Below are 46,508 nucleotides of genomic sequence, written 5' to 3' on the forward strand. Positions count from 1 at the left end.
GCAGGATGCCGAAGAACATCATCATCGACGCACCGACAACCACGAGGAACTTCAGTTTCAGGCTCGTACCGATGATCCAGCGCATCATGGTTGGCTACTTCCCGACGCCGAGTTCGGCTCCGTACAGCTCGATGAGGCCTGTCTTGACGATCGTGGTGCCCGCCGCGGGGCCGGCTGACAGGAACGCGTCGGTACCCGCGTCGCCGCCCACATTCGCGATCGTGACCTGCTCGCGCGCGTACTGGCGCGGCCCTGAGACGACGTACACCCAGGTGTTGCCGTCCGGTGTGTAGATCACCGCCTGGTACGGCACGACCGTCCCGGTGGCGGCCGCGGCGACCGTGGTGGTCTCCACGCCGACGCGTTTCACCGCCTGCTCGGTCAGCGTCACGCTCTTCACGTTCTTGCCCTGGATCGCTTCCACCTTCGCCGGCTTCTCCTGCGGGGTCTCCGTGGAGGAGGTGGCGGCGGTGCACCCCGCCGCTCCCAGGCCGAGGACGATCAGGGCCGCCGCGGCCCATCGCCGGCTAGACATCTGTCTTCTCCTGGGCAACTGTCTTCTCCTGGGCATCTGCCTTCTCCTTCGCGGCGAACAGGGGGTAGAGACCGGGCAGGATGAACAGGTTCACCAGCGCGGTGGTGATCAGGCCACCCACCACGACCAGTGCGAGCGGTGCGAGGATCTCCAGTCCGGTCACGGCGCCGTAGACCACGAACGGCACGAGCACGAGGCCGGTCGCCAGCAGACCCGTCACGGCCGGGGTGAACCGCTCGCGCATACCTCGTACGACAAGGTCGCGACTGGTCGCCTCCAGTCGTTGCAGGTACGCCGTCTGCAGCAGACTTGTGCGCACGGCCACGGCCAGCACGGCGAACAGGCCGAGCATCGCGGCCACGGACATCGAGGCCCTGCCGAGCACCGCGGTCAGCACGCCGCCCGACAGCGCCACCGGCAGCAACAGGAACGTGAGTGCCGCCAACCGCCAGCTGCGCAGGCCGGCCTGGAGCAGGAAGTAGATCAGGATCGCCGCACCCGCGACGTAGGTCCAGACGCGGAAGTCCGTCGCCGACCTCGCTTGACTCTCCCCGAGCACCTCGAGGTGGTGTTCGCGCGGGAAGCTCACGCCCTTGACGCGATCGGACACGGCGGCGGTGACGTCGTCCAGCGACCGGCCGCGGACATTGGCGACAACGTCCATGCTGCGCGACACCTGGTCGTGCGTGATCATCGCCGGCTTCGGCGAGACCCGGACGTCCGCGACGTCACTCAGCTTCACCTGGGTGGGGCCGCCGTCCTGCCCGCCGGTCGGTGCGTCGATCAGCAGGTTCTTGACGGTGTGGGGGTTCTGGCGCAGTTCCGGCTTGCCCCACACCACGACCTCGAAGATCTTCTGGTCGTCGAACAGGTTGCCGGCGATGGTCGCCGCGACCAGCGTCGCGGACTGCCTGCGAACGTCGCCGGGCTTGAGGCCGTACTTCGCCGCGCGCTCGACGGAGACCTCGATCTCCATGGTCGGCTGGATCTCGGTCGAGTTGATCCGCGGGTCGGCGACGCCCTCGACACCCTCGATGATGCCGAGCACCTCGTTGGCCTTGTCGTTCAGCACGCCGTAGTCCTGACCGTAGATGCGCACGACGAGGTCGGCGGACGTGCCGCGGCTCAGGACGTCGCGGACCTGGCGATCGGAGTAGGTCAGCACGTCGCTGCGGATGCCGGGGGAGCCCTTCACCACCTCGCGCACCGCGTTCAGGGTGCTTTCGTAGTGGGCCTCGGGTCGCATGCTGACCCAGACCTCACCAGAGTTGATGTTGGCGACCTGGTCGGACGCCAGCGCGCGCCCGGTGTGCGCGCCCGCGTTCCGTATGCCGCCCGTCGTCCGCAACTCGGTGGTGAGCGCGGACGTGATCCGGTTCATCTCCTGGCGCGACGCGCCAGGCGCGGCCTCCCACTTGATCAGCACGTCGCGTTCCTGCAGCGTCGGCGACAGCGGTGCCGAGACGAGCAGCGGCAACATCGCCGCGGCCGCGATCAGCAGCACCACGCCGAGCGCGAACCCCGCCGCGCGAAATCGCACGAAGGTGGACAACAGCCTGGCGTATCCGGCTTCCAGCCGTCCGGCGACCGGGGATGGCTTGTGCGCCAACGACTCCTTCGCCAGCAGCATCGTGGCCAGCACGGGGGCCACGATCAGCGCGCAGAGCAGCGACACCGTCGTCGCGACCAGGAACGCCACCGCCACCGGAGTGAGGAACGCTCCCCTGACACCGTCGAGCACGAGCAGCGGCACGACCGACACCACGGTGATGACCGCCGCGACGAACAACGGCCCGCGCACCTCGATGACCGCCGCGCCGATCACGTCGGCGGTCGACGTCTCTGTTGACGTCTCTGGGCGCTCCCTCAGACGTTGACGCACGTTCTCCACGCCCACGACAGCGTCGTCGATCACCACGGCAAGCGCTATCACCAGGCCCGCCAGGGTCATCATGTTCAGTGGTATCCCGAACCAGGACAACACGAGCACCGTCGCCGCGACCGACGCCGCCACGGTGACCAGGCTGACCAGCGCGCTGCGCCAGTGGAACAGGAACGCGCCGAGCACGAGCAGCAGCAGGAGGCTGCCGATCAGCACGGTCGTGACCAGGTTGTCCTGCATCCGGTCGATGAACGACGCGGGCCGGTAGATCGTCGTGTCCATCTGCACGCCGGGCAGACCGGGACGCAGCTCGTTCAGCGCGGCCTCGACGTTCTTGGTGACCTCGGAGACGCTGCTGCCGGGGAACCGCTCGACGACGAGCATCAGGTTCGGCTGGTCCTCGACGACCGCGTCGCCGATGAGGATCTGGTGATCCTCGGTGATCGTGGCGACGTCGGCGAGCTTCAGACCGCGGTCCTCGGCGCCCTGGATCGTCACCTTGCCGAGCTCGGTGGCGGTCTTGATCGGCTGGTTGTGCTGGATCTCGATGCGCTGGTTCTTCGTGTCCACGAAGCCGCCCAGACCCGGCGTGGACGCCTCGACGAACGTCAGCGGCGACACCCACAACGCGTTGGCCGAGGTGCGCAGCACCTGGTCCAGCGTCACGGCGTTCTTCGCGAGCTGCGACGGATCGACCTGCACCTGCAGCTGCCGGTCGCGGAAGCCCCAGACGGCGACGTTCGCCACGCCGGGCACGCTGAGCAGCCGCGGCACGACCGTCCACCGGGACAGCAGCGACATGTCGATCAGCGACTTGTCCTTGGACGACAGCCCGACCATCATCAGCCGCCCGGTGGACGACAGCGGCTGCACCACCAGCGGCGGCTTGGACGAAGCCTGCGGCAGCGCGGTCGACATGGTCAGGCGCTCCTGCACGACCTGCCGTGCGCGAATGGGATCCGTCCCCGGCTCGAACGTCATCTCCATCGACGTGAGACCGGGGACGGTGCGCGACTCCAGCTTCGCGAGCCACGGGATCCCGTTGAAGAACTCGTTCTCGATGGGGTTCGTGATGAGGTTCTCGACCTCTTCGGCGGAGAGCCCCAGCGCCTCCACCTGAACGTCCACCCTCACCGGCCCGAACTCCGGCAGCGCCTCGAAGTTGCTGTTGCGCAGCTGCACGAAGCCGAGCGCGATGAGGGCGACCGCGACCGCCAGGACGAGACGGCGGTACCTCTGGCTCGACCCGACGATCCAACGCATCATGGCCGGGGACCTCTCACTCCGATGACCTTGCGGGCATGGAGTGACGATGAACTTGCCTGGTCACAGGCCGCTCATAGTGGCCTCATAGTCCTCTCACACCGGTGGACGCCGGACCGTGGCCTCAGCCGGCCGCACGGCCGTGGGCAACGGCAAGGTTCTTCGTCGGCCGGTGCTGGGAGCCGAGCCGGAAGAAGATCTCGGACAACGGCAGGCCATGCTGCACGCGAACCGGGTTCACCTCTTCGACGACCTTCTCGAACGGCACGTCCTGGTGGGCGAACGCGGCCAGGTCGACCTCGCGAACGCGCTCGATCAGGTGGAGGAAGTTGATGTTCCCCGACGTGTCGGTTCGGAGCACCACTTCGAACGATCTAACGGCTGCGTCATTTCTGCGGGTGCCGAAACACAAAACCGCGCGCACTTGCCACTCGCGGGGGTTCAAGTCCTCCCACGAACCGCGGCTCGCGTGTCACAACCCGGTCTGACGCACTCGAACCGTGGACCGCGGAACCATCAGCCATCCAGCTTCCACGAGAACCGCAGGTAGAGCACGTGGGCGCACGTTGTTCAGCTCGGGCCTCGGACACGTGGAATATGGCAGACTTGCTACGTCAGCGGACGGGTGCTCAAGGATCCTTGAGCACCCGTCGCTATTTGCTGTTTCAAACGCCTTCGTTCAGATGGCCGTGCACCGCTGCTCCTCGGTGATGTGGCGCAGGTAGGCCTCGGGCCGCGAACGGGTCGTTCCAGTCTGTCGGGCTAGACGGAGATCTAGCCGAACTGCATCGAGTGCGAGCTCATGGGCGTTTCGGAAGCCGCGTAGGCGGCCGACGGCCCGGTTGGGTTCGCGAGCGAGACAGCTCCGAACAGACCCAACATCAGCACTCCTGCAACCAAGGACCGCTTGATCAACTTTGGCCTCTCTGAGGGAGATTGGTCTTGCTCCACAGATTCTTTCAGGCTCCATGGAGACAGGCTCAAGCGCCCCCACTGCAAGCGATCATCCCCTGCGCCACCGTGAGTGGTCTAGACCAAGTACCCATGATTGGTAGCGACACGCCGACACGTTCGAGTGAATCCTTCTACCTTGTGTGTCCATGCGTCGCTCAACCACGTGACACCCGATCGCGTGATTCCACTATTCCAAACCGGTGAAACTAGGGGGAAACCTCGCCACCCGACCGCTCCGAAGTCTCGGATTGAAGACGCGCTCGCGGCACCGACTGCTCCGCGAAGCCGACGATCTCGTGCAGCTGGGCTTCGATGCCGTCCGCCCGGCGGTCACCGAGATCGTGGAACGCCTCCACGGCCGACCGCCACCGCTCCACCGCGGCGTCCAGTTCGCCGGTCTTCCAGTCGATCTGCGCCAGCAGGTCCAACGCGACCGCCTCGACCTCGCGATCGCAGTCGTGCGCCAGCTCCAGCGCACCGGACGCGTAATGCCTTGCCGTGGTCAGGTCTCCGCTGTCGCGGGCGATGGCGCTGAGCAGCGTCAGCCCCGAGGCCTCACCCGCGCGTCTGCGCGCCTTCTGGAACAGGGCGATCGCGAGGTGGCAGTGGCTCAACGCGTTCATCGGCTGGCCCCGGTCGAACGCCAGCCGGGCCAGCGCCAGCAGGGTGTCCCCCTGGTCGCGGGTGGCGCCCAGCCGTTCCCGCAGGTGCAACGCCTGGTACAAGAACGACGTGGCCTCGTCGAAGCGGTTGACGCGCAGACAGGTCTCCCCGAGGCGGTGCAGGATTCCGGCCCTGGTGTCGTCTTTGGCGGTGAGCGCGAGCGCCCGCTCGTACAGGGCGATCTTGGTGGGTATGTTCTCCGGACCGCGCAGGCACTCGGCCTCGTTGCGCATCAGCACGGCGCGCGTCTCGGGTTCATCGCGGTCGCCGAAGATCTCCCGCGCCTCCCGGAAACACCGATCCGCAGCCGCGTAGTCGTGGCGCGCTCGCATGAAGCAGAAGCCGAGGTTCTGCAAGGTGTCGACCAGCACGGCGACATCCCCGTACTCCCGTGCGGCCTCCACGCCCACCTGCATTACGGCGAGCAGGGCGTCATTGCGACTGTAGCGGTAGAAGAGTTCTCCCACACCGTTGGCGAGTCTCCATCCGTGCTCCGGATCCGCGACAGACCGGATCACTTCCACGAGCGCGGCCTCCTCCTGCAGGCACCACCGCGCGACTTCGTCGTCGTGTGCGAACACGCGCTCGCACACGTCGGGTGGCATCGGCAGCGCCGGTACTTCTCTGCGGAAGCCGAACATCAGACGGTCTGCGTTGTGCACGGCACGCGTGTACCAGGCGAGCATCCTGCCCACGGCCGCGGCGCGCTCCGCCGGTTCCTCGTCCTTCTCCGCCCGCTCGGCCGCGAACTCGCGCACAAGATCATGCATCCGGTAACGATCATCGTCCGTCGACTCGACCAACCTCGTCCACACCAGCGAGTCGATGAGCTCTCGGGCGGTCTCCAGGTCCGCTCCGGCAAGCGCGGCGGCGATGTCGAGCGAGACCTCGCGCACCGGGTGCAGGCCGAGCAGCCGGAACAGGTGCGCCTGCTCGGTACTCAGACTGCGATAGGAGAGTTCGAACGCGGCGCGGATGCCACCGGCGGAGCCGTTTCCCAGTGACAGGACCGCCCGGTCGCGCGTCAGCGTCCGCACGAAGTCCTCGAGCGAACGCCGGGGCTGCGCCGCGACCTGCTCGCCGATCAGCTGCATCGCGAGCGGCATGCCGGCCGCCAACTCCGCCAGTCGCGCCACCGGTGCCGGCCGGGCGCGATCCCCCAACCGGTGCTCCAGCCACGTGACGATGTCGTTGTGTTCCAACGGATCCACGGTCAGGCACCGGGCCCGATGACGCACCGCGAGCTCACTGAGACGTGACCGGCTGGTGATCAGGACCGTGCAGTTCGAGAGGGCGGGCAACAGGGACCGGATGTGCTCGGCGTCCGCAACGTTGTCCAGCAGCACCAGCATCCTCCGGTTGCCGAGGAGCTCGCGGAGCCTGGCCGAGCGTGCTTCGAGCGACGGGATCGAGTCGGCCGCGATGCCGAACTCGGCCAGCAGATCCTTCACCACCTGAGCCGCCTCGACGCGCGGACCGTCCGCGACACCGTCCAACGCGGCGAACCAGTAGCCGTCGGGGAATCGCGAGCGCACCGACCACGCCCAGTGCACCGCGAGCGTCGTCTTGCCGACGCCCGGCGGTCCGTCCAGCGCGAGGAGCCTCGGCTGCGGATGCTGGGGGGACAGATTGTTCAGCTCCGCCAACAGGTTCTGATGCCCGACGAACGCGTCGGCGTCGTGTGGCAGGTACTGGGGGCGAGGGCCGGCGGGTACCGGCGTGCGGTGTGTCACTCGCGAGGAACGCAGCTCCTCGTGGAAGCGGTGGAGTTCCTCTTCGGAGCCGTCCCCGATCTCGCGCTGGATCCGTCTCCGGACGTCGAGGTAGTACCGCACCGCCTCGACCCGCTTGTGCATTCCGTACAACGCGAGCAGCCGGTGGCGCGCGAGCATCACGTCGAGATCGTGCGCGGGCTGGATCTCGTTGAGGTGGACCAACATCTGTTCGTAGCGCTCCAGCTTTCCCAAGCTGTACAGCAGTCCGTTGACGGCCATCAGGTACTGGTCGCGCACGAACACCCTGCGACGGTCGCGGGCCAGATCGCTGTCGAGTTCGGCGAGCGGCTCGTCGCCTGCCAACGCGAGCGCCTGCTCGGACCACGCGCAGGCTTCCTCGTGGTTCGGCGACGGCTGGTGCGCCGCGGACTTCGCTTTCCGCACCAGCTCGTCGAACGCGAAAACGTCGATCAACGAGCGGTCGACGTCCAGTTTGTAGGCGCGTTCCTCGTTGGAAATGACACCCGGCAGGCCGTGCATCTGCAGCACGGAGCGGATCCGCGTGATGTTGGTCTGCAGCGTTCCGTACGGATTGGCCGGCTGCTCGTCACCCCACACCCATTCCGCGATGGTGCGCACGGACAGCGGCTTGTTCGCGTGCAACAACAGCACCGCGAGCACGGCACGCTCTTTCGGCTTTCCCCAGTCCGCGCCGAAGCCTGCGGCCGTTCGCAGCCGCGTGCGTCCCAGAATCCCGAATGTGATCTCCACCCGCGCCACCCCTCGCCAGGTGTATCTCCCGCCGAACAGTGTGCCTCGCGCAGACCGCGCTCACCAGCGTTGTTGCCACTTCGAAGCCGGAAAGCGCAATGAAACCAAAGGAGTCCACGGGGCCTGGAAAACGCCTTCCGCCATTGCCGCGCCAGGCTCCCGGACCTGCGCGTTCAGCGTTCTCGCGGAACGCGGAAAGCGATTCGAGCAGAACCGTCCAGCACCTTGGTGTCCACAAACCCCGATCAGGAGGTACGTTGTGGACGCTGTTGTCATCGGGCTCGGATTCACCGGGCTTCCCACCGCCGTCGCCGCCGCCCGTGCGGGAATGACGGTGCTCGGGATCGACGCGAGCCCCGAACGAGTCCGTGAGATCGCCGGGCAACGCCAGGGTTGCGGGCTCGGCACGGTCTCCGAGCAGGACCTGCGGACCGCGCTCGCGAGCGGCCGCCTTCAGGTGCGGCACAACGCGGACGGCGTTCCGCGCGCGGCCGTCTACGTCCTGTGCGTGCCCACCCCGGCGGACCGCCACGGCCGGCTCGACGTCTCGCTGCTGACCCAGGCCGCCGACGAGGTGGCGCGGGCGATGCGGCCGGGGGCACTGGTGATCGTGCAGAGCACGTGCACGCCCGGCACGGTCGAGGAGGTGGTGCTGCCGCGCATCGCCGCCACGTCCGGGCTGTGCCCGGGCCTCGACTTCCACCTCGCGCACTCGCCGGTGCGCACCGATCCCGGGAACGTGTCGGTGGACACCGTGCCGCGTGTCGTCGCAGGGTGCACGCCACGCTGCACCGAACTCGCGGTCCGGTTCGTCGGCAGAGTCGCCGACCGGGTCGTGCCCGTCAGCTCACCGCGCGCCGCCGAACTCGTGAAGATCTTCGAGAACACCTTCCGGATGGTGAACATCTCGCTCGCCTGCGAACTGGCGGCGTTGTGCCGGGCGCACCGGGTCGACGTCGCCGAGGTGCTGGAGGCCGCGGGCAGCAAGCCGTACGGGTTCCTGGCGCACCGGCCCGGTCCCGGTGCGGGCGGCGACTGCATTCCGGTGTCGGCCGGGCTCTTCACGGCCAGCGCCCGGCGGCACGGACTGCACTCGCCCGTGGTCGACGCGGCCATCGCGGTGAACAACGCGATGCCCGTGCACACTGTCCACCGGGTGCGCGAGGCTCTCGCCGTCCGCGGCCTGCCACCGTTGCGGCGCTGCCGCGTGCTCGTGGTGGGCGTGACCTACAAGCCCGACACGGCGAACATCCGCCAGTCCGCCGCGGTGCGAGTGCTCAACGAGCTCGCGGACGAGGCGGAGGTGGCCTACCACGACCCGTACGTGCCGAACCTCCTGCTGGACAACGGGATCGCGCTCACCTCCCAGCCCGTCACGGCACCTGCCGACCTCGTGCTCATCATGACGAGGCACGCGGCGCACGCACCGGTGCGGCGCGACGACGTGCCGGTCTTCGACTGCTCCTCCGGCGATCCGGTCCAGGTGGCGTGATGTGGGAACCGTTCGGGCAGGGCGCCGCGCGCCGGGTGACCGTGCCGGGCTGTCACCAGGTGCTCGTGCTGGTACCGCACGTCGTCGCGGGCACCCGGCTGATGGACGTGTTGACGCTGCTGGAAGCCGACCACCGGCTGCAGGTCGTGTGCGCTGTGCCGCCCGAGGCGCCCCCTGGCACCGAGGAGTTCGTGCTCGCCCAGGGCTCGCTGCTGATCCCGTGGGCACACACCGTGCGGCACCGGTTCGACCTGGTGCTCGCCGCCAGCCGCCAGGAGGTGGACCGCGTGCACGGCCCGGTGCTCGTCCTCCCGCACGGCGCTGGCGCCGCGAAATCCCGCCGGCTCAACGGACACGGCCTCGACCGCGCGTCTCTGACCCGCGCTGGCCAGGTCGTTCCGGCAGTGATCGTCCTGGCGCATGACGACGAGCTCGCGCTGCTGGCCGACGCCTGCCCCGAGGCCGTGCCGCACGCGGTGGTGGCGGGAGACCTGTGCCTGGACCGGATGCGGGCATCCCTGCCGTTCCGCGACCGCTACCGGGCGGCGGCGGGCATCGGCGAGGACGAGACGCTCGTGACGGTCAGCTCGACGTGGTCACCGTCGTCGACGTTCGGGAGCAGACCGGAGCTGTACCGGAAGCTGCTGGCCGAGCACCGGGTGGCGGCGGTGCTGCACCCGAACATCTGGCAGGTGCACGGCGCGTGGCAGGTCCGCGCGTGGCTGGCCGACTGCGCCGGGCTCGTCGTGGTTCCACCGGAGGAAGGCTGGCGGGCCGTGGTGGTCGCGAGCGATGTCGTCGTCGGCGACCACGGTTCCGTGACGCAGTACGCGGCGGCCGTCGGGGTGCCGGTCGCGCTGGCGAGCACTCCCCCGGTGCGGCCGGGCAGCTACGCGGACGTGCTGAGCAGGGGTGCGCCGCTGCTCGACCCCGACCTGCCCGTCGTGCCGCAGGCGGAACGGGTGCCGCTGGAGATCAGCTCCCGGCCTGGCGAGTCGGCGGCGATCCTGCGCCGGGCGATGTACGGGGTGCTCGGGCTGAGCGAACCCGCTCGGGCGTGCCACGCCGAACCTGTGCCGGTCCACCATGTATGACGACGGTGTCGCACGGGTCGGCGAGTTGCTCGTCGTCCACCTGGGAGCCGCGGTCAGGTGGCGGAACCTGGCGGACGTGCTGGTGTGCCCGCCGATGCGGTCAGTGAGACCCGCGCTCCTGCTCGCCGGTCGCCTGTCCAGGGATCACGTCGGCTGTGGACTCGTGCTCGTGCCGGTCGAGCAGCGCCCGGACGCGCACGGCCGCGGGATCCGCTGGATCGCGGTAACACGCCAGCGCGGACCGGTAGTGATCCCGCGCCTCCTCGGGATCGGCTGCGAGTCCGGCGAGCGCGACGAACACGTCCGCTCGGTGGAGGGGTGACGTGCGCAGGTCATCGCTCGCCAAGCTGAGCAACGACCGCGCGCGGTCGACCTGGCCGGCAGCGGCACAGGCGCGGGCGAGGAAGGTCCGGACCCGCGCCCGCTCACCGGGATCGTCGAGCAGTTGCTCGGCCAGCTCCAGCTCCGTGAGTGCCTCGTCCGTCCGGCCGAGCTCGATCAGCGCCTCCCCGATGCGGCGGCGGGCCATGCCGATGCCTCGAGCGCGGCCACGAGCCGTGCGAACGGCGAGCACGCGCCGGTAGCAGTCCAGGGCCGCCTCCGGTTCGCCGCGCCCGAGGTGCACCCGGCCGAGCATGGACAGCGCGGTCGTCTCGCTCACCGGGTCGTCGAGCCCGGCCGCCAGCACCGCGTCCAGTTCGGCGACGGCGTCGTCGTACCTCCGCAGGTTGACGTACGCCATCGTGAGCCGGTTGCCGAGCCGGGCCGCGGCCAGCGACTGGCCGCAGGACCTCGCCGCCTGGATCGCCAGGCGATGTGTCTCCACCCAGTCCGTGTAGTAGTGGCAGTTCAGGAACAGCGCCCACATCGGTTCGCACAACTGCCAGACCAGCTCGGGCCGGCCCGACGAATGCGCGCAGTGCAGGGCCGCGACCAGGTTGGCTCGTTCCTGTTCGAGCCACTCCAGGGGACCGGCCTGCATCGCCACGGCCGAGCGGTAGCCGGGTCCGAGGCGCTGCCCGACCGGCATCAACGCGACGTCAGCGGAGATCGCCTTCGCCAGGTACCACTCCAGGACCCGTCTCACCCCAGCCTCACGTGCGGGATCGTGCTTGCTCCGAGCGTGGGTCCGTAGCATGTCGTGGTAGCCGTAGCGGCCGTCGGCAACCTCGCTGAGCAGGTTCTTCTCCACGAGCTCCTCCAGGTCGTCCTCGACCTGGCTGACCGGTTCGCCCACTGCGGCCGCCGCCACCTCGGCCCCGAACCACGGCCCGGGACACCAGGCGCACAACCTGTACAACCGCGCCTGCCGGGCGGGCAGATCCACATAGGACAGGTCGAGCACCGACCTGACCGACGCCTGCTCGTCCAGTTCCGGCAACTGGTCGTCGCGCAGCTCGCTCAGCTCCCGCCCCAGCGAGCGGCGCGGTCGCGCCGACAGCCGCGCACCGACCACCGACAACGCCACCGGCAACCCGCCGCACAACCGCGCGAGCTCGCCCGCCGCGTCGGGTTCGGTGGACGTCCGGTCATCCTTGATGATCATGTCGAGCAAGCGCACGGAGTCCCTCAACCCCAGCGGCTCCACCTCGACGAACCGCGCGCCCTCGACCCCCAGCGGGCTCAACCGCCACCGGCTCGTCACCACGACCGTGCCCGCCGCCGGCAACAGCGGCCGGACCTGCGCGGCGGAGGCCGCGTTGTCGAGCAACATCGCGAAAGCCCGTCCCGCGGTGATGGAGCGGAACATCGCCTGCCGCACGGCCAGCGGCTCCGGAACCTCCGACACACCCAGCGCGTGCAGAAACCACTCCAGCACGATCTCGGGTGGCACCGGCCCAGCGGGCGCGTGCGCGCCCAGATCGACGTAGAGCTGTCCGTCCGGGAACTCGGCCCGCCGATCGTGCAACCACCGCAAAGCCAGCGAGGTCTTGCCCACACCACCAGGGCCGCTGACGACCAGCAGCGGCCAGCCGTCCAGCGCCGCCAACTCGTCCTCGCGGCTGACGAAGCAGCGTGGCTCGGGTGGCAGCTGGAACGGCACCTGCACGGGCCGTTCCCCGTGCAGGTGCACGACGCCGATCTCGGCCGCCTGCACCACTTGCCCCGCCCTACCCCGCATCACATTTTGCACCGCATTCGCCTCCCCGCCCATTCACGCTACGGGTTGGAGGCCCCTCTATCAGCCGTCACACGGGCGGTGTCTTTGTTTTCGCCACCACTGAAGCTACCGCCCCAGCTGAGAAATGCCGATAGAACGGCCCCCTCACCGCGCGGATGCCTGGGGGGTTCCAAAACATGGCCCAACGGGACTGACCTGCGGACAAATCTGACGCGACTTCGTACTCGTTGGTCAAGCCGCCAAGCACTGGATCTACAGCCTGGGTCTCCGGTCGGCTGATCGGGTCGTGGTGGAGTGTGGTGTCGCGCTCGGTGTGGTCGTGGCGCCATGGGCAGCGTGCTCTCGCACCCCGACAGCCACGTCAACCACGACGAGTGCGGCGCACCGGAGTTCTTCACCAACGGTGCCAAGCTCGTCGGCGTTCCCGGACCTGGCAGCAAGATCGACCCGAGCCGCTGCACACGAAGGCGCGCCGCACGGCAGGCGACGTGCACAGCGTGCAGCCGTCCGTCGTCAGCATCAGCCAGCCGCACAAGAACGGCGCGATGACCGCCGACGCGACAGACAGCCCAGCTCGACGCGTACCTCACCGACGACCCGTGGCTGCACAACGCCCGCCAAGCGAACGCCAAGGTCACCAGGCTGGGTGACGGCATGAAGGCACTGCCGTGCGGCGGCCTGCTCGCCACGCCCCAGGCCAACATCCTGTTCTGCCGATTGCCGCAGGAGGTCACGACGGCTGGCCGGCCGAAGGGGTACGCCTTCCACCACGACCGCTGGGAGCCGGGGATCGTCCGGTTCGTCACCGCCTTCTCGCACAGCGCCGAGAACGTCGACCGGCTGCTGGACGCGGTCAACCGCCACACCAGCCAGCCCAGGTGCCACCGGGCGACGTCACACGTTCGAGTCCGCCCGCCGACCTCCTCCCGGTGCTACCGTAGCGGAATAGCTATTCCGCTACGGAGGTGGGAATGACACCGGATCGACGGCGCTGGTGGGTGCTGACGGTCGTCGCGCTCGCACAGCTCACGGTGGTGCTGGACGCGACCATCGTGAACATCGCGCTGCCCGCCGCGCAGGCTGAACTGGGGTTCGGCGACGGGGACCGGCAGTGGGTGGTGATCTCCTACTCCCTCGCGTTCGGCAGCCTTCTGCTCGTCGGCGGGCGGCTCAACGACCGTCTGGGCGCGAGGACCGGGTTCGTCATCGGTCTCGCCGGGTTCGCGATCGCCTCGGCGGCCGGCGGGTGGGCGGACGGTCTGACGACGCTGGTCGCGGCTCGCGCGGCGCAGGGTGTGTTCGGCGCGTTGCTGGCGCCGGCCGCGTTGTCGTTGCTGTCTACGACGTTCCGGGGCACGAAGCACCAAGGTCGCGCCTTCGGGGTCTACGGGGCGGTCGCGGGTGGCGGTGGCGCGATCGGGCTGTTGCTCGGCGGTGTTCTCACCGACCTGGTGTCGTGGCGGTGGTGCCTGTTCGTCAACGTCGTGATCGCGTTCGTCGTCATCGCGGGCGCGCTGGTGTGCCTGCCTGCCACGACCACACGGGCCACCTCACAACGAACCGACTGGCTGGGCACGGTTCTGGTCGTCGCCGGGCTGTTCGCGCTCGTGCTCGGGTTCGGTCGCTCCGAGGTGCTGGGCTGGGCCAACGCGACGACGATCGGCTCGCTCGCGGCGGGGGTCGCGCTGCTGGCGGTGTTCGTGTTCGTCCAGGCACGAACGCGGACACCGTTGCTGCCGCTCACGATCCTGCGGTCACGGGTGCGCGGGACGTCCTATCTGGTCATGTTGCTCGCGGCGGTCGGGATGTTCTCGGTCTACCTGTTCCTGGCCTACTACCTGCAGCGGACGCTGGGGTTCTCGCCGGTGCTCGCCGGTGTCGCGTTCCTGCCGATGGCGGTCTCGGTCGCTGTCGGGTCCGCCGCCTCCGGTGCGGTTCTGGTGCCGCGGTTCGGCATCCGGATTCCCGTCGCGGCGGGGTCGGCGCTCGCCGCGGCCGGGTTCCTCTACCTGACCGGGATCGGCAGCGACTACGCCGCGACCGTCCTTCCTGGACTGATCATGGCCGGGCTCGGGCTCGGCGCGGTGTTCGGGTCGGCCATGAGCTCGGGTGCGGAAGGGGTGCCGCCGGAGCAGGCCGGGATCGCGTCCGCGACGGTCAACACCACCCAGCAGATCGGCGGCTCCATCGGGATCGCCGTGCTCACCAGCCTGTCGCTGTCGGTCTCGCGGTCGGGTGGCGAGATGGCCGGCTACCACGCGGCGTTCTGGGGTGCGGCCGCCGCGCTCGCGCTCGCCGCGGTGATCGCCGCCGTGCTGTACCCCCGGCGTTCGGACGTCAGCGAACCAGTCCTTGTGAGGAGCGGGTCATGACGAAGTCTCCAGGCCTCTTCACGCGTGCCGTCAGTGCCGTCCACCGCAGGGCGATCGGCCTGCCGCCAGAAGCCGTGCCGTACACAGTGGAGCGTGGGGTCTTCGTGCCCACCGCCGATGGCGCCCAGCTGGTCACCGATCTCTACCGGCCGGTCGGCGACGCTCGCGGCACGGTTCTCATCCGTTCTCCTTATGGCCGTGGGCTGCCGGAGAGTCTGTTCCACGGACGGGCGTTCGCCGACCACGGCTACCAGGTCGTGATCCAGAGCGTGCGCGGAACCGGAGGTTCGACCGGGACGTTCCGCCCGATCGCGCAGGAGATCTCCGACTCGCAGGACACCGTCGCGTGGTTGCGTGAGCAGTCGTGGTTCAGCGGACGGCTGGCCACGCTGGGCGGTTCCTACCTCGGCTGGACGCAGTGGGCGCTGATGCAGGATCCCCCGCCGGAACTGCGTGCAGCGGTGGTCCTCGTCGGGCCGCACGACTTCGCCCGCGCCATCCGCGGCACGGGCTCGCTCGCACTCGCCGACTTCCTCGGCTGGAGCGCCAACGTCAAGGCGTTGAACAGCGGCGGCATCGGCGCGATGGTCACGGCAGGTCGGCGGGTGAAGGCCGCGTTGCGCGAGCAGACGCCCGAACTCGCTGCCGGTGCAGCGCTCGGGGATCCGACGTGGTTCGACGACTGGCTCGCTCACCCGAGCCTCAGCGACCCGTTCTGGCAGCCGTACAACGCCACGTCGGCGCTGGGCATCACCACTGTGCCGACGCTGCTGATCGGCGGCTGGCACGACGTCTTCGTCGACCAGACGCTCGAACAGTTCCGCGCTCTCGGAAGCCGCCAGGTCGACGTCGGGATGACCATCGGCCCGTGGACCCACATGGACACCACAGTCAAGGCCGCCAGGGTGGCCGACACCGAGGCGCTGGCCTGGTTCGACGAGCACGTGGCCGGCCGCGGCCGCACTCGCCAGGCACCGGTGCGCGTCTACCTGACCGGCGCCGATCAATGGCGCGCGCTACCGACCTGGCCGCCGTCGACGACCGAGCTCACGCTGACGCTCGACGCGAGCAGGCTGCTCGGCACGGAACCCGGTTCCGGCACCGTCGAGTTCGGCTACGACCCGGCTGACCCGACGCCCTCAGTCGGTGGGCGGCACATGTCGGCCAAGGCGGGACGGCAGGACAACCGCTCGATCGAACGCCGCGCGGACGTCATCACCTTCACCTCCGTAGCGCTCGACCAGCCGCTCGACGTCGTCGGCGCACCTCGGGCCGACCTTCAGCTCAAGGTCACCGGCGAGACGCCGGATCTCTTCGTTCGGCTCTGCGAGGTCGACGCCCGCGGCCGGTCCTGGAACGTCACCGAGGCGTTCAGCCGTTTCGACCCCGCCTCTGGGCGCGTCGAGCTGTCCCTCGGCTCGTGCGCGCACCGGTTCCGCGTTGGTCACCGCGTACGCCTGCAGATCTCCGGCGCGGCCTACCCGCGTTTCGCCCGCAATCCCGAGCCGAGCCACTACACGGTCGACTGCACGGGATCGGCTCTCAGCCTGCCCGTCGAGTAAGAGGAGCGTTGTGAAGACAGTCGTAGCGATGTGCGCGCTGGTACTGGTCGTGAGCGCGTGCTCGTCCGCCGAACCGGTGTCGTCGCGCTCCCCCGCGTTGGCGGCCTGCCCGTCGAGCGTGCCGCAGGGAGGCCAAGGCCAGCGACCTCCGCAGGCGGCCGAGCTCAAGGTACCCGTCGACACCAGCACGAGCGAGGTGATCGACCCGGCCGCCGCGAAGCAGATCCAATGTGGACGGACCAAGCTCACCGCCACCGACGACGTCGTGTACACCACGGTCGGAACCAAGCCACTGCACGTCGACATCCAGGTGCCTGCGGGAGAGGGCGCGAAGCCTCTCGTGATCTACGTTCCCGGTGGCGGTTTCTCCTCGGCCGACCGGAAGCAGACGCTGAACCTGCGCACGTTCGTCGCCGAGGCCGGGTATGTGGTGGCAAGCATCGAGTACCGCGTGCGGCCCGACGGCGCGGTCTACACCGACGGGATCGCCGACATCCGGGCCGCTGTGCGCTACCTGCGCGCCAACGCCTCCACCTACGGCATCGACCCCGGCCGCATCGCGCTGTGGGGCGAGTCGGCCGGCGGTTACCTCGCCTCGATGGCGGGTGTGACGGACACCGACGCGGACAGCCGCGTTCAGGCCGTCATCGACAAATTCGGTGCCTCGGACTTCACGAAACTCCTGGCGGACTACGGGCCCGAGGCCGAGCAGGGGTTCGCGAACTCGCCCAACCCGATCGCGCAGTACATCACCGGGAGCGCCGCGAAGACCCTCGCGGCCAGCCCGGACGTGGTCGTCGCGGCCAACCCGGTCACCTACGCCGGACCGGGCGACCCGCCGTTGCTGATCCTGCACGGCGACAGCGACAAGCTCATCTCGCCCAGCCAGACCTTGTTGCTGCACAACGGTGTCACCAAGGCAGGCGGTAACAGCACCCGGTACGTGGTGCGCGGCGCCGACCACGGCGACCTCGCGTTCGCCGGTGACCCGAACGCGGTGTCCCCCTGGTCCACCGAGCCGGTGGTCGCCGTGATGACGGACTTTCTCAAGGCGCATCTCTCGTAGCCGGCGCGCTCAGACCGAGTGCCTGCCGGTGTGCCAGCGCGCACATCTGCGCTTCGGTGCCACGGGCGTGCGCAACGAGCTCGTCGTCGTCCAGCCACAGCATGAAGGCCACGAGCGTGGTGGAGGTTGGAGTGAGCCCCAGCCTCCACTTGCGACCGTCGCGTTCGACCACGCGCTCGGCGGTGAGCCAGCGGCCGTACTCGGTGCCACGCTGAACGACCCAGTCGTTCGAGGTCGCCGCCAGCTCGGCCACCGTTCGCGGCACTGTCCTGATCACCCTCACAACGTAGCCCGGACGGCCCAGGTCATGTGAAGGAGGAGGACGCATGCCCACGGTATGCGCAGGTGGTCGAGGCCGTGATCAGCTTCGCGCGCGACCGCGGCTAGCATCGGTCAGATGAGCACGCCCCGCCGCCGTGACGCGCAGGCCAACCTCGCGCGCGTCCTCGCCGCCGCGACCGAGGTGTTCGCGCTACGCGGGTGTTCCGCGACGCTGGCCGACGTCGCGAAGGCGGCCGGGGTCGGCGTCGCCACGGTGTACCGGACGTTCGAGACCAAGGACGATCTGATCTACGCCGTCTACGAGCCGAAGATCGCCGACGCGCGGGAGCAGGCGAGGGCGGCGAGCGACAACTCGGACCCGTGGCAGGGAGTCGTCGCGCACCTGGAGCAATCGGTGCCGACGCTCGCCGCGGACAAGGGCTTCCGCGAGCTGCTGAGCGGGTCCTACAGCGAAACGCTCGGCTGGTCGCGGCCGCGCACACCACATCGCCTGGCCAAGCTGGTCGAGGACAGTCACAACCAGACCGGCGAGCACCTCGAACGGCTCGTCGAACGCGCGCGCGAGGCCGGAGTGGTCCGCGACGACCTCGTGGCGGGCGACCTGTTGCTGTTGTCGATGGCGGTGCAGACCGCGGTCGAGTTCGGCGGTCCCACGCATCCGCTGCTGTACAAGCGGATGATCGGTTTCCTGCTGGACGGCATCAGGCCGTCGCGCGAGGCGCCGACCCCGCTTCCGGAGCCCGGACTGACCAGCCCGCAGATCGCCGCGCTGGAACGCGAACGCAGCGAGCGTATGTCCGGGTCCCCGGAAGCGTGACGATCAGACCGCCTCGGCACCTGCGTGTACCGGGCATGTGTCCTTCTCCGGCAAATGACCGATGTCGGCCAACGGCACACCCACCGCCAGCGTCCAGACCTGCACCAACCGGGACAACGTGGCCGAGAAGTATCGCCGGTAGCCCGAGCTGTCGCGTTCGGGCTCCTCGACCAGGCCGAGCCGGTGCGCCGTCTACAGCTCGGCCTGATCGGGGCGGGGCCCGCCGTGCTCCGCCCCGATCGGCTTCGGGTGAGGCGGTTACGCGTACGCCTCGAACTCGTAGACACGGGCGACGTTCCCGCCGGACTGCGCACCCGTGACCACGGTGAGGCGGATGTGCCTGGCACTGTTGGCGATCGCGTGCTCGGTGACACCGCTGGTGTTGCCGCGCACCGTCGCCACCGTCGTCCAGGTGGTGCCGTCGGCCGACACGGCCAGGTCGAAGTCCCTGGTGTTGAACGTCGCGGACTCACCGCCGGCGCTCGCGTGCCTGACGACCAGCTTCTTCAGCGCATGGCTGGAGCCGAGGTCGACCTGCAGCGACTTCGTCCCGGCCACCGAGCACCACTTGTCGGTGACACCGCCGGAAACGCTGCCGTTCACAGCCTTCGCGGGGCCCTCGTTCGCGTTGCAGGCGGCCGTGCCCGTGGCGGGCTTGTTCAGCGCGAGGTTGTTGCCGGCAGGAGGGCCGCCGTCCGGGCCGGCGACGCTGTTGATCCACGTGTGCACGCTGCCCTGCAGCTCGGCGTAGTAGAAGTCCGCGCTGCCACAGACACCCGGACCACCGGACGTGTCACCGCCGAGCCGCCAGTTGCCTGGCGTGCCCACCAGGAGCGGACCGCCCGAGTCGCCGTAGCAGGCGCTCTTGCCGTCCTTGTTGTCCAGGCAGATCACCCACTGGTCGGTGCCGCACGCGCTGTCGGGCAGCACGGGAACCTCGACCTGCCTGAGGTTGGTGGGTGCGCCGCCGCAGCCGCCTCCGGGGTTGCAGGTCGTGGCGCCCCAGCCGAGCAGCCGCACCGTCGTGCCGGCCGCGACGACCGGTGCGATGGAGATCGGCTGTTGGGTGACCGGGGCGGTCAGCTCGACGAGCGAGGTGTCCGCGTTGCCGTGGTCCACCCAGCGCCTGACCCTGGCCACCGTGCCGCCGGAGTTGCGATTGTTGCTGCCGATCCGGATCTGCACACCGCTCGGGACCTCGCCGGCCATGCAGTGCTTGGCCGTCAGCACCCAGGTGGGCCGGATCAGGGCGCCGCCGCAGAAGTGGCCACCGGAGTTGCCCTGCATCGAGGCTATGAAGCTGTAGTTCTCGGTGGCGTCGACGCCACCGATGATGTTCGGGGTCAGCGGGCCGGGTTGTTCCTGTGCCGTCGCCGTCGTGACCGCGGATCCCGCCAGGCTCAGGACGGCGACCGCCGCCAGCAGACACTTGACCAGTCCTCGCATGGGAACCTCACGTTCGAAGGGGTCGAAGGAGAATTTCCCGAAGGGTCCACCGGCCGAAGTCGCCGGATCTAAGTCCGAAACTTCGGTGCTGCGGATGGGCTAACCACCCGTGCCACTTCTGAATACGATGCGCCGCCCACGTTGATGGTCTGGACCTCTTGTCGTGCACCGCCGTAGGGTGGGTCGGCGAGGAGCTCGATGAGCGGACCATTTCATCTCGTGTTGCGGACCGCGATCCGCGAGCGCGGCCTGCCACTCGACCGGTTGCGGTCGCGGCTGGCCGAGCGCGGCATCCAGATCGGGCTGGCCAGTCTCAGCGACTGGCAGCACGGCCGGGCGTGGCCGCGGCGGCCGAACTCGTTGCGCGCCATCGCGGTGCTGGAAGAGATTCTCGAACTGCCTCGCCACGCGTTGACCGGCCTGCTTGTCAGTCACCACCTGACGCCGTTCCGGCCGCAGCAGGGCGTGGACGAGTACCACGGCCCGATGGGCGAACTGCTCGACGCGCTCCCCGGTTCGCGGGACTGGACCCTGGACGTGATCACCTCCGAACACGTGGCGCACGTGGACGCGCACCGCGGCCGGTCGCGCATCACAGTGCGGCGCCTCGCACGCGCTCGCCGCGACGACGTCGACAGAGTGGTGATGCGCTACTTCGGCGCACCAGGCAGCGCGATCGACCGCGTTCGTGTCGTGCCGGTGCGCAACTGTGCGGTCGGACGGCTGCTGCGTCACCCCGAAGGACGGGTGCTCGCCGCTGAACTGCTTTTCGGCCAACGACTTCGAGCCGGCGAGACCTGGGTGTGGGAGTACGAACTCCACGACCCCACCCCCTGCGAGGCCGAGAACGACTTCGCGCACGCCTTCCGCCGGCCCGAGGGCACCTGCCTGATGGAGGTGCGATTTCACCCGGACGCACTACCGGCACGGGTGCACGACTACTTCCGTGCCGACCTCTACGTTGCCAAACATCGGCTCAACGAGCTGTCGGCGAACGCACACCACGCGGTGCACGTGACGAGGAGCGGCATGACGTCCGGCGTGATCGGCATCAGCTGGGAATGGCCGGACTGATCGTGGCGCGGCGAGGAAGGCCGGGATCACCCGGCCTTCCTCGCCCACTCAACTCGACAGGCACGGTCGTTTTCGTTCAGACAGATCTCACGGACACGGATGCGGTGGTAGCACGCCGATCGTCACGTTGACGGTCGACCCCGTCAGCAGCTGCGTGCCGGCGCCAGGGTTCTGGCCATTCACTTTGTCGATGTTGTTGCAGTTCTCGTCGACGTCGTTGGTGACGGTGCCCAGAACGAGGCCTGCCGACTGCAGAGCCGACCGGGCTTCGTCCTTGGAGTCGCCAGTCAGGTCGGGCACGGTGGTGATGGTGGGACCACCGGAGAAGGTGCCGTCGCCGTTGGACACGGCCGTGTAGATGCCCGCGTTGCCGAAGCCGACCACGTCGGCCCGCCCGTCACCGGTGATGTCGGCGAGCAGTCGCGGGTGCCGGTCGGTTCGCCACCCCCTGTTGAACCCGAAGTCCGCGACGACGTGCCGTGACTGCGCGAACGTCCCGTTGCCCAGTGACACGGCACTGACGACGCCGAAGGTGTTGAACCCGACGAGGTCCGCGCGCTGGTCCGCGGTGATGTCCGCCCGCGAGGCACTGGGCACGGTGCCCGTGCCGTAGCCGGCGCCGTTGTTGTAGCCGAAGTCGTTGACGGCCACGGTGAACGTGTTGAAGGTGCCGTCCCCGCGCGCCGTCCCGACGAAGGTCGTGGTGTCCTGGCCGGGCATCACGGCGTCGCCTCTGCCATCGCCGGTGACGTCCGCGACGTCGAAGATCACGAACGGCGAGGTGTTGACGCCGTTGTTGGTCGACACCCGCGACAGCGGATACGTGCCGTCGACGCGCGGGCTCGTGGACAACGGTGCGATACCGGGCAGGAAGCGGATCGACAGGATCTCCGGCCTGGCGTCGCCGGTGATGTTGACGACCTTGAAGTGGTTGAAGTCGAACCGGTCCGTGGTGAACTCGGTGGTCGCCAGGTAAGGCGCGGCGAACGTGCCGTCACCTCGGGCCAGGGCGACGTCGACCCGGCCGTTGGTGAACATGAACAGGTCGGTGCGGCCGTCGTTGTTGGCGTCCGCGGCGATCAGGTCGTTCAGTCGCGGCCGGGTGCTGGCGCCGAACGCCTGCAGCACGAACGTGGCCGGACGGAAGTTGCCGTCCCCGAGCGACACGGAGGTGAAGACGCCGGCGTTGCCGACGCCGACGATGTCGGCCTTCCCATCGCCGGTGATGTCGGTGACGAACCGCTCGTGGATCGGGATGCGCCAGCCCTGGTTGAAACCGAAGTCGGCGACCCCTCCCCGCGCTCCGAAGCCGCCGTCACCGGTGGCGACGGCCGTCATGGTGCCGAAATCGCCGAACCCGACCACGTCGGCCCTGCCGTCACCGGTGATGTCCGCCAGCACCCGAGGATGTTTGGCGACGTCCCACGACTGGTCGGCACCGAAGTCGGCGAACACGAATCGTGCCGTGGGCAGTGGCGCGGCCTGCGCCGGCACCGCCATCACGATCACCGCACCGGCCGCGGCGAGCACAGTTGCAATCCTTCTCAATGGACTGTCCCCCTTCAGGTTCTCGTCGAAACGAGATCACCGGAGAAGGCGTGCCATCCCGTGCCACCGCCGTGCCACCCCCCGCGTTGAACCGAACCGTCCTGGTTCGCGTGTCACGTACGGGGTGGGGGATGTGGAAGAGCAGCTGATGCCGAGTTCGCTGTTGGCGGGCGGCACGCGTGCGCTCGTCGCGGAGGGGGACCTGCGCACGAGCAGGGAACGATTTGAGCGGGCTTTTCGGGCGGCCGACCGTACGGGTGACGCGCACACGCTCGTCGCCGCCGCGTTGGGGCTAGGTGGCCTGTGGGTGCACGAGCACCGTTCGGCCGCGGGTGCGACGTCGTTGTCCGAACGTCTGCGGCGCGCGCTCGCGCTGGTGGACCCCAGGTCGTCGCTCGCGCTGCGGCTGAGGCTGCGACTGACCGCGGAGACCGACTACCTCAGCGGCCGCCACGCGTCGACACTCGCGCTGCTCGAGGAGGCGAGGTCGTCGGCGGACCCGATCGTGCTGGTGGAGGCGCTCAGCCTCGCCCACCACTGCGTGATGGGCCCAGAACACGGTGAGCTGCGAAGACGCATCGCCGCCGAGCTGATCGCGGCAAGCCTGCGAACGGAGCGCGGCGGCGACCTGGCGATGGCGCTGATGTGGCACGTCGTCGACCTGTTCCTCGACGGGCGACCGCACGCCCACCGCGAGCTCGGGGATCTGCGGGAGTTCCTCGAGCACGGCGACCACCTCGCGGTCGGCTACGTGGTGAGCGCGATCGAGGTGATGCTCGCGGTTCGCGCCGGCCGTTTCGACGAGGCCGAGGAGCTGTCACGATCCTGCGCCGAGCGCGGTGCCCAGGCAGGTGACGTCGACGCGACGGGGTGGCACGGCGGGCAGCTTCTGGCGATCCGGTGGTACCAGGGCCGTGTGCTGGAACTGCTGCCCGGGCTCGACGAGCTGGTGCACTCCCCCACTCTCAGCGCGGTGGACAACTCGTTCGTCACCGCGCAGGCCGTCGTGGCGGCGACGGCGGGAGACCGGCGCAAGGCGGCCGGTGCGCTCGCGGCGCTCGGTGACCTCGCCGAGCTGCCGAGGTCGAGTACCTGGCTCGTGACGATGAACGGGGTCGTCCAGGCGGCGAACCTGCTCGACGACGCCGACCTGTCCGCACAGGCGTACGAGTTGCTGCTGCCGTTCGCGCGGCTGCCGATGATGGCCAGTCTCGCCGTCACCTGCTTCGGATCGACCCAGCACGCGCTCGGCGTGGCGTCCCTGACCACCGGACACGTGGACCGGGCCGTGGATCACCTGCGGGCGGCGGTGAAGGACAACCTCGCTCTCGCCCACTGGCCTGCCACCCTGCACTCCAGGCTGCGCTACGCCGAGGCGCTCGACCGCGTCGGTGAGGTCGCCCAGGCACGCGGTGAACGCGCCATCGCACACGGCGAGGCCGCGTCGTTGGACATCTCGCTGCCGGACACCAGGACCGTGGCGTGCACGTGCCGCCGCGAGGGAGCCCGGTGGAAAGTCCAGCTGGGGCAGAGGACCGCGCGGGTCGAGCACTGCGTCGGGATGCTGCACCTCGCCGTGCTCCTGGCCAATCCCGGTCAGGAGATCGACGCGGTCGACCTCGTCGACGGCGTGAGGGCACTGTCGAGCCAGCCCGTGCTGGATCGTGCGGCGGTCCAGCAGTACCGCACTCGTCTCGACGACCTGGAAGACGGCGCGGAACGCGACTGGCTGCTCGCCGAACTGGCGGGCGCGACCGGACTCAGCGGCCGCTCCCGCCAGTTCGCCGACAGCGGTGAACGCGCGCGCCTCGCTGTGGGCAAGGCGATTCGCCGTGCGCTCACCCGTCTCACCGAAGCCGACGCCGTCATCGGCGAGCATCTGCGCAGAGCCGTGCACACCGGCAGGCGCTGCGACTACCGGCCGATCTGACCGCCGAAGTGCTTGCGGTCAGCCGGTCCCGAGTTGGGCAGGGTATCGGCCGGGGACGCGCCCCACGCCCCCGGTTCGACGACACCCCGTGGACCGACAGGGTTTGGACGTACTTGTTCTGTGCGTTCGCCTGCGGTGCCTCGATGACGATCGTCTTGCCGTTGCCTGAATCTCCACCTTGGTGAACAGCGGCGCGGACAGCACGAGTCGGTGCGGCTGGGCACCTGCGGGTAGATACCCGTCGCGGCGAACAGGCCAAGTCAGCCTCTGGTATCGGCTGATGTGCGAGAACCACGATGAACTCAGATGCCTGGGGTTGATCGGTTGGTCACGGGCGGTGCTTTTTGGTGCGTCGCCCAGAGCCAAAAAACGGGAATCGTGACCGGGCCGGACTCTGTGAATCTGGGAGGTTGATCGTACCGACAACACCTAGTTGGATCAGGGTGCCGTGGACGGCGCCGGTGTTGATGTTGCGCGCCCTCTTCGCCACGGGACCGAACAGCACCTCGGGCCAGAGAGCGTCGAGCAGGATGGAAAAAGCGCCACCACCGTCATAGGCGGCCTTGAGGCCGTTCGCCAGTTCCGCCGCGAGGTGGATCTTGTCGGACTCATTTCCCGCGCGAGCCGCATCCAGCGCATCGCCCAGGCCGGGCACCGCACGGACCGCTTTCTCCAGCTGCATCAGAGCTGCGGAACCCGACTCCTCCACGGGACCGATGAGTGCGGCGGCAACGGACAACATCCACATGTCCACCATGGTCAATCCCCCCCAAGAGATACTGCGCCCCAGGTCAAACCGTTCGGGAACACTAACACTCAAACGGTCCGGACACGATGATCCTTCTAGCCTCCAGAGGATGCGCTGCCGACGGCGCGACCGACCGCACGGCGCCCGTGTAATCCTGCCGGCACGGACATCCGCTCACGTCCCGAGACGCGTCCTCACTTGCGAGGTGAAGACATTCGACAAGAGCACGGTGCTCGTGTCCTAGGAGCAAGTTCTGACTCAGTGGTCATAGGCAACCAGTGCGCCGGGCCGGGCTGGTTGGATGACGCCGTGCACTACAACGAGGTGGAGCAAGCCGTCCGCGAACTGGTCGCGGCCGCCGACGACGAGAAGCGCCACCGGTTCGGCGCGGAGACCGTGGTCCGGCTGACCGCGCGCGACGACCTCACGGACGCGGCGCAGGCCGAGTTCGACGACCACGCCCAACAGGCGTTCGAACAGGCGCGCACGGACCCAGCGGGCAGCACGCCGGACCGGCTGCGCGCGTGGCTGGACACGATCGACAAGGGCACTCTGTCCGACGGCGACATGGACCCGCAGGTGCTGTGGGCACTGGAGGCTCTGGAGCACTGGGCGAGCTTCCTCGTCGACCACGACCCCGAGTTCGTGCTGCAGCTGGCGATCCGGTCGCTGGAGGCGGTGGACTACGAGGTCTCCGCACGCTTGGACGACTTCCTCGCGTCCCCGGAGATGACGGCCGAGTTCGACCGGATCGGCAGGCACCTACGCTAGGCGAGCAGGTCCGAAGGGCGTTCAAGATCCGTTTGCGATGACAGACCTGAACACCTTTCTGAGCGCTCCCACCGCCCGCTCATGCAGCCGAGCCGAACATGCTCGCCGGACTCGGGCGAGCCAGAGCCGATGTGCCTTGGAGCGTGCGGTGGGGGCAACTCCGCCAGTTGCGCCGGAACTGTCCTTAGTGGACCTGAGCTGACTCGCGCTGACCCTCCCACCGCACATACCAGTCCGGTGGCCGCTGCTCGAAGACATCCGGCCGACGCGGCACAGCCCGACCACGCAGAGGGCGTTGCCGATCTTCCAGGTCATCTGTTGGACACGCCGGGATCCTCCCTGACATCGATCACCGGCTCCGCCGCAATGCCGGCTTCGCCCTGGATCGCGATCCCGACGAGGTGGGATCACTCGATCCGGCGACATCGTGTACTTCCTGGGCGCGCCGACTCGTCCGATGTGGACACAACGGGCAGGCTGTCACACCGTCGCGACTGCAACATGTGGAAGGAACGACGAGCGGATGATCCGGATCATGCCCGCCAAGGACCAGCACGTGCGGGTGACCTGGGCACTGCCCCGGCACGAGCCGCCAGGCCCGGTCAGCGTGGTCGGCGACTTCAACGGCTGGACGCCGGGAGCGACCGAACTCCGCGCCCGCTCGAACGGCAACCGCACCGCGGCGGTCGTCGTTCCGCGCGGCACGACACTGCGCTTCCGCTACCTCGGTTCGAACGGTCACTGGTTCGACGACTCGGACGCGGCGGCACAGGACGACCACGGCTGCGTGATCACCGTCTGACAGGGCCCCCAAATCGGCTGGCGAGCATCGGTGACGATGACCGGTGGCACACCGCTTCGAGCCCCTTGCGATTGACCGTCAGAACCTCGTTGGACAACGAAGGATCCGCGTCGGCGACTGCGCGGGCGACCTGCCCGCACCAGGGCAAGTGGTACGAGATCGGCAAGGACGCCGTTGAGCGCGTCAAGGCTCAGGTGGCCGAGCTGCTGTTGAACAGGAGCACGCTTTCATTCCCGCTCTGGGTGCCGTCCGGCAAGACCACGGACGAGCACGACTACGCGGCGGAGAAGGTGGCCGCGCGGCAGTGTTACCTCTGCCTGGACAGCAGCTTCGCCACGACGCCGATGCACCTGCGGTTCGAGCTGGCGGACATCGCCGGCCGCGTCTGGGACGCCGGCATCCTGTTCTCCCTGTCGCGGGTGAGCCTGCTGCGGCTGAGCTACGACCTGCACAACCTCGGGATCGAGCTCCAGTTCGCCGACATCCCCTTCGTCGCGAGGAAGAAGGGACAGCCGGCGGCCAAGGCCGCCTGGAAGCGGAGACCGGTCGGCCTCTGGGCACAGCGCGCTGCCGTGCCCAGTGGCCAACCGCACCAAGGAAGAAATCGAATGACCGCAATTCACGACGAACCCAGACCGGATTCCGCCCGTCTGAGTGTTCGTGCGTGTAGTTCTTTTGTGGGCCTAACGCATCAGCATACGAACCGCTCGGTGCTGGTCGAAGGGCCTGAGATCACGATCCGCCCCGTGGGCACCCGTCGTCTGGCTGCGGGTGGTTCCCGATGACCGTCACCACAGCTTCTTCGGCTCGGAGGGATCGCGCACTGTGGGTGCAGTGCGCCTGCACGGCACTGTTGCTCTCGGCGCGGCTTATGCCTCGTACCGGCATGGGCGCGAGTTTGCTTTGCGTTCGGCGCGGATGAGGTGACGGCCGCGATCTGGCCGTTGATCGTGGATGGGCTGTTGACCACGGCCACCGTCGAGCTGTGGAAGACGTCAGGTGACGGCCGTCGTGCCGAGGGTCGCTGGGCGGCTTGGACGTCTTTCGTGTTCGGCATCTCCCTCTCGCTCTGCGCGAACGTGGCAGCGGCCCCAGAACTGAGCGTGTTCGCCATCGCGGTCGCGGCATGTCCGCCGCTGGCGCTGTTGCTGGCGGTGGAGCTCCTGAACCGCGCGCTCAAGCGTCATCGCGCCGAGAGTGCGCGCGCGACCACTCTCGAGACGGACGAGACAGCAGCGGGAGCTGGCGAGACTGGGCGAGTGGTGCGTCTCGCTGTCGTCTCGGACGAGTCTCGCTCGCCGGACGAGCCGACCGCAGAGCAGCGGATGTGGGCGTACTACGTGACCGAGCGTGCGAAGGGGCGCAGCCCGACCGGAGCGGAATTGGATCGGATTGCGGGTACCAACAACTACGGCCGTCGAGTGCTGCGCCGGTGGCTGCAAGCCGGGCAACTGGCAGCAGGAAACAATTGGTAGGCATATTCGATACTGCGGGCACTGTCGTGCTGGCGGGGTTGGCTGCTGCTGTACTGCTGGTGCTGCTCGGCAACGCGCGGCGCGTGTTTGGCTTGGCTGAGTCGGCCTGAGGCGCGGTGCCGGGGTTGCCTGGTCCGTTTCCTCCAGGCCGACTCAACCACCCGCGCGACCTGCCGCAAGATGATCGAGCCGATGACGCGACTGCCTGCGCTCCTCGTGAGCTTCTCGATGTTCAGCTTCGAGATTGATCAGTACCTCATTCGCTCAGATGGCGGTTTCAAGTAAGAAACGCGCCACGGTTGGCCTATACCTACCGAATAGATGCCACTGCGAGTAGCAGTACCTCTTGCGAATCCACCTGTCGAGCGGACAGACAGGATCCCTGTGTCGAGGTTTCTTGGAGATCTTGGGTTTTCGTCAGCTTGGGGGGAGGGAAGGATGCCCCGAAGCCACACCGTGGGTCTGTCGATCGGAACCACGACTGTCGACGTGGTCGTCGCCAAGTTTGGCAGCGAGGTTACCAAGAAGCTGAAGACCGGCAAAGGGTCACAGGAAGATCACTTGCGGGGGCCGTTCGAACGGATGCTGACCGGCATCGCGGAGAGCCTTGGGCTGACGATCACCACAATTGGGGAGATGCGTCTACCAGACCTGTCTATTCGGCCGGACTATGCAGTGGATATCGCGGGTGCACGTGTCGGATACGTTGAGCTGAAAAAGCCTGGCTATGGCGTGCCAGACAACTGGCGGAGCCCAAGCCAGCACGATCGGATTCAGTGGGAAAAACTTCAGCTGTTGCCGAATGTTCTGTACTCCGACGGAGAGCAGTTCGCCAGGTATAGTTTCGGAAAACTTCAAGGCAAGATCGCGCTTCTTGCCCCTGGACTTGATCGAGCTGGCAAAAGACTTCATGCGGTGAGCAGTGACTTCGCTCGCGTTCTCACCGATTTTCTCCTGTGGGAACCAGAACGGCCGCGCTCGCTTGACGAGCTTGTTCGATTGGTTGCCAACCTCTGTCGACTACTGCGAGACGATGTGGCCGCTGAACTTATTCGAGAGCAGACTGGCCTGTCGGGAAGTCGAACGTTCAGCGGGCTTGCCACGGACTGGAGGCAGGCCTTATTTCCGAACTTGACCGATGCGGAATTTGCTGATCAGTACTCACAAACAATAACGTTTGCACTTCTACTTGCTCGCGTTGACGGCGTGAGCTTTCGTGGCCGGTCGATTGTCGAGATTGCCCGTTTGTTGGGAAAAAAGCACTCGTTGATGGGGCGAGCGCTTGCTGTGCTCACCGACCAGCCGGAAGAGGAGCACAGTGTCGCACTGGCGACTATGGTGCGCGTACTCAGCGTCGTCGACTGGGCCGACTTTCCAGATGATTCATACTCGATGCTTTATGAGAACTTCTTGGCCGCATACGATCCTTCATTGCGCCGAAAGAGTGGTGTCTATTACACGCCAGCACCTCTGGTCTCCTTCATGACTCGATTTGTCGATGACGTTCTGAGGTCCCGCCTGGGTCGAACCCTGGGGTTCGCCGAGAGGGATGTGATAGTTGTAGATCCTGCGATGGGAACAGGTAGTTTTCTTTCCGAGGTTGTGAACACGGTTGCGGCGACTGTCGCGGCAGAGGAAGGTGCCGGCGCGGTAGCTCCGCATTTACGCGAACTGTCCAATCGCCTGATTGGTTTCGAGAATCAGGCGGCGCCCTACGCGGTAGCTGAGTTGCGAATTCACAGCCTGCTGAAGAAGCGGCACCTCGCCGAGGTGCCCGCGCAGGAAAGGCGCTTCCTGGCGGATACACTTGATGACCCCGATGTGCAACTACTTCCCATGGGGCGAATGTATGAGGCTATTGAACGGTCGCGGCGTGGCGCAAATCATGTGAAGCGTGAACAGCCGGTGATGGTGGTGCTTGGAAATCCGCCATACGTGGACAAAGTAAAGGGAACTTCGAAGTGGATTGAGACGCCGAGCTCCACAACGGATTCGCCGAGCCTATCGGCATTTCGGAAATCAGGTAACGGGCGACTCGAATACGTCCTATCCAACAAGTACGTCTACTTTTGGCGCTGGGCGACTTGGAAGGCATTTGACGCGCACCCTGCGCATCCGGCGGGTGTCGTCGCCATGGTCTGCTCGGCTGGCTTCACAACTGGTCCGGGGTTCGCCGGCATGCGGGAATATCTGCGCAGAACCGCAGATGAAGGGTGGGTCATAGACCTTACGCCTGAGGGGCATCAGCCACCTATGGAAACTCGCTTCTTTCGCGGGAATCAGCAGCCAATCTGTGTGGCGGTATTCATTCGCCGAGGAGCGTCTAATCCGAGTGTCCCGGCACGAATTCATCGAACGAGTGTCATCGGCTCGGTCGAAGAGAAGTCAGAATCGCTTGCTGAACTGCGGATCGACGACAACAACTGGAAAGATTGCGCCAGCGGCTGGAGTGAACCGTTCCATGCCGTGAGAAGCGGGTCGTGGAGTTCGATGCCTGCCATGACTGATCTGATGCCGTGGGCAGCTCCTGGCGTCAAGCCAAACCGGACATGGGTCTACGCTCCAGAGAAAGAGACACTGCGGGAGCGTTGGAACAGGCTCGTGCGTGCGCCGTTACACGGTAAGTCAGAGCTTCTTAAAGAGACAAGTTCGACTCGTGTTGATTCAAAAATAACGAGCATTCCGGGTATGGCGGCTCACAGCGGAACGATCTCTGCGGAGATTAGCGGTTGTCCAGAGTTGCGAAGGGTTGCCCATCGGTCCTTCGATCGAAAATGGACTATTCCTGACGCAAGGTTGCATCACAGACCAAGTCCGTCGCTGTGGCTAACGGCCTCCAATGAGCAAATTTTTGTCGTTGAACAGCATGCACATCCGATCGTCAGCGGACCTGCTTTGGTGTTTACGTCACTTATTCCCGATATGCACTACCATTCAGGTCGTGGCGGTCGCGTGCTTCCTCTATACCGAGATGATCGTGCCACTGAGCAGAACGTCACGCCGGGCCTGGTTCGCCTTCTGTCTGAACGATTGAAGCGCTCAGTCGATGCGCTGGATTTAGTGGCCTACGTAGCTGCTGTCACTGCACATAACGGTTTCACGCGTCAGTTCTCGACAGAGCTGAAGAGCCCTGGAATTCGGATACCTCTCACTGTCGATAGCGAGGCGTGGCTTGAAGCTGTCAGCATAGGAAAAGAGGTGATTTGGTTACACACTTACGGCGAGCGCTGCGTGGATCCAAGTGCAGGTCGCCCGCAGGCGCCTCCAAGGATGCTTACCGAACGACCAACAGTGTCCGTAGGGATATCAGATTCAGAAAGTGGAATGCCGGAGTCGATTGCTCACGACGACCACACCGGCACTCTCCATGTCGGAGAGGGTAGGATTGGACCAGTTTCCCGCGAAGTCTGGAGCTATGAAGTCTCCGGCATGCAGGTAGTCAAGCACTGGTTCGGTTACCGCAAGAAAAATCCTTCCGGGAAACGTTTGTCCCCCCTTGATCACATTGCCGCGCAGTCTTGGACCTCAGTCATGACCACAGAGCTGTTGGACCTACTTAACGTCGTAGGTCGGTGCGTTGCGTTGGAACCTCGACAGGAGAAACTCCTCGGCCGCATTATCCGTGGCCCGCTTATCACTGTTGACGATCTGACAGCAGCCGGCGTGCTACCGGTTTCTGGAATGGCGCGCAGGATACCCAAGCTTAACCATCAGGATGATCTCTTTTCTAGTGACTGAACGACATGTCCTGCGCGACCAAGACTGTTTTTATTGATCACGGTTGCGCAAATGCTCGGCCAGCCAGTTGGCGAAAGTTTTTGGACTTGCCGTCTGTCAGCACGTCGATGATGCACTCACCGTCGTTTTATCAGTCGACGGTCGTCTTAGCGATCAGGGGATCCAGCGATGCCCGCGTCGATCGACACAACCTGTCCCAGCGCGTAGGCCTGGGCACCATCCCATCGGCTGTTCCGCAGTCATGTGATCACCGCGTATTCGGATCGAGGCCGAGCCGCTGACGTTCGGCGGCGATGATCCGCTGCTCAGCAGGAACCGCCTCGTCTCGTGTCACGTCGACCGTCTGGTGCAACGAACTATCGACCGCACGAGTATCAGCTTCCTTGGCCGCGCTCTTGCGGGCGTACTCGTCGAACAACTGCTGCTTCTCTTCGATGATCTCGCGCATGCGTTCGTCGACGGAGTTCTTGGCCAGCAACCGATGCACGTGCACCTTCCTGGTCTGCCCCATGCGGTGAGCACGGGCGATCGCCTGCGCCTCGGTACTGGGTTTCCACTGCGGCTCGGCCATGATCACCACCGAGGCCGCCTGCACGTTGAGCCCCACGCCGCCCGCCTCGATCTGGCTCAGCAGCACAGCGTGCCCATCGATCCGGGAGAACTCGTCGACCATCTCCTGCCGCTTGCCCGCCGCCACCGACCCGGTCAGCACACCCGCCGTGTTGCCGGCGAGCGCCTGCTGCACCGCCTCGAGAACACCGCGGAAGTAGGAGAAGACGATGACCTTCCACCCGTTGTCCTTCGACTCCTCGATGATTTCGAGCAGCCGCACCATCTTCGCCGAGTCGCGGTGGTTCGGCGTTGCGTAGGCGGCCTGCCGCATCGCCATGAAGTTCCGTTCGACAGCCACCCGGTAGACGCGCGCATCGGCGTCGGACAGCTGGACCCAATCCTCCATCTCCAGGCACTCCGGCAGCTCCTGCAGCACGTCCTCCTGATTGCGCCGCAGGTACACCGGCGCCACAGCCCGCCTGAACGTCGTCGCGCTCGCCATCCGCCCGATCCGGTCCAACGACGAGGCGATGCCCGGCCGCAGATGGTCGACGAGCGACTGGAACTCCTCGACCCGGTTCTCCATCGGCGTTCCAGTCAGGAACAGGGCCCGCTCGGCATCGGTAGCCAGCGTGGCAACGGCCTGGGAGCGTTGCGCTTCCTTGTTCTTGATGTAGTGCGCTTCGTCGACGATCAACAGCTGGATTCCGTGCTCGTCGGGGAGTGGCAACTTGGAGACGGTGCCGAATGTCGTGACCGCGACCCGCCCTGGCGCAACCACACTCCTGTCGCACTGTCACGGTCAGCGCCATGCAACGCGTGCGCGGTCAGTGTCGTGTGTTTGCCGATCTCGTTGATCCAGTTGATCAGTACGCTGGCGGGGCAGACGACCAGAAACCGCGTGCGCCCGTTCGCCGCGAGATGAGCGGCGGTGGCGAGTACCTGGATCGTCTTGCCCAGTCCCATCTCGTCGCCGATGATCGTCCGTTCGTGCAGGATCGCGTACTGGGCGCCGAAGACCTGGTAGCCCCGCAGCGTGGTCTTGAGCCGTTCGGTGTTGAGCGGGACTGCCTGGATCTTCTTGACCAGCTCGGCCGGCGCATAGCCATGCGCCGCGTCGTCGTCGGCCGCGCGGATTGCGCCGGGAATGGTGGCCAGTAGAGCGTTGATGCCAGCTGCGTCGCGTTCGTACTCGCGCCACACCTCGGCGGCCGGGCGATTACCGGATTGCGCGAGCTGGAGCACCGCGGTCGCACGCTGATGCAGACCAGTCGCACTGCCGCCGGTAAGGAGCTGTTCCAGTCGCGCAAGGGCGGTAAGAGCTGCAGTGCGCGCGGTCTTGCTGGAGAAGAGCATCTTCGCTCGCGAGCCGGTCGGCTGCGCGGCGGCAGAGAGACCGTGCAGGTGCGGTCGGATGTTGGCTCGGGTCCCGCGCCATCGCCAAGATCCTCAACAGCCGGGCCACCGCACCAGCTGTGGCGGCACATGGTCCGGCTACCAAGTCCTCCGCGCCCTGAACAACCGCGTGTACCTCGGCGAACTGACGTTCCGGGAGACCACCGTGACCGACACCCACGCCCCCGTCATCGACCTCACGGTGTGGGAACAGGCCCAAGCCATCCTCGACGCCCGCGGCGAATCCCACGCCCACCGCGCCGCCTCCGGCTCCGACTACGTCCTCACCGGCCGCCTGCGCTGCCCCCAATGCGGCAAGGCCATGATCGGCACCCGCGCCACCGGCCGCAACCGCACCTACCGCTACTACACCTGCTGGAACCTCGCCCGCTACGACGCCAGCAAATGCGACTTCACGCGCCTCAACGCCGACGCCGTCGACGCAGCCGTCCTGGACGCCCTGGCCACCTTCTACCGCACCCAGCATGACCTCATCGCCGACGCCATCGCCCACGAACAGAAACAACACCAGGCAGCCAACGCCGACCGGCACGCCGAGCTCACCACGGTCGACAACGAGATCACCAAGACCGGGCAGGCCATCGACCGCTACCTGACCGCGTTCGAGCGCGGCACCATGGACGAAGAACTCGTCGCCGACCGGCTCACCGAGCTACGCGCCAAGACCAAGCAACTACGTACCCGCCGCGACCAGCTCACCCTCGCCCTCGACGACGAACCCACCACACCCGAACCCGCCACCCTCGTGGCGGTGGCCGACCACGTCGCCGAGATCACCACCAGTGGCATGCACAACCAGGCCAAAGCCCTCGTCGAAGCCCTGGTCGCCAGCGTCACCATCACCGGCCCGGACCGGCTTGCCCCGGTCTTCCGCATCCCCCAACCTAGCAACAACGACGGGGCCGCACCCGCTCTACCAGCGGATACGACCCCGAACGGAGTGGTTCGCACAATGACTAACTTGGTGGAGCTGAGGGGACTCGAACCCCTGACCCTCACACTGCCAGGCGACGTTCAACTCCTTGCCGTGCTCCAGTTTCGCTCCACCATATTCAGTGTGAGACTCACCCGAAGCAGAGGTCAGTCCTGCTCCGTGTGCCAGATCTGCGACGACGTGGTCGCGCAGTCGGCGATCCCGATCCGGGTGCCGTTCCGGTTGGAGAACGGCAACAGGGCCAGACACGCGCTACCTCCGGCGGGAGGGGTCACCAGCACGAGGTTCCCGAACACGTCTGCGGGCTGCCACTGCCACCACTGGCGCTGATCAGTCGCGTTGCAGGACCGCTGGTCGACGATCAGTGTGCCCCACACGAGGCTCAGGCACCTGCCGCTGTTCTGGTTGACGAACTGCACGAAGCCGTTGCCGAGGTCGACCGACGCCCACAACTGGCTGGAGTCTCCCTCACAGTCCCATTGATGGGCACGCGCGCCGTTCGCCGTGGAGCCGTTGACTATGTCGACGCACTTGTCGGTAGCCGTGTTGACGATGTGGTGAAAGTCGTCCGCCGTAACGGACATCGCCGGCGCCTGACCGGTACTCGCGCCGGCGTGGGCGACGCCCACCCCGCTGACCGTCAGGGCGATGAGTGATGCGGCAAGGCCAAGCCATCTTCGGTTTTTCAAGTCCCGTTACCTTTCTCGGTTGGATGCGGGCCGTGCCGGCCTACCTCGGCGTGGCGGCCCAGAACGCGTAGTCGGCGGTGTACGGGATCGACGCGGTCGCGCCGTCCTTGCAGGCACCGGCCGGCGAGAGGCCGCCGGTGGTGTTCAGCCGCTGGACGAACGTGACCGCGCCGAGCAGTCCGGGACCGCGGTTGCCGGTGGACCTCAGCAGCAACTGGGGAACGGCGAGCGGCACCGGTGAGCTGGCGACCGTCGCGGCGGTGACCGAGCTGCCGTCCTCGACCGACGTCCACACAGGACCTCTGGTGTGCAGGATCACCGCCCTGCCGTAGCTCTCCAGGATCGCGTCGGGCTGCAGGAAACTCCACGCGCCGTTAGCGCACTGGTAGGTCTGGACGCCGTGCGCCTGAAGGAAGGCGATCTGTCTGTTGCCCTCGGGCACTTTGATCACCTCGGGTACCTGCCCGGAGGCGGTCGGCCCGGCTCCCGCCGGCGCGGTGGCGGCCCCGACGCCGACGGCCGTCATGGCCGCGACGGCCAGCCCGGCCGCGATTCGATTGATGCGCATCGTGTTCTCGCTCCTTCGTCTCGATGTGTCACCGGCACCGTGACATCGAGCGCTGCAACGACACTGACGTGGCGGGGTCAGCGACGTTGCAGCGCACACGAGGAGGATGTGAGCGTGGCCGGCAGTTCATCGGACTCGGCGCGGATCAGATCACCGAGCGGATTCGCCATGCGCGCGACAGGAACCCACAGCTGCTCAGGCCCGCGACGAGTCGGCGCGGAGTTTGGCGCGCAGGTGGTCGGCGTCGGGATGGTCGAGTTCGTCGAGGATCGAGACCGCTTCCCGCCACAACTCTCGCGCGTCGGCCAGGTCGCCGACGGCATGCCTGCTGTCGCCGAGGTTGGCCAGGGTCGCGGCGATCTCGTAGCGGTCGCCGAGATCTCGGTACAGGTCGAGCGCGCGTTGATATCCGTCGATGGCGGCGGCGTGGTCGCCCAGGTGGTGGTAGGCGTAGCCGAGGCTGTCCCAGGCTCCGGCCTCGCCGTCGCGGTTGCCGGCTTTCTGGTGCAGGACCAGGGATTCCCGGCAGCAAGTGAGTCCGCGCTCGTGGTCGCCGAGCTCGACGCACGCCATGCCGAGGTTGTTGAGCGCGAGCGCCAGTCCGTCGTGGTGGCCGGCCTCCTCGTACAGGTCGAGCGCCTGGCGGGCGTGGTGCATGGCCTCGGCGAACCGGCCCTGGATCGCCAGTCCCCTGCCCAGGTCCAGGTGGACGTCGGCCTGCCCGACCGGGTCGCCCGCCTCGGCCCACAGCCCGAGAGCGTGCAGCAGGTGAACCGTGGCGTCCTCGTGGCGGCCCAGCTTGACCTGGGCCCAGCTGAGGCCGCGATGAGCGATGGCACGGGCGTTCGGGTCCGCCAGCCTCGTGGCCGCCTCCACCCCGACCTGCCAGACGACGGACCAGTCGTGCCAGCGCCCCCGGCGGTTGAAGTAGGTGTGCGTCGTCCACGCCAGCGCCCAGGCGTGGTGGTCGAGACCCTGCAGGAAGGCCTGGTGCAGTGCCGCGATCAGCACGGCGTGTTCGGTGCTGAACCACCCCATGGCCGCGTGGTGATCGGTGCAGTCCTCGGGTGTCGCACCGGGCTCGGGCGGAGGCAGCACGATCGGGTCCCGGTGCGGGTTCAGCACCACGGCCGCGCGGTACGCCGTGCGCAGGTAGTGGTCGAGCGTCCGGCGGATCGCCGCGTCACGCTGCTGCGTGGAGTCCTTGTGGCCGGCGAGTTCGGCGGCGTAGGCGCGCAGGAGGTCGTGGAACACATACCGGTCGGGCGTGTGCTCGTCGATCAGGTGTGCACGAGCCAGCTCCCTCAACAGGTTCCGCGTCTCGGCCACCGCGAGCCCGGCCAGACTCGCGGCCGCGGCGGGCGAGACGTCCGGTCCCTGGTGCAGTCCGAGCAACCGGAACACCCGCGCCCCCTCAGGGGTGAGCGTGTTGTAGGACCAGGAGAACACCGCGCGCACATCCGCGACCAGGTCAGCCCCGGCGAGTGCGTCCAGCCGTTCCCGGCTGTCGCCGAGTTCCCCGGCCAGCGCCCGGAGGGTGAAACGCGGGTGCGTGGCGGCGCGGGCGGCCACGACGACGAGCGCGAGCGGAAGCCGTGCGCATCGGGTGCCGATCTCGTCGGCCGCCCGAGGTTCGGCCGCGATCCGATCGGCGCCGAGGCGGAACGCCAGCAGCTGCCGCGACTCGTCATTCGTGAGCAGGCCGAGGGTCATCGGGTAAGCGCCCTCGATGGCGACCAGGCCGACCAGCTGGTCCCGGCTGGTGATCACGACCAGGCACCTGGGCGCGCCGGGCAGCAGTGGCCGGATCTGCGCGGCGTCACGGGCGTTGTCCAGCACGACCAGCATCCGCCGGCCGGCGAGCAAGCCGCGGAACAGGGCGGCCTGCGCGTCCGCGCCGATCGGCATCCGCTGCGGAGGCACGCCGAGCGCGTCGAGGAACCCTCGCACGGCGTCCGCGGAACTCGTCACCCGGCCGCTCGGGTCGTAGCCGCGCAGGTTCACGTACAGCTGCCCGTCCGGGAACTCACCCGCCACGCGGCGCGCCCAGTGCACGGCGAGCGTGGTCTTGCCCACCCCCGCGGATCCGGACAACACCACGACGAGCGCGGTGGGCGACGGCCCGTTCAGCTGCGCCAGCACCGCGTCGAGGCCTGCGAGCTGGGGTTCGCGCCCGGCGAAGCCCCTCACCTCCAGCGGCAGCTGCGCCGGGGCCGGCAGCGGTGGCCGGGTCACGGTGATCGGCGCGGCCGGCGGCGCCGGACGGAGGTCCGGATCGTGCCGCAGCATCCGGGCTTCGAGCTCGCGCAGCGCCAGGGTCGGGTCAATGCCGAGGTCGCCGGCGAGAGCGCTCCGCAAGCGGCGGAAGACGGCCAGAGCGTCCGCCTGCCTGCCGCTGCGGTACAGCGCGAGCATGAGCTGGGCGTGAATCTGCTCATCGAGCGGGTGCTCCCCTGCGAGCTGCTCCAGGTCCCGCACCAGCGCCGCGTGCTCTCCGAGGTCCAGCCGGACCTCGAGCAGGGCCCGGACCGCCTGCGACCGCAACTGGTTCAGACGTTCGGCCTGCCCTTCCAGCCAGGTCAGTCCGGCGACGTCCTGCAGTGCCGGGCCGCGCCACAGCTCCAGTGCGCCACGCAGGTGCCGCGCGGCCGCCGCGCTGTCGTCCGACCGTGTTCCTTGCCGGATCAGACGTTCGGCCTCCTCGACGTCGATGCCCCCGGTTCCGGCGTCGAGCAGGTAGCCGGGCGGCCGCGACAGAATCGCCGTCCGGCTCCCCAGCACTTGGCGCAGGTGCGACACGTGGCTCTGCACCGTGTTCGCCGCCGGTGGACGCTCGTTGTCTCTCCACACGCTGTCGACGAGGCGGGGAACGCTGACGACGTGGCCGTGGTGCAGTGCGAGCACGGCGAGCACCGCCTTGCGGCGCAATCCCCGCACCGGACGGGGTGTCCCGTCCACCACGACATCGATTGGTCCGAGCAGCCGAATCCTCACGTGGTGCTCTCCCCTCACCACCGCCGCCTCAGCGCGAGGGTAACCGCCCCGGCCGGTCCGACCGGCCGGTTTGCCTGAAACACAGGCGGCGCAAGCACTTCGCATGACGACGAAGGATGCCCGTTCGATTGGTGGGCCGTCGTCGATCATCCAGGTCTTGTGGCTGTGGCGGGTGCCGTGGAAGGTCAGGCCGGGTTTTTGCGGGTGTAGCCGGATGCTGGGGTTGTCGACGTGGGGGTTTCCGTCGGCGGCGGGGCGCTGGGCACAGCGGGCGAAGTTGCTGCGCCGCAGGAGCAGGTCAAGAGTTACTTGGTTGCGTCTGAGGTCCCGATCGGGACAAGACCACTCAGCTCCTTGGTCTGACTGGACCAGAACAACGCGAACTCGACAATCAAGGCGCCCTCAAGAATGATCAGCCAGTGAGGGAAGATGATCGACGACGCGAACAAGATCGCCGCAGTGACGATCATCAGACCAGCGATCCTGGCGTACTTCTTGTTGACGACACCAATGCGGAACGGGCTGCGAGTGAACTTGCACGAGTTCACGACTACGACCACAAATATTCCAACAAAGAACAGCGCAGCCGAGAATCCGTGACCGATCTCAGGGAAGTCGTCGAACCAGAACAGGAGCGGTGACACGGCTGCCACCAGGAGAAGAGCCACCATGAAGATGACCTGCTTCGTGCTTCTGTTGACCTTCTGAGCCTCCCGCAGACGATGCTTGATCCATGTCAGGAGCAAGGCGATAGCGGCAGTGACGGACAGGGAGAGAACGTTATTCGCAACAACAGGGAAGATTGCACCCTTCTCGATTTCGTCTTTGGCACCGCAGGTCGGGTCGACCGAGGTCGGCATGAACGCCACCATGAAAGCCAGAAATCCCGAACAATCGAGCACCCAGTTCTCAATGTTGCTCTTCGCTCGATAGATGATCAGGCACACGCCGATAGCGCAGAGTGCGCCGACGAACACCATTTGCGCGGATGTGTGGTAGTAGGCGCTGATCGAGTGCTGCACGCACGGCAGGCTCGTAGCTACCACGTGGATGACCACCTGGGCGACGATCGAGAGCGCGAGCAAGCAGACGAGCATGATCGTCGCGAAGCGGAGCGCGAAGAAGGTCTGCCGATAGTTGTCATTATCAGGGAGCGCCATCATTTCCCCTCCTTTTGATAAACCGCAATAGCGCGAGCACCAGGCCGACGGGCAGAAGGAGCAACAGCGCGCCATAGATCGCAATGTGCTTGACGACTCCGAGCGCGCTGGTTGCCCACAGGACAACCAGCGGCGAATTCGGGACCATCGACAACGCGATGACCTCCCCGGCATCCTCAAGCGCGTCGAACAGACCGGCCACCGCAGGCACTGAAGCGACGGCGAGCGCCCAACGCCCTCTGCCGAACAGCGCGAACAGCAAGCTGGCGAGCGCAAGCGTGTAGATCACCAGGAACCCTGCGTCCGCGACGAGGAAGTACCAGTAGTGCCGACGCCCGGCGGTTCCGAGCGCGTCGAGCGCGGCGGCACCTTCGTTCGCGCTGTACGCGAACATGACATCAAGTGGGCGACTTCCCGACACGTCCTTGATGCGTTGGACGCTGAAGGGCAACTTCGAAGGGCCGATGAGGTAAGCCGACAGGAGGCCGGCGCCGACGACCAGACACAACGACAAGGCGCGCGACGTTCGGCGCAGCAAGCAGCTGAACGTGGAGAGCGAGGGCATATTCACACCTCCGTCGCGACGAGAGTGATTCGTCATCGACGAGATGCTCGTTCGCCGTTACCCGAGATGGACAGCAAACCAAGCAATCACCCGTTCGGCTTAGCAGGTTGACCTGAATGCGAAGCACGGCGTGCGGGTTGCCTGAGCCTTGCACCGCAGCGCTGACCGAGCGCGAGATTCACTCCACCCATGCACACGACGGTGCACAGTCGTCGATGCGGCTGGCAGGACTCGACGGGCGGAAAGCAACGTCGAGGACGCTCCGGGTGCGCTTGGGTGATGGCCTGCGCCACTTCGGACACTCCCTGCGCGATCAGGAGCGGCAAAGCAGGAGTACGAAGTCCGCTTAGGACAGTCGCCGGTTGCGCCGGTCACCGGGATCTTGGTCATGACGATGGCATCAGACCTCGACAAAGATGCAAGTCAAGCAGCAGTGGCGCCAACGTGGCCGCCGCCTGCGCGGGCGACCCCGGACAGTCGTCCGTTGAGTTTCGTCACCAATGCTCAGCGACCGGCACCAGCTTTCGGCTGAACTTAGGCATAGCCATCAGGGTCTGCGCTTCTACTACCACAGGATGATTCACAAGCGCCTTAAGGATGAGGTGTCACGGACCGAAATTGGCCAGACTGGAACCGTGCATCGCCATCTGCCTAAGGCCAACTGGTTGTGACCATTCCTCCCAGAGTGCTGGTGGGTAGGCGCTGGCTCTTGCTTGCAATCTTGTGCGCCAGTCTGCTGCTGGTGTCCGTGGACGCCACGGTGCTGCACATGGCCTTACCCGCGTTGGCAGAGGACCTGCGGCCTACCGCCACCAGCCAACTGTGGATCATCGCGGTCTATTCGCTGGTCGCGGCGCCCCTGCTGCTCGCCTTTGGCACATTGGGCGATCGTTACGGCCGGCGCCGGATTCTGGTGCTCGGATACGTGGTGTTCGGGCTCGCCTCGCTCGCCTGCGCGTGGGCACCCAACGTCGCGGTGCTGATCGCCGCGCGGGCGGCGCTCGGTGTCGGTGGCGCGATGATCATGCCGGCCACGCTGTCGCTGTTGCGCCAGGCGTTTCCCGACCGTGCCGAACGCCAGACGGCCATCGGCATCTGGAGTGGCGTGGCCGGTTCGGGGGCCGTGCTCGGGCCGCTGCTCGGTGGCTTCCTGGTGGAGACGTTCTCCTGGCACGCCGCGTTCCTGATCAATGTGCCGGTGATGGTCGTGGCGATTCCGTTGACCTACTGGCTGATCCCCGAGTCCGCGGACCCACCGGACGGGCCGTGGGACGTGCTCAGCGCGGTGTTGGCCGGGCTGGGCATCATCGGGGTTGCCTTCGCGGTCAAGCAGACCCCGCACGGCGGGACGATGTACGTGCTTGGCCCGGTTGCCGGACTGCTCGGGTGCCTGTTGCTCGTGACGTTCGTCCGGCGGCAACGAAAACTGCCTGTTCCGCTGCTCGACGTGACCCTGTTCCGCGACCGCGCGTTCAGCGTCGCGGTCGGCAGCGTCCTGCTGGTCCTGACCTCGTTGGTAGGCCTGGGCCTGTTGTTCGCCCAGTACCTCCAGCTCGTGCTCGCGCTACAACCCATGCCCGCAGCGTTGCGACTGATGTTCGTCATGGCCTCGGCGGTCGTCGGCAGCATCGTCGCCGGGCCGTTGTTGCAGCGGTTCGGGAACCGCCGGCTGACGATCGCCGGCTTCGCCGTCAGTGCGGTGGCCCTGGCAGTCTGCGCAGCAGGCCTGACCGCGACCGAGAACCTGTGGCTGCTCGGGCCGGTGCTGGCGGCGACCGGGTTCGGTGTCTCGATTTCGCTCACCGCCGCCTCCGACGCCTTGCTCGCCGCCGCACCAGCCGAGCAGGCGGGCGCGGCGGCTGCGGTGGAGGAGACCGCCTACGAACTCGGAGCCGGGCTGGGTGTCACGGTTCTGGGCAGCGTCGCCACCCTGATCTACTCGGCCAGTCTTCCCGGCGGGGCGGCACAAGCGCGCGACGGCCTCACCGAGGCGACAGCCGCTGCCGCCGGGCTACCACCCGCAGCGGGCTCTCAGCTACTCGAACTAGCCCGAGCCGCGTTCGTGACAGGCCTGCGAGCCGCACTGGTGGTCGGCGTCGTCCTGTTCGTCCTCGCCACGATCGCCGCGGCACGTGCGCTGCCCAAAAACGAAGGAATCACACGACGATGACCGAGCTTGATCTCAAGACCAGCACGACAGATCCGGCCCAGCCGGGTGTCAGCGGCGGCTGGCGCACACCCGACCGCCTGTACCGGTTGATCAGCAGCCCGGTCCTGCGCATGATCCTCGGATGGGACCTGCCCCGCTATGACCTGCGGGTGATCAAGCGCCGCTCCGGCACGGTCTGCGTGGAAGTCGGTAGCGGAGGCGGCTTCTACACCACGGCACTCAAAACCCGCCTGGGCAACGAGAACACTTTGATCACCCTCGACCCGTCACCATCGGCCATGCGATCACTGCGGCACCGGCTGGACAACGTGCCCGGCGCGCGAATGTCCTATGTGGCCGGTGATGGCTGCAAGCTTCCCCTGGCCGACGATCAGGCCGACACCCTGTTCTACGGCTACAGCCTCGAGGAGATGCCCGACCCGCTGGCAGCCATTCGCGAAGCACACCGGGTACTTCGGCCGGGCGGAGAACTCGTCCTGTTCCTCTGGCGGCCCGTGTTCACCCGGCACCGCCGCCGCCCAGTGCTCGCTCTGCTGGACGAGCTCTTCGAACGCCAGCGCGCCTCGGCCGGCCCGCAGAACATCCGCCTGATCTACCGAAAGCTCGCTGAGTGACAGCATTCGGGCGATCATGAACCCGTTCGAGCAAGTACTTCTGGGAGCAGGCGACAGGACGTCCGGGTGTTGTGGACCGCGGGGTCGCGACGAGAGCCGGGTGCGCCGCCGGCTCGACTACCGCAGTTCAGATCTGCCAGCGAGCGCGGACGATTCCGTCGTCGTCCGGTTGCACGGCCACGAGCAGTGGGTTGTGGTCGTCGGTGGTGTGCGGCAGGAGGATGGCAGCGCGGACGCCTGCCAACGCCTCTGACAGGCCCGCCCGGTCATCGCCGTCGTAGTGGAGGCTGCGGATGCGGCCGTCCGCGTGCTCCGCGACGACCCAGCCGGTGAAGTCCGGTGACATCGCGCGCAGCACTGCCGGAACATCGGTCGACAGGTCCGGCCACACGGACAGGAGGGCGCGCGGACCGAGGTCGGGCACCGTGACGTCGGCTGTGAGTCGATGCCAACGGGAGTGGTTGCCGACGACCTGCTCCTCCAACAGCACCCTGCCGTGCCGTCCCACGAGTGCCGCCACCTCGGCCCAGAACGCCGCGTCCGCCGGACGCGATTCATACGGCCCGTCGCCATCCGGGTCGTAGGGCGAGCCATCCAGCGGCTCGACGAACAAACCGCTCGCGATGGTCATCGCGACCGCACGTCCGCACGGTTGCGCGCTTCCGATGTACATGTACTGGTCGTAGCCGACATGGACGAAGAACCGGTCCTCGGATTCAAGTCGGCACCACGCGCCGTTGTCACGCAGCATGGCGCGCACCAGTTCACGACCGACATCCAGGGTGATCCGCGCGCCGTCGTGGTAGCCGGTGAGGTCGGGTGGGAACAGCCCGTGCAACCCGTGGCTGTCGATGGGCGGCTCTACTCCGAAGTGGACGAACCCGCTGACCGCGGGGTCGCGGATGGTCAGCCGCGTCACGCCGGTGTCATCGGCGAACGCCGTCACGGCGGCGAGGTAGGCGGCCTCCACCGGACCGTGGTCGCTCCACACGTTCTCGGACCCGCGGTACGCGCCCTGGTCATCGCGATCGGCGGGATCGTACTTCGTGATCCGGTGGACGTGCGGTGCACTCATGATCGGCTGGGTCGCCCTTCGGAAGCGCAGGTGATCGGTTCGAGCAGGCTAGCCGCGCCGCCACGTCGACAACGACCCGATGAACCACGAACGTCCTGTCATGCCGCAGCGGGTGTGATCGAGTAGCTGACACACAAGGCTTCGCCTGTCCTCGAGGTATGCCTCAACCGGATGCGTCGTCTCTTGATGTTGTGCTGCGGTTGGCGGCTTCTGCCTACCTCGGCCGCTACACCGGTGTCTCGCGGTTGCACTCAGAGTCTGATCCGCGGTTGTTCTTCACCTGGTGCGCCGAGCGTGATCTCCCTCCGCTCACGGCCCAGCGGGCGCAGATCGAGTTGTGGGGCTGCCCCGTTTTGACGGACAGGGTCGATGAGGTGTGGTCACGCTACCTGATCGGCAGGCTGGTATCGGGTGGCTTCGTAGGTGGCGGGGCTGAGGTAGCCGAGGCTGGAATGCCGTCGGCGGGTGTTGTACCAACCTTCGATGTATTCGAAGATTGCCTTGTGTGCCTTGGCTTTCGTGGGCCAGGGCTGCCGGTCGAGCAGCTCGGTCTTGATGGTGGCGAAGAACGATTCGGCGACCGCGTTGTCCCAGCATTGGCCCTTGCGGCCGACGGATAGCCGCACTCCGGCGTCGGTGGCCGCGCGGGCGTACTGACTGGAGGTGTATTGACAGCCCCTGTCGGAGTGGAAGATCACTCCTGGCTCGGGTCGGCGCTGGGTGACGGCGTTGTGCAGGGCCTGCTCGACCAGGTCGGTGCGCAGGTGATCGGCGGTGGCCCAGCCGACGACGCGCCGGGAGCCGAGGTCGATCACGGTCGCGAGGTAGAGCCAGCCTTCCCAGGTGTTGATGTAGGTGATGTCGCCGCACCACCTGCTGTTGATTTCTCTTGCGCTGCAAGAGAAATCCCGCTTGATCAGGTCGGCCGGGGTGGTCGCGGCCGGGTCGGGGATCGTGGTGGTGCGCCAGCGTTTCGGCGCCCGCCCGGCTCGGCCGGCTTCGCGCAGGAGCCGGGCGACGCGCTTGCGGGAGTGCCGATGCCCCTGGTCGGCGAGCTCGGCGTGGATCCGCGGCGTCCCGTAGGTGCCGTTCGACTCGTCGTGCACCGCGATGATCTTCTCGGTCAGCGCGGCGTCGACGCGGTCACGGGCGGACGGGCCGTTGGCACGGCGGGTGTAGTAGGCGGCACGGGAGACCTTGAGCAACTCGCAGGCACGCTTGACGTTGCCGCTGCCGGCGTTCTCCGCCTCGATGAACGGATACACGTTCACCGGGTCTCCTTCGCGAAGAAAGCCGTGGCCCGCTTGAGGATCTCCACGTCCTCACGCAGCCGCCGGTTCTCCCGCCGCAACGCGGCCAGCTCGGCCTTCTCATCGCTGCTCAGCCCGCCGTCCTCGCGGGTCCCGGCGTCACGTTCGGCCTGGCGGACCCACTCGCGCACGGCGGTCTCGGTCAGGTCGAAGTCCTTCGCGACCTGGGCGATCGAGCGGTCACCACGCTGGCACTGCTCGACGATCTCCGCCTTGAACTCCGGGGTGAACGCACGACGAGGACGCCGGGGCTTGTTCGAGCCCGTGGTCTTCATAAGGACATCCTTCCAGGGGCAGAACCCCTGATCTCAGATGTCCGTCAAAACGGGTCAGGCCCAG

35 protein-coding genes and 2 pseudogenes (1 of these 37 running past the window's edge) are annotated in these 46,508 nt (G+C 67.3%); 17 read left to right on the forward strand and 20 right to left on the reverse strand.

Annotated features, from left to right (window positions below):
• The 5 genes from BM417_RS34825 to BM417_RS34845 all read right to left on the reverse strand — a co-directional run.
• Positions 1-88, reverse strand: the beginning of a protein-coding gene (locus BM417_RS34825; protein ID WP_093603295.1) for an efflux RND transporter permease subunit. The gene continues 3,083 nt to the left of window position 1, outside the view; 88 of the gene's 3,171 nt are visible here — the first part of the coding sequence; it begins with the start codon at positions 86-88; its stop codon lies beyond the left edge, outside the window.
• A gap of 6 nt (positions 89-94) precedes the next feature.
• Positions 95-535: a hypothetical protein gene (locus BM417_RS34830; RefSeq protein ID WP_093603297.1), complete on the reverse strand. Its 441-nt coding sequence runs from the start codon at positions 533-535 to the stop codon at positions 95-97.
• Positions 528-3,683 carry an efflux RND transporter permease subunit gene (locus tag BM417_RS34835; RefSeq protein WP_093603299.1) on the reverse strand — a complete coding sequence of 1,052 codons (3,156 nt, stop codon included), beginning with the start codon at positions 3,681-3,683 and terminating at the stop codon, positions 528-530. Before BM417_RS34835 ends, BM417_RS34830 begins: the two co-directional genes overlap by 8 nt.
• A 121-nt stretch (positions 3,684-3,804) precedes the next feature.
• Positions 3,805-4,041: a hypothetical protein gene (locus tag BM417_RS34840; protein ID WP_177320755.1), complete on the reverse strand. Its 237-nt coding sequence runs from the start codon at positions 4,039-4,041 to the stop codon at positions 3,805-3,807.
• A gap of 799 nt (positions 4,042-4,840) precedes the next feature.
• Complete coding sequence (locus BM417_RS34845) at positions 4,841-7,783, reverse strand: AfsR/SARP family transcriptional regulator (protein ID WP_177320756.1); 2,943 nt, start codon at positions 7,781-7,783, stop codon at positions 4,841-4,843.
• A 259-nt stretch (positions 7,784-8,042) separates the two neighbouring features.
• On the opposite strand from BM417_RS34845, the gene BM417_RS34850 reads away from it, so the two are divergent.
• Both BM417_RS34850 and BM417_RS34855 read left to right on the forward strand, forming a co-directional pair.
• Positions 8,043-9,275, forward strand: coding sequence for a nucleotide sugar dehydrogenase (locus tag BM417_RS34850; protein ID WP_177320757.1), 1,233 nt, complete (start codon positions 8,043-8,045; stop codon positions 9,273-9,275).
• Complete coding sequence (locus BM417_RS34855; protein WP_093603305.1) at positions 9,275-10,369, forward strand: hypothetical protein; 1,095 nt, start codon at positions 9,275-9,277, stop codon at positions 10,367-10,369. The genes BM417_RS34850 and BM417_RS34855 overlap by 1 nt, the downstream gene beginning before the upstream one ends.
• 100 nt (positions 10,370-10,469) lie before the next feature.
• On the opposite strand, the gene BM417_RS34860 is transcribed toward BM417_RS34855, so the two are convergent.
• On the reverse strand, positions 10,470-12,491 hold the full coding sequence (locus BM417_RS34860; RefSeq protein WP_177320758.1) for an ATP-binding protein: 2,022 nt from the start codon (positions 12,489-12,491) through the stop codon (positions 10,470-10,472).
• A 654-nt stretch (positions 12,492-13,145) separates the two neighbouring features.
• Here BM417_RS34860 and BM417_RS48770 point away from each other — a divergent pair.
• From BM417_RS48770 to BM417_RS34880, 4 genes are read left to right on the forward strand one after another with little or no spacing between them, the layout of a single operon-like run.
• Positions 13,146-13,466 carry a hypothetical protein gene (locus tag BM417_RS48770; RefSeq protein WP_218164655.1) on the forward strand — a complete coding sequence of 107 codons (321 nt, stop codon included), beginning with the start codon at positions 13,146-13,148 and terminating at the stop codon, positions 13,464-13,466.
• Complete coding sequence (locus BM417_RS34870) at positions 13,463-14,863, forward strand: MFS transporter (RefSeq protein WP_093603309.1); 1,401 nt, start codon at positions 13,463-13,465, stop codon at positions 14,861-14,863. Before BM417_RS48770 ends, BM417_RS34870 begins: the two co-directional genes overlap by 4 nt.
• Positions 14,860-16,425, forward strand: coding sequence for a CocE/NonD family hydrolase (locus tag BM417_RS34875; protein ID WP_093603311.1), 1,566 nt, complete (start codon positions 14,860-14,862; stop codon positions 16,423-16,425). The genes BM417_RS34870 and BM417_RS34875 overlap by 4 nt, the downstream gene beginning before the upstream one ends.
• A gap of 10 nt (positions 16,426-16,435) precedes the next feature.
• A complete protein-coding gene (locus BM417_RS34880; protein ID WP_218164656.1) occupies positions 16,436-17,491 on the forward strand; it encodes an alpha/beta hydrolase in 1,056 nt (351 codons plus the stop codon).
• Here the strand turns inward: BM417_RS34880 and BM417_RS34885 are convergent.
• Positions 17,472-17,768, reverse strand: a complete 297-nt coding sequence (locus BM417_RS34885; protein WP_245822375.1) for a hypothetical protein — start codon at positions 17,766-17,768, stop codon at positions 17,472-17,474. The genes BM417_RS34880 and BM417_RS34885 overlap by 20 nt on opposite strands.
• Positions 17,769-17,888: 120 nt before the next feature.
• Here BM417_RS34885 and BM417_RS34890 point away from each other — a divergent pair, with 120 nt between their 5' ends.
• On the forward strand, positions 17,889-18,590 hold the full coding sequence (locus tag BM417_RS34890; RefSeq protein ID WP_093603315.1) for a TetR/AcrR family transcriptional regulator: 702 nt from the start codon (positions 17,889-17,891) through the stop codon (positions 18,588-18,590).
• Between the two features lie 258 nt (positions 18,591-18,848).
• On the opposite strand, the gene BM417_RS48775 is transcribed toward BM417_RS34890, so the two are convergent.
• A complete protein-coding gene (locus BM417_RS48775; protein WP_218164657.1) occupies positions 18,849-20,036 on the reverse strand; it encodes a trypsin-like serine protease in 1,188 nt (395 codons plus the stop codon).
• A 198-nt stretch (positions 20,037-20,234) separates the two neighbouring features.
• On the opposite strand from BM417_RS48775, the gene BM417_RS34905 reads away from it, so the two are divergent.
• Positions 20,235-21,110 (forward strand): hypothetical protein, encoded by an 876-nt coding sequence (locus BM417_RS34905; protein WP_143138923.1) that lies wholly within the window; start codon positions 20,235-20,237, stop codon positions 21,108-21,110.
• Positions 21,111-21,197: 87 nt separating this feature from the next.
• On the opposite strand, the gene BM417_RS34910 is transcribed toward BM417_RS34905, so the two are convergent.
• Positions 21,198-22,658 carry an FG-GAP-like repeat-containing protein gene (locus BM417_RS34910; RefSeq protein WP_143138924.1) on the reverse strand — a complete coding sequence of 487 codons (1,461 nt, stop codon included), beginning with the start codon at positions 22,656-22,658 and terminating at the stop codon, positions 21,198-21,200.
• A 148-nt stretch (positions 22,659-22,806) separates the two neighbouring features.
• On the opposite strand from BM417_RS34910, the gene BM417_RS34915 reads away from it, so the two are divergent.
• Positions 22,807-24,588 (forward strand): hypothetical protein, encoded by a 1,782-nt coding sequence (locus BM417_RS34915; protein WP_143138925.1) that lies wholly within the window; start codon positions 22,807-22,809, stop codon positions 24,586-24,588.
• Positions 24,589-24,916: 328 nt separating this feature from the next.
• On the opposite strand, the gene BM417_RS34920 is transcribed toward BM417_RS34915, so the two are convergent.
• The gene (locus tag BM417_RS34920; protein ID WP_093603323.1) at positions 24,917-25,345 is read right to left on the reverse strand and encodes a hypothetical protein; all 429 of its coding nucleotides are present in this window, start codon (positions 25,343-25,345) and stop codon (positions 24,917-24,919) included.
• A gap of 252 nt (positions 25,346-25,597) precedes the next feature.
• Here BM417_RS34920 and BM417_RS34925 point away from each other — a divergent pair, with 252 nt between their 5' ends.
• The 5 genes and pseudogenes from BM417_RS34925 (at position 25,598) to BM417_RS34945 (ending at position 32,122) form a co-directional block, all read left to right on the forward strand.
• Positions 25,598-26,107, forward strand: coding sequence for a hypothetical protein (locus BM417_RS34925; protein WP_177320759.1), 510 nt, complete (start codon positions 25,598-25,600; stop codon positions 26,105-26,107).
• A 523-nt stretch (positions 26,108-26,630) separates the two neighbouring features.
• Positions 26,631-26,909 (forward strand): isoamylase, encoded by a 279-nt coding sequence (locus tag BM417_RS34930; protein ID WP_093603327.1) that lies wholly within the window; start codon positions 26,631-26,633, stop codon positions 26,907-26,909.
• Between the two features lie 89 nt (positions 26,910-26,998).
• The gene (locus BM417_RS34935) at positions 26,999-27,694 is read left to right on the forward strand and encodes a TIGR04141 family sporadically distributed protein (protein WP_177320760.1); all 696 of its coding nucleotides are present in this window, start codon (positions 26,999-27,001) and stop codon (positions 27,692-27,694) included.
• Positions 27,691-28,384: pseudogene (locus BM417_RS34940) on the forward strand (DUF2637 domain-containing protein). The gene BM417_RS34935 and the pseudogene BM417_RS34940 overlap by 4 nt, the downstream one beginning before the upstream one ends.
• A gap of 456 nt (positions 28,385-28,840) precedes the next feature.
• Positions 28,841-32,122 carry a type ISP restriction/modification enzyme gene (locus BM417_RS34945; protein ID WP_177320761.1) on the forward strand — a complete coding sequence of 1,094 codons (3,282 nt, stop codon included), beginning with the start codon at positions 28,841-28,843 and terminating at the stop codon, positions 32,120-32,122.
• Between the two features lie 247 nt (positions 32,123-32,369).
• On the opposite strand, the gene BM417_RS49955 is transcribed toward BM417_RS34945, so the two are convergent.
• Both BM417_RS49955 and BM417_RS49960 read right to left on the reverse strand, forming a co-directional pair.
• Complete coding sequence (locus BM417_RS49955; RefSeq protein ID WP_177320762.1) at positions 32,370-33,404, reverse strand: DEAD/DEAH box helicase; 1,035 nt, start codon at positions 33,402-33,404, stop codon at positions 32,370-32,372.
• A complete protein-coding gene (locus BM417_RS49960; protein ID WP_093603331.1) occupies positions 33,368-34,030 on the reverse strand; it encodes an SNF2-related protein in 663 nt (220 codons plus the stop codon). Before BM417_RS49960 ends, BM417_RS49955 begins: the two co-directional genes overlap by 37 nt.
• A 58-nt stretch (positions 34,031-34,088) precedes the next feature.
• Between BM417_RS49960 and BM417_RS34960 the strand changes: the two genes are divergently transcribed.
• Positions 34,089-35,354 (forward strand): recombinase zinc beta ribbon domain-containing protein, encoded by a 1,266-nt coding sequence (locus tag BM417_RS34960; RefSeq protein ID WP_245822377.1) that lies wholly within the window; start codon positions 34,089-34,091, stop codon positions 35,352-35,354.
• On the opposite strand, the pseudogene BM417_RS50390 reads toward BM417_RS34960, so the two are convergent.
• The 5 genes and pseudogenes from BM417_RS50390 to BM417_RS34985 all read right to left on the reverse strand — a co-directional run.
• Positions 35,261-35,608 (reverse strand): annotated as a pseudogene (locus tag BM417_RS50390) (RICIN domain-containing protein); the annotation flags it as partial. The gene BM417_RS34960 and the pseudogene BM417_RS50390 sit on opposite strands and share 94 nt — an antisense overlap.
• A gap of 145 nt (positions 35,609-35,753) precedes the next feature.
• Positions 35,754-36,281, reverse strand: coding sequence for a DUF3455 domain-containing protein (locus tag BM417_RS34970; RefSeq protein ID WP_093603335.1), 528 nt, complete (start codon positions 36,279-36,281; stop codon positions 35,754-35,756).
• Positions 36,282-36,476: 195 nt separating this feature from the next.
• Entirely contained in the window at positions 36,477-39,275 is a 2,799-nt protein-coding gene (locus tag BM417_RS49965) for an AfsR/SARP family transcriptional regulator (RefSeq protein WP_281251388.1), read from the reverse strand.
• A 305-nt stretch (positions 39,276-39,580) separates the two neighbouring features.
• Positions 39,581-40,438 (reverse strand): hypothetical protein, encoded by an 858-nt coding sequence (locus BM417_RS34980; RefSeq protein ID WP_143138927.1) that lies wholly within the window; start codon positions 40,436-40,438, stop codon positions 39,581-39,583.
• Complete coding sequence (locus BM417_RS34985) at positions 40,422-41,000, reverse strand: hypothetical protein (RefSeq protein WP_093603339.1); 579 nt, start codon at positions 40,998-41,000, stop codon at positions 40,422-40,424. The genes BM417_RS34980 and BM417_RS34985 overlap by 17 nt, the downstream gene beginning before the upstream one ends.
• A gap of 721 nt (positions 41,001-41,721) precedes the next feature.
• Between BM417_RS34985 and BM417_RS34990 the strand changes: the two genes are divergently transcribed.
• Positions 41,722-43,170, forward strand: coding sequence for an MFS transporter (locus BM417_RS34990; RefSeq protein ID WP_245822379.1), 1,449 nt, complete (start codon positions 41,722-41,724; stop codon positions 43,168-43,170).
• Entirely contained in the window at positions 43,167-43,784 is a 618-nt protein-coding gene (locus tag BM417_RS34995; protein ID WP_093603341.1) for a class I SAM-dependent methyltransferase, read from the forward strand. Before BM417_RS34990 ends, BM417_RS34995 begins: the two co-directional genes overlap by 4 nt.
• A gap of 127 nt (positions 43,785-43,911) precedes the next feature.
• Here BM417_RS34995 and BM417_RS35000 read toward each other — a convergent pair whose 3' ends face one another.
• From BM417_RS35000 to BM417_RS35015, 3 genes are all read right to left on the reverse strand, one after another.
• The gene (locus BM417_RS35000; protein WP_093603343.1) at positions 43,912-44,859 is read right to left on the reverse strand and encodes an RNA-binding protein; all 948 of its coding nucleotides are present in this window, start codon (positions 44,857-44,859) and stop codon (positions 43,912-43,914) included.
• A gap of 380 nt (positions 44,860-45,239) precedes the next feature.
• Complete coding sequence (locus BM417_RS35010; RefSeq protein ID WP_093595977.1) at positions 45,240-46,130, reverse strand: IS3 family transposase; 891 nt, start codon at positions 46,128-46,130, stop codon at positions 45,240-45,242.
• Positions 46,127-46,444 carry a transposase gene (locus BM417_RS35015; protein WP_093595980.1) on the reverse strand — a complete coding sequence of 106 codons (318 nt, stop codon included), beginning with the start codon at positions 46,442-46,444 and terminating at the stop codon, positions 46,127-46,129. Before BM417_RS35015 ends, BM417_RS35010 begins: the two co-directional genes overlap by 4 nt.
• Between the last annotated feature and the right edge of the window lie 64 nt (positions 46,445-46,508).

Origin of the sequence: Lentzea waywayandensis (genome assembly GCF_900115955.1) — a bacterium.
GTDB classification, from domain to species: domain Bacteria; phylum Actinomycetota; class Actinomycetes; order Mycobacteriales; family Pseudonocardiaceae; genus Lentzea; species Lentzea waywayandensis.

What these genes read in the sequence shown, in the direction of transcription:
- BM417_RS49960 (WP_093603331.1), bottom strand. Translation starts at nt 34,030, where the DNA reads ATGCTCTTCTCCAGCAAGACCGCGCGCACTGCAGCTCTTACCGCCCTT.
- BM417_RS34920 (WP_093603323.1), bottom strand. Translation starts at nt 25,345, where the DNA reads ATGGTGGACATGTGGATGTTGTCCGTTGCCGCCGCACTCATCGGTCCC.
- BM417_RS34870 (WP_093603309.1), top strand. Translation starts at nt 13,463, where the DNA reads ATGACACCGGATCGACGGCGCTGGTGGGTGCTGACGGTCGTCGCGCTC.
- BM417_RS34960 (WP_245822377.1), top strand. Translation starts at nt 34,089, where the DNA reads ATGTTGGCTCGGGTCCCGCGCCATCGCCAAGATCCTCAACAGCCGGGC.
- BM417_RS34835 (WP_093603299.1), bottom strand. Translation starts at nt 3,683, where the DNA reads ATGATGCGTTGGATCGTCGGGTCGAGCCAGAGGTACCGCCGTCTCGTC.
- BM417_RS34890 (WP_093603315.1), top strand. Translation starts at nt 17,889, where the DNA reads ATGAGCACGCCCCGCCGCCGTGACGCGCAGGCCAACCTCGCGCGCGTC.
- BM417_RS34930 (WP_093603327.1), top strand. Translation starts at nt 26,631, where the DNA reads ATGATCCGGATCATGCCCGCCAAGGACCAGCACGTGCGGGTGACCTGG.
- BM417_RS34915 (WP_143138925.1), top strand. Translation starts at nt 22,807, where the DNA reads ATGCCGAGTTCGCTGTTGGCGGGCGGCACGCGTGCGCTCGTCGCGGAG.
- BM417_RS34905 (WP_143138923.1), top strand. Translation starts at nt 20,235, where the DNA reads ATGAGCGGACCATTTCATCTCGTGTTGCGGACCGCGATCCGCGAGCGC.
- BM417_RS34985 (WP_093603339.1), bottom strand. Translation starts at nt 41,000, where the DNA reads ATGCCCTCGCTCTCCACGTTCAGCTGCTTGCTGCGCCGAACGTCGCGC.
- BM417_RS34995 (WP_093603341.1), top strand. Translation starts at nt 43,167, where the DNA reads ATGACCGAGCTTGATCTCAAGACCAGCACGACAGATCCGGCCCAGCCG.
- BM417_RS48775 (WP_218164657.1), bottom strand. Translation starts at nt 20,036, where the DNA reads ATGCGAGGACTGGTCAAGTGTCTGCTGGCGGCGGTCGCCGTCCTGAGC.
- BM417_RS34830 (WP_093603297.1), bottom strand. Translation starts at nt 535, where the DNA reads ATGTCTAGCCGGCGATGGGCCGCGGCGGCCCTGATCGTCCTCGGCCTG.
- BM417_RS34980 (WP_143138927.1), bottom strand. Translation starts at nt 40,438, where the DNA reads ATGATGGCGCTCCCTGATAATGACAACTATCGGCAGACCTTCTTCGCG.
- BM417_RS34875 (WP_093603311.1), top strand. Translation starts at nt 14,860, where the DNA reads ATGACGAAGTCTCCAGGCCTCTTCACGCGTGCCGTCAGTGCCGTCCAC.
- BM417_RS34860 (WP_177320758.1), bottom strand. Translation starts at nt 12,491, where the DNA reads ATGCGGGGTAGGGCGGGGCAAGTGGTGCAGGCGGCCGAGATCGGCGTC.
- BM417_RS35015 (WP_093595980.1), bottom strand. Translation starts at nt 46,444, where the DNA reads ATGAAGACCACGGGCTCGAACAAGCCCCGGCGTCCTCGTCGTGCGTTC.
- BM417_RS34855 (WP_093603305.1), top strand. Translation starts at nt 9,275, where the DNA reads ATGTGGGAACCGTTCGGGCAGGGCGCCGCGCGCCGGGTGACCGTGCCG.
- BM417_RS34970 (WP_093603335.1), bottom strand. Translation starts at nt 36,281, where the DNA reads ATGCGCATCAATCGAATCGCGGCCGGGCTGGCCGTCGCGGCCATGACG.
- BM417_RS35000 (WP_093603343.1), bottom strand. Translation starts at nt 44,859, where the DNA reads ATGAGTGCACCGCACGTCCACCGGATCACGAAGTACGATCCCGCCGAT.
- BM417_RS48770 (WP_218164655.1), top strand. Translation starts at nt 13,146, where the DNA reads ATGAAGGCACTGCCGTGCGGCGGCCTGCTCGCCACGCCCCAGGCCAAC.